Origin of the sequence: Polaromonas aquatica (assembly GCF_042659145.1) — a bacterium.
Lineage (GTDB): Bacteria > Pseudomonadota > Gammaproteobacteria > Burkholderiales > Burkholderiaceae_C > Polaromonas > Polaromonas aquatica.
Map to the genome: position 1 here is coordinate 113352 of NZ_JBHSRS010000084.1, position 55750 is coordinate 169101.

56 protein-coding genes (2 of these 56 only partly in view) are annotated in these 55750 nt (G+C 60.9%); 22 read left to right on the forward strand and 34 right to left on the reverse strand.

What is annotated here, in order from left to right; all coding sequences use genetic code 11:
- Positions 1-134: the 3' portion of a PDR/VanB family oxidoreductase gene (locus tag ACFQND_RS21755; protein WP_371439633.1), read on the forward strand. 823 nt of this gene lie to the left of the window's left edge; only the last 134 of its 957 coding nucleotides appear in the window; its start codon lies off the left edge, out of view; it ends in the stop codon at positions 132-134.
- An 89-nt stretch (positions 135-223) separates the two neighbouring features.
- The gene (locus ACFQND_RS21760; RefSeq protein WP_371439634.1) at positions 224-1336 is read left to right on the forward strand and encodes a 5-methyltetrahydropteroyltriglutamate--homocysteine S-methyltransferase; all 1113 of its coding nucleotides are present in this window, start codon (positions 224-226) and stop codon (positions 1334-1336) included.
- A 59-nt stretch (positions 1337-1395) separates the two neighbouring features.
- On the opposite strand, the gene ACFQND_RS21765 is transcribed toward ACFQND_RS21760, so the two are convergent.
- The 12 genes from ACFQND_RS21765 to ACFQND_RS21820 form a co-directional block, all read right to left on the reverse strand.
- Positions 1396-2535 (reverse strand): aldose epimerase family protein, encoded by a 1140-nt coding sequence (locus tag ACFQND_RS21765; protein WP_371439635.1) that lies wholly within the window; start codon positions 2533-2535, stop codon positions 1396-1398.
- A gap of 21 nt (positions 2536-2556) precedes the next feature.
- Entirely contained in the window at positions 2557-3525 is a 969-nt protein-coding gene (locus ACFQND_RS21770; protein WP_371439636.1) for a TRAP transporter substrate-binding protein, read from the reverse strand.
- Between the two features lie 66 nt (positions 3526-3591).
- Complete coding sequence (locus ACFQND_RS21775; RefSeq protein WP_371439637.1) at positions 3592-4560, reverse strand: Bug family tripartite tricarboxylate transporter substrate binding protein; 969 nt, start codon at positions 4558-4560, stop codon at positions 3592-3594.
- Positions 4561-4612: 52 nt separating this feature from the next.
- Positions 4613-5500: a 2-hydroxy-3-oxopropionate reductase gene (glxR, locus tag ACFQND_RS21780; protein ID WP_371439638.1), complete on the reverse strand. Its 888-nt coding sequence runs from the start codon at positions 5498-5500 to the stop codon at positions 4613-4615.
- A 42-nt stretch (positions 5501-5542) separates the two neighbouring features.
- Positions 5543-6325, reverse strand: coding sequence for a 2-dehydro-3-deoxyglucarate aldolase (gene garL, locus ACFQND_RS21785; RefSeq protein WP_371439639.1), 783 nt, complete (start codon positions 6323-6325; stop codon positions 5543-5545).
- 46 nt (positions 6326-6371) lie between these two features.
- Positions 6372-7958, reverse strand: coding sequence for a galactarate dehydratase (garD, locus tag ACFQND_RS21790; RefSeq protein WP_371439640.1), 1587 nt, complete (start codon positions 7956-7958; stop codon positions 6372-6374).
- Positions 7959-7981: 23 nt separating this feature from the next.
- A complete protein-coding gene (locus ACFQND_RS21795) occupies positions 7982-9022 on the reverse strand; it encodes a lactonase family protein (protein ID WP_371440075.1) in 1041 nt (346 codons plus the stop codon).
- Positions 9023-9100: 78 nt separating this feature from the next.
- Positions 9101-10396 (reverse strand): TRAP transporter large permease, encoded by a 1296-nt coding sequence (locus ACFQND_RS21800; RefSeq protein ID WP_371439641.1) that lies wholly within the window; start codon positions 10394-10396, stop codon positions 9101-9103.
- Positions 10397-10405: 9 nt separating this feature from the next.
- On the reverse strand, positions 10406-10894 hold the full coding sequence (locus ACFQND_RS21805) for a TRAP transporter small permease (protein ID WP_371440076.1): 489 nt from the start codon (positions 10892-10894) through the stop codon (positions 10406-10408).
- Positions 10895-11007: 113 nt separating this feature from the next.
- A complete protein-coding gene (locus ACFQND_RS21810; protein ID WP_371439642.1) occupies positions 11008-11982 on the reverse strand; it encodes a TRAP transporter substrate-binding protein in 975 nt (324 codons plus the stop codon).
- Positions 11983-12023: 41 nt separating this feature from the next.
- On the reverse strand, positions 12024-12917 hold the full coding sequence (locus ACFQND_RS21815; protein WP_371439643.1) for an SMP-30/gluconolactonase/LRE family protein: 894 nt from the start codon (positions 12915-12917) through the stop codon (positions 12024-12026).
- Positions 12918-12931: 14 nt separating this feature from the next.
- The gene (locus tag ACFQND_RS21820; protein ID WP_371439644.1) at positions 12932-13741 is read right to left on the reverse strand and encodes an NAD-dependent epimerase/dehydratase family protein; all 810 of its coding nucleotides are present in this window, start codon (positions 13739-13741) and stop codon (positions 12932-12934) included.
- A 142-nt stretch (positions 13742-13883) separates the two neighbouring features.
- Between ACFQND_RS21820 and ACFQND_RS21825 the strand changes: the two genes are divergently transcribed.
- The 3 genes from ACFQND_RS21825 to ACFQND_RS21835 all read left to right on the forward strand — a co-directional run bounded on the left by ACFQND_RS21825 (position 13884) and on the right by ACFQND_RS21835 (position 16509).
- Positions 13884-14705, forward strand: coding sequence for a FadR/GntR family transcriptional regulator (locus ACFQND_RS21825; protein ID WP_371439645.1), 822 nt, complete (start codon positions 13884-13886; stop codon positions 14703-14705).
- A 295-nt stretch (positions 14706-15000) separates the two neighbouring features.
- Positions 15001-15981 carry a Bug family tripartite tricarboxylate transporter substrate binding protein gene (locus ACFQND_RS21830; RefSeq protein ID WP_371439646.1) on the forward strand — a complete coding sequence of 327 codons (981 nt, stop codon included), beginning with the start codon at positions 15001-15003 and terminating at the stop codon, positions 15979-15981.
- Between the two features lie 219 nt (positions 15982-16200).
- Positions 16201-16509, forward strand: a complete 309-nt coding sequence (locus tag ACFQND_RS21835) for a winged helix-turn-helix transcriptional regulator (protein WP_371439647.1) — start codon at positions 16201-16203, stop codon at positions 16507-16509.
- 60 nt (positions 16510-16569) lie between these two features.
- Here the strand turns inward: ACFQND_RS21835 and ACFQND_RS21840 are convergent, their stop codons facing one another.
- Positions 16570-17721: a hypothetical protein gene (locus ACFQND_RS21840; protein WP_371439648.1), complete on the reverse strand. Its 1152-nt coding sequence runs from the start codon at positions 17719-17721 to the stop codon at positions 16570-16572.
- Between the two features lie 9 nt (positions 17722-17730).
- Positions 17731-18756, reverse strand: coding sequence for a Bug family tripartite tricarboxylate transporter substrate binding protein (locus ACFQND_RS21845; RefSeq protein ID WP_371439649.1), 1026 nt, complete (start codon positions 18754-18756; stop codon positions 17731-17733).
- A 177-nt stretch (positions 18757-18933) separates the two neighbouring features.
- Between ACFQND_RS21845 and ACFQND_RS21850 the strand changes: the two genes are divergently transcribed.
- Entirely contained in the window at positions 18934-19683 is a 750-nt protein-coding gene (locus tag ACFQND_RS21850) for a GntR family transcriptional regulator (RefSeq protein ID WP_371439650.1), read from the forward strand.
- A 79-nt stretch (positions 19684-19762) separates the two neighbouring features.
- On the opposite strand, the gene ACFQND_RS21855 is transcribed toward ACFQND_RS21850, so the two are convergent.
- Positions 19763-21034, reverse strand: coding sequence for an MFS transporter (locus ACFQND_RS21855; protein WP_371439651.1), 1272 nt, complete (start codon positions 21032-21034; stop codon positions 19763-19765).
- Positions 21035-21505: 471 nt separating this feature from the next.
- Here ACFQND_RS21855 and grpE point away from each other — a divergent pair, with 471 nt between their 5' ends.
- The 3 genes from grpE to dnaJ all read left to right on the forward strand — a co-directional run bounded on the left by grpE (position 21506) and on the right by dnaJ (position 25398).
- Positions 21506-22066: a nucleotide exchange factor GrpE gene (gene grpE, locus ACFQND_RS21860; protein ID WP_371439652.1), complete on the forward strand. Its 561-nt coding sequence runs from the start codon at positions 21506-21508 to the stop codon at positions 22064-22066.
- Positions 22067-22201: 135 nt separating this feature from the next.
- The gene (gene dnaK / locus ACFQND_RS21865) at positions 22202-24145 is read left to right on the forward strand and encodes a molecular chaperone DnaK (RefSeq protein ID WP_371439653.1); all 1944 of its coding nucleotides are present in this window, start codon (positions 22202-22204) and stop codon (positions 24143-24145) included.
- Positions 24146-24258: 113 nt separating this feature from the next.
- A complete protein-coding gene (gene dnaJ / locus ACFQND_RS21870; protein WP_371439654.1) occupies positions 24259-25398 on the forward strand; it encodes a molecular chaperone DnaJ in 1140 nt (379 codons plus the stop codon).
- Positions 25399-25599: 201 nt separating this feature from the next.
- Here the strand turns inward: dnaJ and ACFQND_RS21875 are convergent, their stop codons facing one another.
- The 7 genes from ACFQND_RS21875 to ACFQND_RS21905 form a co-directional block, all read right to left on the reverse strand.
- Positions 25600-26385 (reverse strand): GntR family transcriptional regulator, encoded by a 786-nt coding sequence (locus ACFQND_RS21875; protein ID WP_377414578.1) that lies wholly within the window; start codon positions 26383-26385, stop codon positions 25600-25602.
- Between the two features lie 78 nt (positions 26386-26463).
- Positions 26464-27453, reverse strand: a complete 990-nt coding sequence (locus ACFQND_RS21880) for a Bug family tripartite tricarboxylate transporter substrate binding protein (protein WP_371439656.1) — start codon at positions 27451-27453, stop codon at positions 26464-26466.
- 57 nt (positions 27454-27510) lie between these two features.
- Entirely contained in the window at positions 27511-28488 is a 978-nt protein-coding gene (locus ACFQND_RS21885; protein WP_371439657.1) for a Bug family tripartite tricarboxylate transporter substrate binding protein, read from the reverse strand.
- 23 nt (positions 28489-28511) lie between these two features.
- A complete protein-coding gene (locus ACFQND_RS21890) occupies positions 28512-30332 on the reverse strand; it encodes an acyclic terpene utilization AtuA family protein (RefSeq protein ID WP_371439658.1) in 1821 nt (606 codons plus the stop codon).
- Between the two features lie 29 nt (positions 30333-30361).
- Positions 30362-31141, reverse strand: a complete 780-nt coding sequence (locus tag ACFQND_RS21895; RefSeq protein WP_371439659.1) for an enoyl-CoA hydratase/isomerase family protein — start codon at positions 31139-31141, stop codon at positions 30362-30364.
- Positions 31142-31193: 52 nt separating this feature from the next.
- The gene (locus tag ACFQND_RS21900; protein WP_371439660.1) at positions 31194-32042 is read right to left on the reverse strand and encodes an enoyl-CoA hydratase/isomerase family protein; all 849 of its coding nucleotides are present in this window, start codon (positions 32040-32042) and stop codon (positions 31194-31196) included.
- Positions 32043-32064: 22 nt separating this feature from the next.
- Complete coding sequence (locus tag ACFQND_RS21905) at positions 32065-33297, reverse strand: CaiB/BaiF CoA transferase family protein (protein ID WP_371439661.1); 1233 nt, start codon at positions 33295-33297, stop codon at positions 32065-32067.
- A 301-nt stretch (positions 33298-33598) separates the two neighbouring features.
- On the opposite strand from ACFQND_RS21905, the gene ACFQND_RS21910 reads away from it, so the two are divergent.
- The 4 genes from ACFQND_RS21910 to ACFQND_RS21925 all read left to right on the forward strand — a co-directional run bounded on the left by ACFQND_RS21910 (position 33599) and on the right by ACFQND_RS21925 (position 37065).
- Positions 33599-34705 (forward strand): S-(hydroxymethyl)glutathione dehydrogenase/class III alcohol dehydrogenase, encoded by a 1107-nt coding sequence (locus ACFQND_RS21910; RefSeq protein WP_371439662.1) that lies wholly within the window; start codon positions 33599-33601, stop codon positions 34703-34705.
- 85 nt (positions 34706-34790) lie between these two features.
- Positions 34791-35660 carry an S-formylglutathione hydrolase gene (fghA, locus tag ACFQND_RS21915; protein WP_371439663.1) on the forward strand — a complete coding sequence of 290 codons (870 nt, stop codon included), beginning with the start codon at positions 34791-34793 and terminating at the stop codon, positions 35658-35660.
- A 39-nt stretch (positions 35661-35699) separates the two neighbouring features.
- A complete protein-coding gene (locus ACFQND_RS21920; RefSeq protein WP_371439664.1) occupies positions 35700-36452 on the forward strand; it encodes a glutathione S-transferase N-terminal domain-containing protein in 753 nt (250 codons plus the stop codon).
- The gene (locus ACFQND_RS21925; protein WP_371439665.1) at positions 36445-37065 is read left to right on the forward strand and encodes a 2-hydroxychromene-2-carboxylate isomerase; all 621 of its coding nucleotides are present in this window, start codon (positions 36445-36447) and stop codon (positions 37063-37065) included. Before ACFQND_RS21920 ends, ACFQND_RS21925 begins: the two co-directional genes overlap by 8 nt.
- A gap of 16 nt (positions 37066-37081) precedes the next feature.
- Here the strand turns inward: ACFQND_RS21925 and ybaL are convergent, their stop codons facing one another.
- Together ybaL and ACFQND_RS21935 are read right to left on the reverse strand one after the other, a co-directional pair.
- The gene (ybaL, locus tag ACFQND_RS21930; protein ID WP_371439666.1) at positions 37082-38809 is read right to left on the reverse strand and encodes a YbaL family putative K(+) efflux transporter; all 1728 of its coding nucleotides are present in this window, start codon (positions 38807-38809) and stop codon (positions 37082-37084) included.
- 220 nt (positions 38810-39029) lie between these two features.
- Entirely contained in the window at positions 39030-39800 is a 771-nt protein-coding gene (locus ACFQND_RS21935) for a DUF2726 domain-containing protein (protein WP_371439667.1), read from the reverse strand.
- A 286-nt stretch (positions 39801-40086) separates the two neighbouring features.
- On the opposite strand from ACFQND_RS21935, the gene ACFQND_RS21940 reads away from it, so the two are divergent.
- Positions 40087-40977, forward strand: a complete 891-nt coding sequence (locus ACFQND_RS21940) for a dienelactone hydrolase family protein (RefSeq protein ID WP_371439668.1) — start codon at positions 40087-40089, stop codon at positions 40975-40977.
- A gap of 18 nt (positions 40978-40995) precedes the next feature.
- On the opposite strand, the gene ACFQND_RS21945 is transcribed toward ACFQND_RS21940, so the two are convergent.
- The gene (locus ACFQND_RS21945; protein WP_371439669.1) at positions 40996-41562 is read right to left on the reverse strand and encodes a TVP38/TMEM64 family protein; all 567 of its coding nucleotides are present in this window, start codon (positions 41560-41562) and stop codon (positions 40996-40998) included.
- 222 nt (positions 41563-41784) lie between these two features.
- Here ACFQND_RS21945 and ACFQND_RS21950 point away from each other — a divergent pair, with 222 nt between their 5' ends.
- The 3 genes from ACFQND_RS21950 (at position 41785) to ACFQND_RS21960 (ending at position 43604) form a co-directional block, all read left to right on the forward strand.
- Positions 41785-42384 carry a cytochrome b/b6 domain-containing protein gene (locus ACFQND_RS21950; RefSeq protein WP_371439670.1) on the forward strand — a complete coding sequence of 200 codons (600 nt, stop codon included), beginning with the start codon at positions 41785-41787 and terminating at the stop codon, positions 42382-42384.
- A 28-nt stretch (positions 42385-42412) separates the two neighbouring features.
- On the forward strand, positions 42413-43204 hold the full coding sequence (locus tag ACFQND_RS21955; protein WP_371439671.1) for a molybdopterin-binding protein: 792 nt from the start codon (positions 42413-42415) through the stop codon (positions 43202-43204).
- A gap of 88 nt (positions 43205-43292) precedes the next feature.
- Complete coding sequence (locus ACFQND_RS21960; RefSeq protein ID WP_371439672.1) at positions 43293-43604, forward strand: pentapeptide MXKDX repeat protein; 312 nt, start codon at positions 43293-43295, stop codon at positions 43602-43604.
- Positions 43605-43693: 89 nt separating this feature from the next.
- Here ACFQND_RS21960 and ACFQND_RS21965 read toward each other — a convergent pair whose 3' ends face one another.
- The 4 genes from ACFQND_RS21965 to ACFQND_RS21980 all read right to left on the reverse strand — a co-directional run bounded on the left by ACFQND_RS21965 (position 43694) and on the right by ACFQND_RS21980 (position 45347).
- Positions 43694-43906, reverse strand: a complete 213-nt coding sequence (locus ACFQND_RS21965) for a DUF3820 family protein (protein WP_371439673.1) — start codon at positions 43904-43906, stop codon at positions 43694-43696.
- A gap of 1 nt (position 43907) precedes the next feature.
- Positions 43908-44264, reverse strand: coding sequence for a translation initiation factor Sui1 (locus ACFQND_RS21970; RefSeq protein ID WP_371439674.1), 357 nt, complete (start codon positions 44262-44264; stop codon positions 43908-43910).
- Between the two features lie 88 nt (positions 44265-44352).
- Positions 44353-45003, reverse strand: a complete 651-nt coding sequence (locus ACFQND_RS21975) for an FHA domain-containing protein (RefSeq protein WP_371439675.1) — start codon at positions 45001-45003, stop codon at positions 44353-44355.
- Between the two features lie 86 nt (positions 45004-45089).
- Positions 45090-45347 (reverse strand): hypothetical protein, encoded by a 258-nt coding sequence (locus ACFQND_RS21980; RefSeq protein ID WP_371439676.1) that lies wholly within the window; start codon positions 45345-45347, stop codon positions 45090-45092.
- 56 nt (positions 45348-45403) lie between these two features.
- On the opposite strand from ACFQND_RS21980, the gene ACFQND_RS21985 reads away from it, so the two are divergent.
- Both ACFQND_RS21985 and ACFQND_RS21990 read left to right on the forward strand, forming a co-directional pair.
- Positions 45404-45997: a 3'-5' exonuclease gene (locus ACFQND_RS21985; RefSeq protein ID WP_371439677.1), complete on the forward strand. Its 594-nt coding sequence runs from the start codon at positions 45404-45406 to the stop codon at positions 45995-45997.
- A 196-nt stretch (positions 45998-46193) separates the two neighbouring features.
- Positions 46194-46835: a hypothetical protein gene (locus ACFQND_RS21990; RefSeq protein WP_371439678.1), complete on the forward strand. Its 642-nt coding sequence runs from the start codon at positions 46194-46196 to the stop codon at positions 46833-46835.
- A 37-nt stretch (positions 46836-46872) separates the two neighbouring features.
- On the opposite strand, the gene ACFQND_RS21995 is transcribed toward ACFQND_RS21990, so the two are convergent.
- Both ACFQND_RS21995 and ACFQND_RS22000 read right to left on the reverse strand, forming a co-directional pair.
- Complete coding sequence (locus ACFQND_RS21995; RefSeq protein WP_371439679.1) at positions 46873-47355, reverse strand: hypothetical protein; 483 nt, start codon at positions 47353-47355, stop codon at positions 46873-46875.
- A 152-nt stretch (positions 47356-47507) separates the two neighbouring features.
- Positions 47508-49868 carry a penicillin-binding protein 1A gene (locus ACFQND_RS22000; RefSeq protein ID WP_371440077.1) on the reverse strand — a complete coding sequence of 787 codons (2361 nt, stop codon included), beginning with the start codon at positions 49866-49868 and terminating at the stop codon, positions 47508-47510.
- Positions 49869-50123: 255 nt separating this feature from the next.
- Here ACFQND_RS22000 and msrB point away from each other — a divergent pair, with 255 nt between their 5' ends.
- On the forward strand, positions 50124-50615 hold the full coding sequence (gene msrB, locus ACFQND_RS22005) for a peptide-methionine (R)-S-oxide reductase MsrB (protein ID WP_371439680.1): 492 nt from the start codon (positions 50124-50126) through the stop codon (positions 50613-50615).
- 2 nt (positions 50616-50617) lie between these two features.
- A complete protein-coding gene (msrA, locus tag ACFQND_RS22010; protein ID WP_371439681.1) occupies positions 50618-51337 on the forward strand; it encodes a peptide-methionine (S)-S-oxide reductase MsrA in 720 nt (239 codons plus the stop codon).
- Between the two features lie 412 nt (positions 51338-51749).
- Here msrA and ACFQND_RS22015 read toward each other — a convergent pair whose 3' ends face one another.
- Positions 51750-52397, reverse strand: a complete 648-nt coding sequence (locus ACFQND_RS22015) for a glutathione S-transferase family protein (RefSeq protein WP_371439682.1) — start codon at positions 52395-52397, stop codon at positions 51750-51752.
- A gap of 284 nt (positions 52398-52681) precedes the next feature.
- Between ACFQND_RS22015 and ACFQND_RS22020 the strand changes: the two genes are divergently transcribed.
- Positions 52682-53563 carry a hypothetical protein gene (locus tag ACFQND_RS22020; RefSeq protein WP_371439683.1) on the forward strand — a complete coding sequence of 294 codons (882 nt, stop codon included), beginning with the start codon at positions 52682-52684 and terminating at the stop codon, positions 53561-53563.
- Positions 53564-53712: 149 nt separating this feature from the next.
- Here ACFQND_RS22020 and ACFQND_RS22025 read toward each other — a convergent pair whose 3' ends face one another.
- Together ACFQND_RS22025 and ACFQND_RS22030 are read right to left on the reverse strand one after the other, a co-directional pair.
- Entirely contained in the window at positions 53713-54957 is a 1245-nt protein-coding gene (locus ACFQND_RS22025; protein WP_371439684.1) for an MFS transporter, read from the reverse strand.
- Positions 54958-55109: 152 nt separating this feature from the next.
- On the reverse strand, positions 55110-55750 hold the 3' portion of the coding sequence (locus ACFQND_RS22030) for an aminotransferase-like domain-containing protein (protein ID WP_371439685.1). It continues 556 nt past the right edge of the window; only the last 641 of its 1197 coding nucleotides appear in the window; its start codon lies off the right edge, out of view; its stop codon occupies positions 55110-55112.

Below are 55750 nucleotides of genomic sequence, written 5' to 3' on the forward strand. Positions count from 1 at the left end.
GCATCACGCGCGTGCTGGAAGGCGAGCCGGATCACCGGGACATGTACTTCACGGACGACGAGAAGGAAAAGAACGACCAGTTCACGCCATGCTGTTCACGCGCCAAGAGCAAAACCCTGGTGCTTGACCTCTAATCGCGGCACTGCGGTTAATCCCTGCCCCGGCAACTGGAGCAGGTGCCCTAACATACATGCTTCACCCGCTTGATAAAAAGGAAAGAGACATGACCCAGCTTCCCGCACACTACGACCACGTCGGCAGTTTTCTCCGCCCCAAATACCTGCTCGAAGCCCGCGAGCAAAAGGCCAAGGGCGCGATCACGCCGGAGCAACTTCGCAAGGTGGAGGACAAGGCGATCACCGAGATCGTGAAGTTCCAGGAAGATGTCGGTCTCAAGAGCATCACCGACGGGGAGTTCCGCCGCACCTACTTTCACATCGATTTCCTCGACCAGCTCGGCGGCGTGAAGACCGATATCCCGGTCACCTTCATCAAGCCGGACGGCTCGCAGGAACTGGCACCGCCGGTGATGAAAGTGGTCGACAAGGTGCGTCATGCCAAGGACATCCAGCTGGCCGACTTCCAGTACCTCAAGAGCCAGGTCAGCGCAGGCAACACGCCCAAGGTCACCATCCCCTCCCCGACCATGCTGCATTTCCGCGGTGGCCGCGCCGGCATCAGCCGTGAAGCCTATCCCGAACTTGACCCCACGTTCTACGACGACGTGGCCAAGGCCTATGGTGATGAACTGCGCAGCCTTGCCGCGGCAGGCTGTACCTATGTGCAGATGGACGATACCAACCTGGCCTATCTTTGCGACGAGAAAATGCGTGAGGCCGCACGCCAGCGCGGCGACGACCCCAACGAATTGCCGCACCGCTATGCGGCCTTCATCAACAAGGTGGTCGCGCAAAAACCGGCCGGCATGCTGCTGTCCATGCATCTGTGCCGGGGCAACTTCAAAAGCACCCATGCCGCATCCGGCAACTACGAGCCTGTCGCCGAAGCCCTGCTCAAGGAAATGAACCTTGACGCCTATTTCATGGAATACGACGACGACCGCAGTGGCGACTTCAAACCGCTGCGCTACCTGCCCAAGGGCAAAACCGTCGTGCTGGGCCTGGTGACCACCAAGTTCGGCGCCATGGAAAGCAAGGACGACCTGAAACGCCGCATTGAAGAAGCCGCCAAATATGCCCCGCTGGAACAGCTTGCGCTGTCGCCCCAGTGCGGTTTCAGCAGCACGGTGCACGGCAACGACATCGCGGTGGAAGCGCAACGCAGCAAGCTGCGCCTGGTGATTGAGACCGCCCAGGAGGTCTGGGGCACGGCCTGATCAGTGAACACACAGCAGGTGTCCCACGCGGGCTATCCTGCTGGCCGTTCATTGTCTGTTTATCTGTCCGACCCTGAGCGATCCGGTCCACTTACAAAGCGGTAAAGCGTTCTGCCGGTACGGCTCTGCCCGGGCTCATGCACCGATGACGGAAATGCCGGGCAGTTCGGCGCATTGGGGCAGCCCTGGGGTTCAAAACAAAGGCCCTGCTGCTGGAAGTAAGCCAGGCCGCTCTTGCCCGGGCCACCCGGCAAGGGCTGCTGCGGTAACAAGCCGGTGTAAAACTGCATGGCGGGCTCGGTAGACCATACTTCCATCACACGCCCGCTCCCAGGGGCGCTGACACGGGCTGCCAGGGCCAATCCAGTCCCCTCATCAGGTCGATAGACCAGGTAGCAACTGTCGTACCCTTCCACCCATTCGGTTGAGGATGGGGCGACATCGGGCGCTTGGTTTCCACGCACACGCGTGTCCAGCACAGTTGGCTCGCGAAAATCAAGAGCGGTGTGTTCCACCGGCAGGAGCTCCCCCGTTGCCACAAGGTCTTCGCTCATGGCGAAATACCGGTCTGCATAAATCGTAACCTCATGCCCAAGCGCAGAGCCACTGGACTCGCCATTGAGGTTGAAAAATGCGTGCGAGGTAAAGCTGGCCACCGTCGGACTGTCCAGCGCCAGGGCTTCGTAATCGATCACCAGCTCATTGGCCTCCGTAACGCTGTACATGAGGCGCAATGCCAGGGTTCCGGGAAAGCCCTCCTCGCCATCAGAAAAAACATACGTCATCTCCACGCTGGAGTCGTTGTGCTGCACAGCGTCAAACACCTGGAAGCGGGAACCCTTGATGCCGCCGTGCAGGCAATGCGGGCCATTGTTGGCATTCAGCCTGTAAGCCGTGCCGCGCAGGTCAAAAACTGCGTTTTTAATGCGCCCCGCATAACGCCCTATAAATGCCCCCATGGAGGGCGAGCCGCCTGCAGCCGCCTCCAGGCTGTCATAACCCAGCACCACATCTGCGAGCCGGCCATCCCGGTCAGGCACTATCAGTTGCTCAATTTTTGCACCGTAGTTGCTAATGCAGGCCACCATGCCGCGCGAATTGCGCAGCAGGAAAAGCCCAACCGGCTTGCCGTCCATTTCGCCCCGAAACCGCTCCGGCTCCAGTATTTTCAAGACAGCCTGTTTGACGGGAAAGGTCATGATGAGGGAAACACCATAAAACTAGTCGGCGATGATGGTCAGCAACTCTTCACGGGTTTTCGGGTCAGCCATGTACTTTCCGTACAAGGGCCCCATGCGCCTGACCATGGGGGAAGCGTCCTTGACCTTCACGAATTGGGCGCCCTGCCGGGTGGTGGTCTCAAGGGCCAGCGTAATCCGTTTGTTCCACAAGTCACGCATAAGCAGGGCCGATTTGGCGCCTGCCGCAGAGAACGCGGCCCTCTCATCCTTGTCGAGCTTGTCCCACAGCTTTGTGGAGACCACCAGCGCCTCAGGCGAAATCACGTGGCTGGTGACATAAACATTTTTCGCCACCTTGTAATGCCCGGTGGACTCATAAGACGGCAGGTTGTTTTCAGCACAATCGACCTTGTCCTGCTGCAATGCGTCGAGCACATCCTTGAAAGGCAGGGCTACCGGTGTTGCGTTCAGCAGCTTGACCATTTCAATATAAACGTCGGACTGCTGAACGCGAATTTTCTTGCCCGCCAGATCGCTCACGCTGGAGACAGGTTTGACACAATAAAACGAACGCGCGCCGCCGTCATACCAGCCGACCACCACAAAACCAGCGGCCTTCAGGTTGGCCGCGAATCGCTCGCCCAGCTTGCCGTCCAGGTGCCTGAACATGTGTGCAGAATCCTTGAACAGGAATGGCAAATTAAGCACCTTGATGCCGGGCACGGCGTCCGACAACGGGCCTGAACTGAACTCGGCGATATCCACTTCCCCGCTCTTCAGCATCTGCACCGCTTTGGGCTGGTCACCCAGCGTTGCGTTGGAAAAAACCTCAACCTGGTATTTGCCCCTGGTGGCCTTGCCGACATCCTCCGCAAAACTCTTGATGGCCTCCGTCACCGGGTAGCCTTCCGGATGGATATTCCATGCACGCAGCTTGACCTGCGCATGGCTCAGGCCGGCAGCAAGCGCCGCCAACAGGAACAAGAACCCCTTGAAAGATGCACGCATTTTGTCTCCTGATAATCATCACGGCGTTTGCTTGCCCCCGGCATGCTCAAACAGTGAGCGGTGCGGTCAGTCCAGCCTGATGCCGGCCTGCGCTACAACTTTTGCCCAACGGCTTCTCTCGCGATTGAAAAAATCGTCCTGCTGGGCCGGTGTCATGGTCACCACTTCCGCGCCCTGCCCCGCCAGCTTGGCGCGGATCTCCGGGCTGCGGATGATCTTGATGAGCTCGCTATTCAGGCGGCTCACGATATCGGCCGGCGTGCCCCTGGGCACCAGCAGCCCCTGCCAGGTGCCCGACTCAAAGCCGGTCAAACCCTGTTCGGCAAGCGTAGGGACATCGCCGATCAGCGGCATGCGCGTGCTTTTGGAAACACCCAGTATCTTGAGCTTGCCGCCTTGCACATGCGGCAAGGTGGCGAGCATGCCGTTCATCAGTATCTGGGTCTGCCCGGCTATCGTGTCGCTGACCGCCTGCGAGCCGCCCTTGTAGGGGATGTATTGCCATTTGGCGCCGCTGGCACGCTCCACCGCCACACCAGCAAGATGCGGCGCGCTGCCCATGGCAGTCACGGCAAAATTAAGATCCGAGCGTTTGGACAGGGCCACCAGTTCCTTGAGGTTGCTGGCAGGTACCGAAGGGTGCACCACCAGCAAATGCGGTGAATAAGCCAGCATGGTCACGCCACGCAAATCCCTGGAAGGATCAAATCCCAGTTTGGTGTAAACCGATGGGCTGATCGCCAGCGCGCCGGTGTCACACAACAGCAAGGTGTAGCCGTCCGGTGCAGACTTTGCAACAAAGTCCGCGCCAAGGTTGCCGTTGGCCCCCGCCTTGTTGTCGACGATAACGGGCTGCCTGAGTGCATCCGACAAAGGCTGGGCAATGGCGCGCGCAATGATGTCCGAAGAGCCGCCCGGCGGATAAGGCACTACCAGACGGATCGGCCTGGCCGGCCAGCCTTGTGCCTGCGCACTGGCCACACTCCAGCCCACAGCCAGCGAAGCACCCATAAGATCGCGTCGATTGAGGGACATCCTGCCTCCTTATCGTTATTCAAACAACTGCCGGCGACAAGCCTGCAGGCGGCTATGCGACTTCGTGATTGCCCATGAGCTCCAGCGCACGCACCAGCGCGGAATGGTCCAGGTCCTGCATGCCATTGGCGGCGCAGGCCTGCATCAACTGGGCGGCATTTGCCGTTTGTGGCAAGGCCAGGCCCAGGGTTCTGGCGCCAGCAAGCGCCAGGTTCAAATCCTTCTGGTGCAGGCCAATCCTGAACCCAGGCGCAAAAGTGCGTTTGATCATGCGCTCGCCATGCACTTCCAGGATGCGCGAGGAAGCAAAGCCGCCCATCAGCGCCTGCCGGACCTTGGCCGGATCCGCGCCCGCCTTGCTGGCAAACAGCAAGGCTTCACCCACCGCCGCAATATTCAGGGCCACGATGATCTGGTTGGCGACCTTGCAGGTTTGCCCGTCACCGTTGCCACCCACCAGCGTGATGTTTTTACCCATCAGCTCAAACAGTGGCTTGACAAGTTCAAACGCTGCGTCCGGCCCGCCGACCATGATGGTCAGGCTGGCGGCCTTGGCGCCGACTTCGCCACCCGATACGGGCGCATCCAGGTAGTCGCAACCGAGCTCGTTGATCTTTTGCGCAAACGCCTTGGTATCCATCGGGGAGATGGAGCTCATGTCAACAACCGTCTTTCCTTTGGCATTCACCAGGCCGGACGCAACACCATCATCCCCAAACAGGACTTTCGCCACGTCCGGCGTATCCGGCAGCATCATGAAGATGATGTCGGCCTTCTCGGCCACTTCCCTGGCCGACTTGCAGGCCACGGCCTTGCCCGTCAGCAGTTCAGCCGGCACCTTGCTGCGGGTGGCGAGAAACACCTCGTGACCGGCCTTGACCAAATGTGCGGCCATGGGTGCACCCATGATGCCCAAACCAATAAAACCCAGCTTGCTCATTGAATGATTCCTGAAAAAAATAGTTGATTGAATGGACTGGACTCAGGCACGGTAGCGGTCGTGCAGGGCCTGCGTGGCCGACCTGAACACGCCCAGGTCGCTGCCCACCGCAACAAAGGTGGCGCCCATCTCCATGTAGCGCCGCGCGTCGGCCTCCACCGGCGCCAGGATGCCTGTGGGCTTGCCGCAGGCCCTGGCATCCGCAAACACCGCCGCAATGGCCTTCTGCACGTCCGGATGCCCCGCATTGCCAAGGTGTCCGAGGCCGGCAGCCAGATCGGATGGCCCGACAAAAATGCAATCAACGCCCTCGACGGAGGCAATGGCTTTCGCGGCGGCAACGCCGGTACGGCTTTCGATCTGCACCATCACGCAAATATGGTCGTTGATGGACTTGAAGTAGTCCGGTACCGTACCGTAGCGGTTGCTGCGCTGGGACACCGACACACCGCGCACGCCCTGGGGCGGGTAGCGGGTTCCCCTGACGGCGCGCAAGGCCTCGTCAGCGCTTTCCACAAAAGGCACCAGGAAGTTATAGAACCCGGCGTCGAGCAGGCGTTTGAGCTCCACTTCGTTGTTGCTGGTCGGGCGCACCACAGGCGCGCTCGGGCTGTCCTTGAGCGCCATCAGTTGCGGGATAAAGGTACCCACATCATTGGGCGAATGCTCGCCGTCGAGCAGTATCCAGTCAAAGCCGGCAACCCCCAGGACTTCGGTGGTGATGGCATTGGCCAGCGATGACCAGCAGCCGATCAGGCGCTTGCCTGCAAGCAGGTCACGCTTGAAGGTGTTTGGAAAGGATTGGTAAGGAGTAACTTGTGTCATGGGTGTTTGCTTTTAAGTCTTGAAAAATGAAGCCGGGTCAACGGATTCAGGTAATGGGTGCGGGGTTGAAAAGTACCAGCGCGTTGTGCAGCTTCCAGTGTTCTGCCCAGGTTTTCTTCCGGCCGCTGGCGACTTCGAGCATCAGGTGGAAAAGCTCCCAGCCCACATCGGCGATGCTCGCGTCGCCATCCGCAATGCGCCCTGCGTTGATGTCCATCAGGTCGTGCCAGCGCCTGGCAAGGTCGCTGCGCGTCGCCATCTTGATGACCGGCACCTCCGCCAGTCCATACGGCGTTCCGCGGCCCGTGGTGAAAACATGCAGGTTCATGCCGGCCGCAAGCTGCAGCGTGCCGCAGATGAAATCGCTGGCAGGCGTGGCGGCGTAAATCAGGCCCTTTTGCCTGAGCTTTTCGCCGGGAGAAAGCACGCCCGAGATGGGTGCGCTGCCCGACTTGACGATGGAGCCCATGGCCTTTTCCACAATGTTGGAAAGGCCGCCCTTTTTATTGCCCGGCGTGGTGTTGGCACTGCGGTCCACCCGCCCTTTTTGCAGGTAGGCGTCATACCAGGCCATCTCGCGAATCATGGCTTCGGCGACCTCGGGATTGACGGCCCTTGCGGTCAGCTGGTCAATGCCGTCGCGCACTTCCGTGGTTTCGGAGAACATCACCGTGGCGCCCGCGCGAACCAGCAGGTCGGTTGCAAAACCCACTGCGGGGTTGGCGGTAACACCCGAGAAGGCATCACTGCCGCCGCACTGCACACCCACGACCAGTTCGCTTGCGGGTACGGTTTCACGCCGGCGCGCATCCAGCCGCTCCAGGTGCAACAAGGCCGTCTGCATGATCGAACCAATCATGGACATGAAGCCGACATGGTTTTCGGATTGCAGGCACACCACATCCAGCGCGGCATCTGCATTGACGCCCACGTCCGCCACATTGCGTTCGTCGACGATCTGGATGGTGCCCGGCGGCAGCAGGCGTTCGGGCTGGAGTTTTTCGCAGCCCAGGCTCACCACCATCACTTCACCGCCAAAGTTGGGGTTGAGCGTGATGTTACGCAGGGTACGGATCGGGATGATCGCATCGGGCGCATCAATGGCCACCCCGCAGCCGTAGGTGTGCTCCAGGCCCACCACATCGTCCACGTTGGGGAAACGCGGGAGCAACTCCTGCTTGATGCGCTGCACGGCAAAGTCAACAACACCCGCAACGCACTGCACGGTGGTGGTGATGGCCAGGATGTTGCGTGTGCCGACCGAGCCGTCCGCATTGCGAAAGCCCTCGAAGGTATAGCCTTCCAGCGGCGTCTGGGGCGGCGCCTTGACAGTGGCGATGGGCAGCCCTTGCAGCAGGCGCGCTTCTGGCATGTCAAGCAGGCGCTCATGCACCCAGCTGCCTGCCGGGACATCCTTGTTGGTAACCCCTATGGGCACGTTGTAGCGCCGTACGGCCGTGCCCTTGGGCAGGTCCGCCAGGGCAACCTTATGGCCCTGCGGAACCCTCTCTACCAACACCAGGCCGTTGTCAAACATCACGCCCGGCGCCAGGCCGCCGTCATTGGCGACGATGGCAACGTTGTCCGCATCGTGCATGCGGATAAAAAGCGGTTTGGCGGCGGGGGGGGTCATACAGGCAATCGTCGTAAAGGTGTTCAGGGGAAATCAACGATCTCTATCCAGTTCGGGTTCTTGCCCGCAGGCAAGCGCGACGGTGCGCCGGGCACGCCCGTGGCACCATCGATCGGGTGCAGCGACACGCCATGCGAATCCTGGCCTGCGGCGATCAGGAAACGGCCGCTCGAATCGACCGCAAAACCGCGCGGCGTTTTTTCCGTAGCCGTCTGGCCGACCGTTTGCAGCAGGCCGGTCGCAGCATCAACCTTGAAGGTAGTCAGCGTGCTGGACGTACGTTCCGATCCGTACAGGTATTTTCCGTCAGGCGACAAATGCAGGTCGGCAGCCCACGGCTTACCACTAAAGCCGGCAGGCATTACGGTGGTGCGCTGCAGATGGCGCATCGTGCCCCGGCCGGCGTCATAGGCAAAAACATCGAGACCGCCATCCAGCTCATTCACCAGGTACACATGGGTCTGCGACTGGTCCCAGACAAAATGCCGCGGGCCCGTCTTTGCAGGTGCAACGTTGACAAGCGCCGGATCGTTGGCACTGAGTGTGCCGGTGGCGCCATCAAAACGCCAGCTCGACAGGTTATCCCCTCCCAGGCTGGTGGCAAACACGTAGCGGCCGGCCGGATCCGGGTGGATGGCATGCGCATTGGGTGCCGTCGGTATCAATTGCTGTACGGCGCCCACCGTCCCGTCGCTGCCTATGCTGTTGACCGTGATCTTGTTGCCGCCATAAGACGCCGCAAACAGCCAGCGCCCCGAGGCATCCAGATCGATGTTGGCCATGCTGTCGGCCAGCGCTGCCTCGCCGAGCTTTTTCAGCCCACCGGTGGCGCCGTCTATGGCAAAGGTTACAGCGCGAAAAGGCTGCGAGCGCAACGCCACATAGAGGAAACGCTTGTCGCGGCTCACAACCATGGGCATGGCCGTGCCGCCCACCGGCACGGTGGTTACCGGCCTGAGGATGCCGGCAGCGCGGTCCAGCTGGAGCACCGAAATGTCCTGGCTGTCCGCATTGGCCACATAAACCCATGTGGCGGCGCCGGCAGCCGCCGAAACAGCCATCATCCCGGCACCTGCCAGCAGGGTGAAACACTGCCGGATGAAAGTTGCTGTTTGCATGGAAAATCTCCTGGAACAGTCAATTTACTTGGCGGCCATGAACATGCTGGGCAGCCACATGGAGAATGAGGGAATAAACGTCACAAGGGCCAAAGCAAAAATCAGCGCACCGTAAAAAGGCCAGATGGTCCGCATCACGGTGCCCACCGATACACCACCAATCGCGCAACCCACAAACTGTGTCGTACCCACGGGAGGCGTGTTGAGGCCCAGTGCGCAATTGATCAGCAGCACGATGCCGAACTGCACCGAACTCATGCCGTAGTGCTGGGCAATCGGCAGGAAGATCGGCGTGCACAGCAGGATGGTCGCGGCCATGTCCAGGAATGTGCCCAGCACAAACAGGATGATGTTGATCAGCAGGAAAATAACCCAGGGCGTGCTGGTCACCTGGGACAGCATCTGCCCCGTCAGTTCAGCCACACCGTAGAGGCTGATCAGGTAACCAAAGGTGCTGGATATGCCGATCAGCAGCAGGATGACACCGGTCGTCTTGACGGCCTTGCTGGCAGCCTTGATGAAATGCTCCCACTTGAGCGTGCGGTACACAAAAATAGTCAAGGCAAGCGCATAAAGCACTGCCACGGCAGCAGACTCCGTCGCCGTGAAGACACCCGAGAGAATGCCGCCCAGGATCAGGATCACGACAAACAGGCCCGGCAAGGCCGCCGCAAACGAGCGCCCCACAATGGCCCAGCCCGGAAAACTCCCTGCCGGATAACCGCGCTTGACGGCCACCAGGTAAGCCGCAGCCAGGTTGCAGATCGTCAGGATGGCCGCGGGCACCAGGGCCGCCAGTATCAATGCCGCGATGGACACCTTGCCACCCGCTGCCAGCGAATAAATGATCAGGTTGTGGCTGGTCGGCATCAGGGCGCCCACAAGCGCCGCGTGGGTCGTCACGTTGACCGCATAGTCGGCGTGGTAGCCCTCTTTTTTCATCATGGGGATCATCACGGCGCCCATGGCGGACACATCGGCCACCGGTGAACCCGAAACACCGCCAAACAGCGTGCAGGCCACCACGTTGGACATGCCAAGGCCACCGCGCACATGGCCCACCAGGTTGCGCGCCAGGTTGACAATGCGGTCGGCGATGCCGCCGTACAGCATCAGCTCACCGGCGAAGATAAAAAACGGAATGGCCAGGAACGAAAAGATCCCCATGCCCGAGGTCATCTGCTGGAAACCGACGGCCAGCGGCAGTCCTTCGTATGCCAGCGTCGCCAGGGCGGACAGGCCGATTGAAAACGCCACGGGCACGCCCAGCAACAGGAACAGCGTGAAGGAAATGCAAAGAATAAGTAATGGAATGGTCATGATGGATGCTTAGCCCCAGGCAGGTTCGACTTCGCGGCCTTGGGCAAGCGCGATGATGTGTTCAATGCAGAACATCACAATAAGGACGCCGGCCACCGTGGCGGGCACATAACGCCACCCTTCTGAAATCCAGAGGGTAGGCAGGCGGTAGCTCCAGACCGACTCGGCCAGCAGGGCGCAATTCCAGGCCATGGCCATGCCGAACAGCATGACCAGCACGTGGATCAGGTACTCCATCTTGAGCCGCAACCAGTCGGGTGCGAGCACCAGCAGGGACTCGAGCCCGATATGGCCCGCATCACGAACACCAACGGCAACGCCAAACATGGTCACGTAGATCACCAGCAGCAATGCAAGGCTTTCAGCCCAGGTTGGCGTGTTGTTCAGCACATAGCGGCCAAACACCTGCCAGCTCACGGCGCAGATCACGGCGACGAGCCCGGCAATGCCCAGCCACATGCAAGTCCTGGCGAGCTTGCGGCAAATTCTTGTGTATATAGACATGGATGGTCCGGGCGCAGACGGCACCGGCCTTGAAAACTTGTGGGCGGCAGCAGTTGCCGCGAAACGCGCCAGCCAGCCCCAGGGCCGGCCGGCGCAGGGCTCTCAAATTACTTCGTGTCCTGAACGCGCTTGACAAGGCTCTTCAGGGTGGCGTCGGTGATGAACTTGTCATACACGGGCTTCATCGCGGCCTGGAACGGCACCTTGTCGACCTCAATGATTTCAGTTCCACCTGCCTTGACGGTCGCCAGCGACTTGACTTCACGCTCGGCCCACTGCTTGCGCATGTAAGGCACCGACTCCTTTGCCGCCTGGCGAATCCAGCCCTGTTCGTTGGCCGGCAGGGTGTCCCAGACCTTTTTGGAGAACAGCAGCATTTCAGGCGCCATCGAGTGCTCCGTCTTTGTGTAGAACTTGGCGACTTCAAACAGGCGTGCGCTTTCGTACGTAGGGTAGTTGTTTTCAGCAGCGTCGATCACGCCGGTTTTCAGGCCTGTGTAAACCTCGCCCATGGCCATGGGGGTGGCATTTGCGCCCATGGCTTCAAGCATGGAAACCCAGAGGTCGGATTGCTGGACGCGTACTTTCACGCCTTTCATGTCGGCAAAACTGCGGATGGCTTTTTTTCCGGTGAACATGGAGCGTGCGCCGCTGTCGTAATAAGCCAGGCCCACAAAGCCCTGCTTCTCGCAGGATTTGAGGATTTCCTCGCCGATGGGGCCGTCCAGCACCTTGTGCAGGTGATCGACCGAGCGGAACAGGAAAGGCATGGTCGGCACTTGCGTTTCAGCGCAAATGTTGTTCATGGGCGCGATGTTGACGCGCACCATGGAGAGCGCACCGATTTTGGTCTGCTCGATCGTGTCTTTTTCCTGGCCCAGCGAACTGTTGTTGAACACCTTGATGGAGTGCTTGCCGCCGGATAGCGCTTTCAGGCGCTCGCTCATGAACTTGACCGCCGTCACGGTCGGATAGTCATCCGGGTGAATGTCGGCAGAACGGAACTCGGTGGCAAAGCTTGCCAGCGGCGTGAACGCCAGGGCTACGGTCACGGCAAACAGTGTTTTTTTAATCTTCTTCATGTCATCCTCTAGGGTTGGTGGTTGGAAACTTCTGGATTTTTTTAATACAGGCACGCGGCCTCGGCCAGTCCGCACACGCCGGGGCGCAATGCGAACAGGCCGCCGGCCAGCGGCTGGTCAGATAAATCGATGCCCCCCGGGCGAATCGATGTCACGAACAGGGTGTCAAGCCCGGCACCGCCAAAGACGCACATGGCTGGTTTTTTGACCGGCACGGCCAATGACCGGTCCAGCTTGCCTTGCGGCGTAAAACGGTGGACCAGGCCGGCATCGTTGCCACAAATCCAGTAGCAGCCGTCTGCGTCCACGGCCGCACCGTCGGGCCTGCCGGGCAACAGGTTCATGTCAACAAACACCCGGCGCCTGGAGGGCGTGCCGGTTTGCGTGTCGTAGTCATAGGCCCAGACCATCTGCACCGAAGGATGCGAGTCCGAGAGGTACATGGTCCGGCCGTCCGGGCTGAAGGCCATGCCGTTGGGCGTAATGAAGCCATCCAGCAGCCGCGTCAACCCGCTATTTTTTTGATAGCTGTACACGCAACCGGTACGTGCACCTGCGGCCATATTCATCAACATGGTTCCGGCCAGGAAGCGCCCCTGCCGGTCACACCGGCCATCGTTAAAGCGCATGCCATCCTGCGCATGGCTCACGGCAGCGAGCAACTGGCAGTCCAGCGTTCCATCGGCCTGGGGTTTCAGGGAGAAGACGCCTGTTTCCATGCCCGCAATCCAGTTGCCGGGCTGGGCAGCGGGTGCCATGCAGGCCAGCATCTCCGGCGCCTCCCAGCTGCGCGTCTGCGCAGTAGCAGCGTCCCAGCGCCACAACTTTCGAGCAGGAATGTCCGTCCAGTACAACGCCTGCTCAGGCCCGCTCCATACGGGACTCTCCCCCGTCGCATTGCGTGCATCCAGGATCAGCTCGGCTTGGACAGACATCGCCGGTTTCGCCATCAGTTGCCGAAGGGTCCGGCTTTGACAAAACCGCCGCCCTGGTAAATCGCCGCCGGGTCGGTCAAATCGGGCTGGCCCGTTCTTGCATAGACAGCATCGCGAAACACATCGGAGCTGTCTTGCGGCACATAGCCGATATGGCGGGCCCGGCTGTTGTCCCACCAGGTCACGGCGTTGTCGGACATGCCGAAAATAATGCTGTGGCCCAGCGCCGGCGTTGTCAGGCATGCCGTGATCAGCCGGTGCAGGTCGTCAAAGCTCAACCAGGTGGCGAGCATGCGGCGGTCTTTCGGCTCAGCGAAAGAAGAGCCTATGCGTACGCATGCAGTCTCTATGCCATAACGATCAAAGTAAAAACGCGACAGGTCTTCACCGAAGGCCTTGGAGATGCCGTACAGGCCGTCCGGTCGGGCGGGATGGTCCGCCGTGATGGTTTCATCCTGCCGGTAAAAACCCGTCACATGGTTGGAGCTCGCAAATACGACACGCTTGACGCCGTTTTTCCGGGCGGCCTCGTAGAGGTTGTAAACACCCACAATATTTGCCTGCAGGATGGGCGTGAACGGCCCCTCCACCGAAATGCCGCCCAGGTGAACGATGGCATCGACGCCCTTGACCATGGCATCGACGGCCTCGGCATCCGCCAGGTCGGCCAACACCACCTCCTCTCCAGCGGCTGCGGCACCGAAGTCCTGGCGGTCCGACAGGCGCAACACCGCACAATTGGCTTTCAGGCGTTCCCGCAAAGCCTTGCCCAAGCCCCCGGCAGCACCGGTCAGCAACAGTTTTTCGTGAACCTTGATCGTCATTTTGAATTTGACCCCACAGCGTTTTGCAAACGCTGGACTTTTTTATGAAGTTTGCTAAAGTCAACCCATCGCACTTAAGTCATAGGTTGTCTGATGACTTGGGATTCTCAGATTCTGAAATTAGCTTGTCAACGATTTTTTAATGGAATCAAGGAAAACCCCTAGCCCGTTCGAGACCGGCCCAAGCCCGACCCCGCCGGACAAATTGCCACGCACCCGCCGGCCGCGTGGCCTGGTCAGCGAAATCGTGGAAAGCCTGGCCGCCAGCATCCGCGAGGGGCGGCTGCACCCCGGTGAAAAGCTGCCCACCGAAGCGGAAATCATGGCCAGGTTCGACGTCAGCCGTACCGTGGTGCGGGAGGCCCTGTCCAAACTGCAGGCCTCCAGCCTGGTTGAAACCCGGCACGGCATCGGCACCTTTGTGCTGGCCCCGCAGGATTCGGGAAACTTCAAAATCACCGCCGAAGACTTCGCGACGGTAGCGGACGTTATCTCGGTGCTCGAGCTGCGCATCAGCCTCGAAACCGAAGCTGCAGGGCTGGCGGCCGCAAGGCGAACGCCGGAAAACCTGCTGGCCATGGAAACGGCCCTGCAGGCCTTCCAGGACTCCATAGACATTGATTCCGATGCGGTTCCACCGGACTTCCAGTTCCACATGGAAGTCGCCCGCTCTACGGGCAACCGGCACTTCGCGGACCTGATGACCTACCTGGGCACCATGATCATCCCGCGCACGCGGGTCAACACCACGCAGAACGCGCCGGAGGGCCGCCTGAACTACCTGCAGCGTGTCAACGGCGAGCACGAAAGCATCTACAACGCGATCCGCAACCAGGACGCCGAGGCTGCGCGCGCCGCCATGCGGACCCACCTGTCCAACAGCCGGGAACGTTTGCGCAAAGGCAAAAACGCACACACCATGCAGCCCGAGGCAAACCAGAATGGCGGCCTGCCCGAGGCCTGAGCGGGAACACAAATAGTTGCACAACGCATGGCCAAGTTGTACGATGACCGATGAATAATTTATCGAATCCCACATCTACCGGCCATGACAACAGCTCCCGCCAGGGTCACCCCAAGTGCCTCGCCAGGCCTTTCGCCTGTGCCACAAACGCCCCGCCCCGTACCCCGCATGCTTCGCTGAAAAACCGGCGATAGCCATTCGCGGGCTGTCTGCGCGCGCATGGAACATGCATGGCCTTAGATAAAAAAAGACCCGGGTAACCGCAAGACACGACAAAACCACAACAGGAGACCACATGAAACGACGTTCACTGATCCACTCAGCACTCGCCTCGGCCATGACTGGCGCCATTGCACTACCCGCCTGGGCGCAGGACAAATGGCCCTCCAAACCCATTACCTACATCGTGCCCTTCCCGGCCGGCGGCACCACGGACATCCTGGGGCGGCTCATAGGACAAAAGCTGGGGACCGCGCTGGGCACCACCATCGTGGTCGACAACAAGGGCGGCGCAGGCGGCAGTGTCGGCTCCGAAGTCGCATCGCGCGCGCCTGCCGATGGCTATACCCTGCTGGGCGGCACCATCAGCTCGCACGCCATCAACGTCAGCCTGTACCCCAAGCTGGGCTACGACCCGGTCAAGTCATTTGCGCCAGTGGCACTGATCGGCTCCAACCCGGTGGTACTGGTCGTCGGGCAAAACAGCCCCTACAAAACCCTGCAGGACGTGCTGGCTGCGGCGAGGGCAAAACCCAAAACCATTTCATCAGCCTCGGCCGGCAGCGGTACCTCCCAGCACCTGGCACTGGAACTGCTGGGCTTCAAGTCCGGCACCCAGTTCATCCACGTCCCCTACAAAGGCAGCGGTCCGGCCATCCAGGACGTGATTGGCGGCCAGGTAGACATGATGTTTGACACCACCGTGGTGGCCGGCCCCCACATCCAGAGCGGCAAGGTGCGCGCCCTCGCCGTGACTTCGGCCAAGCGCCTGGAGTCGCTGCCCAACGTACCGACCGTGGCCGAATCCGGCGTGCCGGGTTTTGAGGTGGTGTCCTGGCAGGCCATTTTTGTACCCGCAGGCACACCCAAACCCGTCATCGACCGGCTGCACACCGAAGTCACCAAAATCCTGCAACTGCCCGAGATGCAGGATCGCCTCAAGGTTCTGGGCATGCAGCCCTCGGGCATGACGACGGACCAGGTGTCCGCCTTCCAGAAGGCCGAGGTCGAGAAATGGGCCCAGGTCATCAAGGCCGCCAACGTCAAGCTGGAATAGGCCCGCCCGGCGCCGTCACCCCCTTGAAGCAGGGGGGTGGGGCATGCCCCATCAGGGTTTTCCAACATGTTTCAGGCTGCCGGTGCACACGCAGCGGGCGTGGGCAGCTATAAAACTCGTAGCAGCCTGAATTTTGCGTTATATTTGGTGCCAAGCTTTGCGCTTACCGGCGAACCGTGACTAAACTGTGACCAAAATCTGACCTGAGGAGATCCCCTGATGAGTGCCAAAGAAAATGCAGCTGTAGGCCAGTTGCTTGAACTGCTGGAATCACGCTACGCACTGCGTGTGATGTGGGCCCTGAAAGACGGTCACCCGCAAACCTTCCGCCTGTTGCAGGACAGCATTGGCAGCATCACTCCGAACACACTCAACACCCGTATCAAGGAATTGCGCGCCTCAGGCCTGCTCACCCATGGCACCGACGGCTACACCGTCACCAGCCTGGGCGGCGACCTGCTCAAGCGCCTGAATGACCTGCAGGCCTTTGCCGGCAAATGGGCAGCCAGCCAGATCAAGAAAAAGTAATCCCGGCTGCCTAAAAAAAAAGCGACCCTGATGGTCGCTTTTTTTATGCGCTATCAGCTGTCAGACCGCCGTCTCCAGCAACTCCACCGGGTTGCCGAATTTTTCAGCTGCAGCCCGCACCGCAGGATCACGCAAGGCCGTCAGGAAGCCGCCTTCAATCAGCGATTTGCCTTCAACCGTCACGCTGCTGTCCAGCGTGACCAGGTCCATGTGCACGGGCGGCTCTTCCCATTGCGGCATGGTGCGCAGGATATAGTCGCTCGGTTTTGCCAGGTCTATGCCAAAGTGCAGCGCACCCGGAGCGTTGGAGCCGGCCGGGTAAATCGTGTGGCGCGGCGCCTTGGGGTTAAAGCCACAGCCCAGCTCGATCAGACGTCCGCCGACCAGCATCTCACGCAGGATGACGGCATCAGGGGACTCGCCCGTCACCTCCACAATCGTGTCGCTTTCAAAGCGGCAGCCAATCTTTTCGGCAAACGGCGCCGCGAAACCGACCGCCCACTGCGGGTACAGGGTGCCCGACATCGTAACCGGCGCATTCGCATCGTTGCGGTGTGCGGTGCGGTCCCACAGGTTGGGGCCGTGCGTGGGCAGGTAATGCACATAACAACCCGGCTCGTCGGCAAACATCTTGCCGCGCCAGCGGTTGTGCGCCAGCAGCAACTCGCGCATTTCGGCGGTGTATTCAATTGAATAGTCACTGCCGCGCACGTCCGAGAACTTCACCGTGAAGTCCTGGCCCGCCGGGTAACGCAAGGCCGTGGCGCGGATGATCTCGCCCACCAGTTCGGCAGGAAAACGCGCCTGCGGCGTGTGCAGCAAATCCAGGTCTCGGAAATAGGTGATCTTGACCCAGCGCTGGCCGGCCGCGCGCCGTGCAATAAAAAACGGGTCAAAAATCGAGCAGAACCAGGTCGACACCACAAAGTCGGCCTCGGCAACCAGTGCCTTGGCGGCTTGCGGCACCTCGGTCATCTGGCTGGTGGTTTCCATGTACTGGCGCACCGTCGCGCCGCGCGCGCGCGCCAGGCCCATGACGGCATCGGCCACGCGGGTGTCCAGCAGGGGGTCGGTCAGAAGCAGCACCTTGTCGCCCTGCCTGAAGGCAAAGGTGCGCTGGAAGTTTTCCAGTGCGGCAAAGTAGTTTTTGGTCTGCGTGACGGCCGGGTTCAGGGCCTGGGGCAGGCCGACCAATGTATCCATGTTGTTCATGCCTGGTCCTCAGTCAACAGCCGCGCCGGAGCGCTTGACGGCATCACCCCAGAGCGGGATGTTGCTGGTGATGTATTTTGAAAGTTCTTCGGGCGTGCTGGGCGCAGCCTCGGCGCCGCGCTGCTGCAGCTGGCTGCGCAGCTCTGGATCAGCAAGCGCCTTGTGGATCGCCGCATTGAGTTTGTCGACGATGGGGCGCGGCGTGCCGACCGGCACCATGATCGCATCCCAGGCGCTGACGTCAAAACCCTGCAGGCCGGACTCGGCAATCGTCGGCACGTCCGGCCAGCTGGCCACACGTTTTGCAGTCGTCACCGCCAGCGGTTTGATGCGTCCGCTTTTGGCCTGCGGCGCCGCGTTGGGCATGACTTCAATCATCATGTCCACCTGCCCGCCTATCAGGTCCGTGATGGCCTGCGCGCCGCCGCGGTAAGGAATATGGACGATGGAAACACCGGCCCGCGATTTATAAATCTCCCCGGCCAGGTGCGAGGTCGTGCCATTGCCAGCCGAGCCGAAGGTGTACTTGCCCGGATTCGCCCGGAGCAATTTGGTGAGCTCCGCCATCGAATTGACCTGCAGCGTGGGGCGAACCACCACCATGGCCGCAATCTGCGTCAGTTGGGACACCGGCTCGAAATCCTTCAGCGGGTTAAAGCCCGGCGACTTGTAGATGGAGTGGTTGATAGCCAGCGTGCCGTTGGTGCCGTACAGCAGCGTGTAGCCGTCCGCAGGCGCCTTGGCCGCCGTGGCGCTGCCGACGTTGCCGCCGGCGCCAGCCAGGTTTTCAATCACGATGGGCTGGCCAAGCTCCCGGGCTGCACGCTGCATGACCAGTCGTGCCATGGTGTCGCCGCCACCGCCCGCCGTGAAGGGAACAATCAGCTTGACGGGTTTGTTGGGATAGGCGGCTGCGCCCTGGCCGTATGCGGCCGGCACGGCCAGGCAAAGGGCGGCACCACAGGCCAGCGCAAGGCGGCCCAGCAGCGGAAAACGCCCGCGTTGTGGCAAGGGTCGGGAAAGGGTCGGGTTCATCGTATCTCCTGTTTCATCGTGGCAAACCGGCTTTTTTAGCCGCCAAAAATACTTAGTCACCTTATATTATTGAGCGCAAAACATCCATTAACAACCGTTCAAACCCTAATAAACCTCAAAAATTGCATGCAATAATAAAATCCCGGCTGCCCAGCCGCTTCCTGCCCCATCATTTTCATGTCCTCACAGATTGACTACACCACCGACGAACTGAGGCGAAAAATCCTCACTGGCGAAGTCGCCCCCGGTGAGCGCATGGTGGAGCTGGAGTTGTCCGCGCAACTGTCCGTCTCACGCACGCCCATCCGCATTGCGCTCGGTGAGCTGGAAAAGGAAGGCCTGCTGGAACGGCTGCCGACACGCGGCTTCCGGGTTCGCCGCTTCACGGTTGACGAGGTGGCCAATGCGGTCGACGTGCGGGGCGTGCTGGAAGGCATGGCTGCGCGCCAGGCGGCCGAGCGCGGCATCGGGCCGGACACCCTTGCCGAATTGCAGGCCTGCGTGGATGAAGGCCGGCTGCTGCTGCAAAAGGCGCAAGCCGCGGGCCATGTGATCGACGCAGCCCGCTGGGTGCCCATGAATGCGCGCTTTCACGGCGCGCTGGTGCAGGCCGCCGGCAACAGCACCCTGGGCTCTGCGCTGGCACATGTCAGCAAAACCCCCATGGCTGGCGCCGGTGCGCTCAGCCTTAACGGTGTGCTGCCACTGCTGGAGTACCAGTTCATACAGCGCGCCCAGAGCGACCATGAAGACGTGCTGGCCGCCCTGCTGGCCGGCGAAGGCGCACGTGCCGAATCTCTGATGCGTGAGCACGCGCACCGCAGCCGCAACAACAAACGCGAACTGATGCTGCGGATGCAGCAACCGGTTGCAAGCAAAAAAGCGCTTAAGACAGCTTCAGAACGGCAAAAATCCGCCGGAATTTAAACATTTCAGGCCGCTAGCCAAGGAGCAGCGAGCGCAGCCAGCTATTCATTTGATAGCGAAGAAACGCTCCCGGCTTGCCTCAAACCCTGGCTGGACGCACACGAAAACGCATCAGCAAGCCGCCTATCACCGTCATCAGCACCAGCGCCGAAAGCGCAAGCGACCAGTGCACGCCAATCATCGCGCCCATCAGCCCGACGGTGATGCCGCTGAACGCGCGCATGCCCAGTGCGGCCATGTTGAAGAGGCCGATGACGCGCCCACGAATCTCGCCCGGCGCATTCAGTTGCACCAGCGCCTGTGTCATCGAGCTGAATGAAAGCTCCAGGAAGCCGGCAACAAACAGCAGCGCCAGTGCCAGCGGGTAGCTGGCCGAAGCCGCGAAACCCACCAGCGCGGTACACCACAAAACGGCCAGCACCAGCGCCGTGCGCGGACTGGACTTGAGCAGACCGCTGCCTTCGAGCAGGACCCCTGCAAGCAATGCGCCCGCCGCATCCGCCGCCAACAGCATGCTGTACGCGACGCCGGGATCACCATGGCCCAGATCATGTGCAAAACCCGGCATCTGTGCCTGGTAGGCGCCGCCAATAAAAAAGGACGTGCAGCCCGCCAGCAGCGTCATCGAAACGATCAGCCGGTTGCCGGCGATGTCGCGTATGGTCTGTGCAATGTCCGCAAAACCGCGCACTGCCCGCTTGATGGCGGCCGGGCCCTTGCGAAAGCGCGGGCCGTAAGGCGCTTTCCATAACCAGAGCACCAGCGGCAGGTAAAACAGCACGTTGAGCAGGATGCCGTGCGAAGGCCCGAGCGTCAGCATGATCAGGCCGCCCACCGCAGGCCCGACCAGCACGCCAAGGTAACGCGCCGAAGCATTCAGCCGCACCGCGCTGGGCAGGTCACGCGGCTCGACGATGTCATGCAGCAGCAACTGGCTGGCCGTCTGCCACAACACGCCCGCCACGCCGTGTATGGTCAGCAGCACCATGGCATGCCACATCTGCAGGGTGTCGGTGATAAAGAAATAACCCCAGCCCAAGGAGGCCGTCATGAACAGCAGCATGCCAACCTGGATGATGCGGCGCGGGTCAAAACGGTCGGCCAGCGCACCGGCCGCCACCGAAAACAGCAGGAAAGGCAGCCAGTGCGACACCACGGCAAAACCGCCAAGCGCCGGTGACTGGAATTTCTGGAAAACCATCCAGTAGCTGATGACGTGCTCGATGTTGTCGGCCATCATCGCCAGTGTGTAGGTCATGAAGTGGGCGCGGTAGCCCGGGACGCGCATGGCGGCAAAGGAAGGCCGCGCGGCTGGCGCAGTCGCTGCGCTGCCTGATGGGTTGTCGTTCAAGGGAAAACTTTCGAAAAAGCCGTGGCTGTTGGAGTGTTTGTGGGGCCTGAGAGCCTGTTTACGATCTACACAGGCCCGAAAGCATTCTGGCTAAAAACCGGATAACGCGCTTGCGGGCGCAAGGCTGCGGCTCGTTCCAGGGCTTCCGTGATGCGTTTTATCCGCGCCAGCCCCAAAAAATTGCTGCAAATCGAAGATTTATGAGCCATTTAGCCCTCCAGCCCATGAAACAAGAGCGCAACACGCTATTGATTCAATAGCACCGAGCCACGACACAATTCCCCCGCGGCGGATGCCTTGGGAGCACGGACACGCACGATTTACAATCCCGCATCCCACGGGTCGCAATGCGTTCCATTCGCCGCACGCATGTTTTGCCGATTTACGGCACAAACCGAATCCCCCTGCCCTTGAAAAGGCTTTTATGGTCCCCAAGTGGTTCGCTTGGAAGTTTTAACTCTCTGGTCAAGCATGTCTGAAAACCAACAACCTGAACAAAATCAACCCCTTACCGGCGCCCCCAGCCCGGAAGAGCTGGAAGCGGCGCAAGCCGCCAACGAATTTGACGCTCTGACCGTGGCACAAGCCGAAGTGGCAACACTGCAGGCCAAAAATGCCGAACTGGCTGACAGCTACCTGCGCGCCAAGGCCGAGGCCGAAAACGCCCGCCGCCGCGCCGAAGACGAAATCAGCAAGGCACGCAAGTTCGCCCTTGAAAGCTTTGCGGAAAGCCTGCTGCCCGTGGCCGACAGCCTGGAAGCAGGCCTGGCCATCAAGGAAGCCACGTCCGAACAGCTCCGGGAAGGCTCGGAAGCCACGCTCAAGCAGCTCAAGAGCGCGCTGGAGCGCAACAAGGTGGTTGAAATCAACCCCGCCAGTGGCGACAAGTTTGACCCGCACCAGCACCAGGCCATCAGCATGGTTCCGGCCGAGCAGGAAGCCAACACCGTGGTCAGCGTGCTGCAAAAGGGCTACCTGATCGCCGAGCGCGTGCTTCGTCCCGCGCTGGTCACGGTTGCCGCCCCGAAATAAGTACAAAAACCATGTTGGGGCACTTGAAGTCGCATAACTTATCCACAAGTCATCAACATGGTCATTCACAGAATGGCTGGGCATTCAGCCATCCCACTTTTAATCATTAACACATCAAAATAGCAGGAGTTCATCATGGGAAGAATCATCGGTATCGACTTGGGCACCACCAACAGCTGCGTGTCCGTCATGGAAGGCAACACGCCCCGCGTCATTGAAAACTCGGAAGGCGCGCGCACCACGCCGTCCATCGTCGCGTACCAGGAAGACGGCGAAGTACTGGTCGGCGCCTCCGCCAAACGCCAGGCCGTCACCAACCCCAAGAACACCCTCTACGCCGTCAAGCGCCTGATCGGCCGCAAGTTCAGCGAGAAAGAAGTCCAGAAGGACATCGACCTGATGCCTTATTCGATCGTGGCGGCCGACAACGGCGACGCCTGGGTCGAAGTGCGCGGCAAGAAACTCTCCGCCCAGCAGGTCAGCGCCGACATTCTGCGCAAGATGAAAAAGACCGCCGAAGACTACCTCGGCGAGCCTGTCACGGAAGCCGTGATCACGGTGCCTGCGTACTTCAACGACGCACAGCGCCAGGCCACCAAGGACGCCGGCCGCATTGCCGGCCTGGACGTCAAGCGCATCATCAACGAGCCCACCGCTGCAGCCCTGGCTTTCGGCCTGGACAAGCAGGAAAAGGGCGACCGCAAGATCGCCGTGTATGACCTGGGCGGCGGCACGTTCGACGTGTCCATCATCGAGATCGCCGACGTCGATGGCGAAAAACAGTTTGAAGTGCTGTCCACCAACGGCGACACCTTCCTGGGCGGCGAAGACTTCGACCAGCGCGTCATCGACTTCATCATCGGCGAGTTCAAGAAAGAGCAAGGCGTGGACCTGTCGAAAGACGTGCTCGCCCTGCAACGCCTGAAGGAAGCCGCTGAAAAGGCCAAGATCGAACTGTCCAACAGCGCACAGACCGACATCAACCTGCCCTACATCACGGCAGACGCTTCGGGCCCGAAACACCTGAACATCAAGATGACCCGCGCCAAGCTGGAAAGCCTGGTCGAAGAACTCATAGAGCGCACGATCGCGCCTTGCCGCGTGGCCATCAAGGACGCCGGCGTCAGCGTTGGCGACATCCACGACGTGATCCTGGTCGGCGGCATGACCCGCATGCCCAAGGTGCAGGAAAAGGTCAAGGAATTCTTCGGCAAGGACCCGCGCAAGGACGTGAACCCCGATGAAGCCGTGGCTGTTGGTGCTGCGATCCAGGGCCAGGTGCTGTCCGGCGACCGTACCGACGTACTGCTGCTTGACGTGACGCCACTGTCGCTTGGTATTGAAACCATGGGCGGTGTGATGACCAAGATGATCAAGAAGAACACGACCATCCCGACCAAGTTTGCACAGACCTTCTCGACCGCTGAAGACAACCAGCCGGCCGTGACGATCAAGGTGTTCCAGGGTGAGCGTGAAATCGCCTCCGGCAACAAGGCGCTGGGCGAGTTCAACCTTGAGGGCATCCCGCCAGCCGCACGCGGCACGCCGCAGATTGAAGTGTCGTTCGACATCGACGCCAACGGCATTTTGCATGTGGGCGCCAAGGACAAGGGCACCGGCAAGGAAAACAAGATCACCATCAAGGCCAACTCGGGCTTGAGCGAAGCCGAAATCCAGCAAATGGTGAAAGACGCCGAGCTGAATGCCGAAGACGACAAGAAAAAAGTCGAATTTGTGCAGGCCAAGAACAATGCCGAGGCCCTGGTGCACAGCGTGAAAAAATCGCTGACCGAATACGGCGACAAGCTCGATGCCGGCGAGAAGGAAAAAATCGAGACCGCCATCAAGGACATGGAAGAGGCCCTCAAGAGCGAAGACAAAGCCGCCATTGATGCCAAGAACACGGCCCTGATGGAAGCCAGCCAGAAGCTGGGCGAAAAAATGTACGCCGACATGCAGGCTTCGCAAGCGGCCGCCGGCGGTGACGCTGCCGGCAATGCAGGCGCGGCTCAGGCCGAAGCCAAGCCAGCGGACGACAACGTGGTGGACGCCGAAGTCAAGGAAGTGAAAAAAGGCTAAACCCCGCGCGGGGCTCTGCTCCAGTGCGGACAAGCGGAATCCAGGCTTAAACCCCGGGTTCCGCTTTCCCGTTTACGGACCGCGGCTTTTTTATTTACTGAACACGCACTTTCATGGCCAAAAAAGACTACTACGACACGCTCGGTGTTCCCAAGAACGCCAGCGATGAAGACATCAAGAAAGCCTATCGCAAGCTTGCGATGAAGCATCACCCCGACCGCAACCAGGGCGATGCAGGCAAGGCTGCCGAGGAAAAGTTCAAGGAGGCCAAGGAGGCCTACGAGATGCTTTCCGACGAGAACAAACGCGCAGCCTACGACCAGTACGGCCATGCGGGTGTGGACCCGAACATGCGCGGCGGCCCGGGCGCGGAAGGTTTTGGCGGCTTTGCCGAAGCCTTCGGCGACATCTTTGGCGACGTGTTCGGTGGGCAGCAGCGTGGCCAGCAACGCGGCGGACGCCAGGTTTTCCGCGGCGGCGACCTCAGCTACGCCATGGAGATCACGCTGGAAGAAGCAGCTGAAGGCAAGGAAGCGCAGATCCGCATCCCCAGCTGGGACGACTGCAGCACCTGCCACGGCAGCGGCGCCAAACCCGGCACCAAGGTGGTCACCTGCACCACCTGCCACGGCCACGGCGTGGTGCAGATGCGCCAGGGCTTTTTCAGCGTGCAGCAGAACTGCCCGCAGTGCAAGGGCACGGGCAAACTGATTCCCGAACCCTGCGTGGCCTGCCACGGCGTGGGCAAGACCAAAAACAACAAGACGCTGGAAGTCAAGATCCCTGCCGGCATCGACGACGGCATGCGCATACGCTCCACCGGCAACGGCGAACCGGGCACCAACGGCGGCCCGCCGGGCGACCTGTACATAGAGATCCGGGTCAAGAAGCACGAGATTTTTGAGCGCGACGGCGACGACCTGCATTGCGCCGTGCCCATCAGCTTCACAACGGCAGCCCTGGGCGGCGAGATCGACGTCCCGACGCTGGCCGGCAAGGCAGCCATCGACATTCCCGAAGGCACCCAGGCCAGCAAGCAGTTCCGCCTGCGCGGCAAGGGCATCAAGGGCGTGCGCTCTAGCTACCCCGGCGACCTGTACTGCCACATCACGGTGGAAACACCCGTCAAGCTCACGGAGCATCAGCGCAAGCTGCTCAAGGAACTGGACGAGTCCCTGAAAAAAGGCGGCGCAAAACACTCGCCAAGCGAAGAGGGCTGGACCGACAAGCTGAAGAGTTTTTTCAGCGCCTGAACGACCAGCACCTGGGTGCTGATCGACGGAAAAATAAAAAAGCGGATGGTTTTTGCCATCCGCTTTTTTTGCTTTATCTGCTATCTAATTCATAGCTGGCTGCGAAGGCAGTTCAAGGGCCAACGGCATTTTTATATCTGAAACCGGCTTTTTCGGCCCTGTCCGGCCGTTCTGGCGTCCCGGGAACGCTGGAAGCGGCGCTCAGCCCAGCGTCTGCGGCACTGCCACGCCCGGGTAGCTGAGCCAGAGCTCGAAAGGGTATTCGCTCTCCAGCACAAAACGGTCACCGCGGTACCAGAACAGGCCGGCATAGGCGATGTGGCCGGAGGCGTCGGAAATGCGCCTGACCATGTGCGCCATGGGCGTGGCGAACGAGCAGCCCAGCGCCTGCGCCAGCACCATGTCTGCCGGGGCGACGGTCAGCGTCTGCTGCATCTTCAGCATCCTGCTTTTGGAATATTCATTGAGCAGATAGGCAATCTTGTGCTGCTGCTCCGACCCCTCCGGAAAGCGCTGGTAAATCTCGCTGGCCACATAGATCTCGGCCAGACAAAAAGGCTCGCCGTCCTGCACGTGGATCTTGCGTATGAAGGTGTAGCTCTTGTAGCTGGAGTCGGCGGCCGCCCCGCGCGACAGGGGTTCGGGCAGGTTCACGCCGTAACGCTGCTCCAGCACCTCAAAACGCACATCGCTTGCGCGCGGGTCGTTGATGGCCGCATGCATGTTCGCGGTCATGGACGCCGCAGGCGCCGAGACATAAGTGCCGCGACCGCGGTCACTGGTGATCAGGCCCTCGGTCTTCAGCAGCCCGTAGGCCTGGCGGACAGTGATGCCGGCAACCTTGTACTGCCCGGCCAGTTGCAGCACCGTCGGCAGGCGTTGCCCGCTGACCAGCTCGCCATGGGCGATCTGGTGCCGCAGGATGCTCGCCAGCTGCAGGTACTGCGTGACACCAGCACCAGAGTGCGGTACAGGGCGTGCTGTCATGGGCGGTGGCTTGACTGATAAAACCATGGTCGCAATGATCCTGACTGAAAATGCCTGCGTCCGCGCCTGCTTGCCTGCCTAGTTGGTGTCAATCCGCAGGGCACGGATGAAAGGCACCCATTTTGCCCGTTCGGCCTGGCCATAGGCATCGGCCTGCGCCGGCGTGGTGGGACCCAGACTTTCAGATGCGCCCTGTGCAAGGTGCTTCTTCATTTCAGGCATTGCCAAAGCCTGGTTCAGTGCGGCATTCAGCTTGTCGATGATGGCCTGCGGTGTTTTGGCCGGTGCCATCAGGTTGTTCCAGGTGTAGGCCTCATACGTCGGCAGGCCCTGTTCGGCAAAGGTCGGTACGTTGGGCGCGACAGCGCTGCGTTTTTTGCCGGACACCGCCAGCAGCTGGCCCCGGCCCTGCTGTGCAATCGGTGAAGCAGAAATCAGGCCGTCGAACAACAGGTTGACATGCCCGCCGGACAGGTCGATCAATGCAGCGCCATTGCCTTTGTAAGGTACATGCAGCAGGGAAATATCGGCGGCCTTGGCAAAGTTTTCCCCTACCACGTGGCTGATGGAGCCAGGCCCGCCTGAACCATAGGTGATCTTTCCGGGATTGCTTTTGGCATAGGCGATGAGTTCCTTCAACGTCTTGGGTGTGGAGGTGCTGGCGACCAGTACCAGCGGCGTGCGCGAGACCAGCCCGATGGATCGCAAATCCTTTTCAACATCAAACGGCAGCCTGGGATAAAGCCCGACGTTCATCACCAGTTGCGAACTGGTCCCCAGGCCAATGACGTAGCCGTCCGGTGCCGCCTTGGCGACCACGTCCGTGCCGATGGAGCCGCCGCCGCCGCCGCGGTTTTCCACCACGACAGGCTGGCCAAGGATATCGCCCATATAGCGCGCCAGCTCACGGCCGGTGATGTCGTTACCGCTGCCGGTGCTGAAAGCCACCACCAGCCGTATCGGTTTGGTCGGGTAGGCCTGCGCCTGCGCCTGCGTGGAAAAACCACCTGCGGCAGCCAGGCCTGCGAGAACGGCGGCCGTGGCGATGTGTCTGCGATTGAGTTTCATGTTTATCTCCTTGCGTTGTCTATACAGCTTGTTTCGTGACCCGGACTCTGCCCGGGATCAATTCACGTCGATTTTCAGGGCGCGGATAAACGGCACCCACTTGGCCCGCTCTGCCTGACCAAAAGCGTCGGCCTGGGCTGGCGTGCTGGGGGCGAGGTTTTCCGAGGCGCCCTGTGCAAGGCGGTCTTTCACGACCTGCTCGGTCAGCGCCCTGTTCAAAGCGGCGTTGAGTTTGGCGATGATGTCATCCGGTGTTTTGGCGGGCGCGAACAGGTTGTTCCAGGTAACGGCTTCCACCGCCGGCAAACCGAGCTCGGAGAATGTCGGCACATCCGGCACCACCTTGCTGCGTTTCGCACTGGATATGGCCAGGAAATGCGCCCGGCCCTGCTGGACAACCGGGGCTGTCGATATCAGGCTGTCCAGCAAAAGATTGACATGGCCGCCCGACAGGTCGATCAATGCAGCGCCGCTGCCCTTGTAGGGAACGTGCAGCAACGAAATGTCGGCGGCCCTGGCAAACCCTGCTCCGAAGATGTGGTTGACCGAACCCGTGCCGGCGGAGCCATAAGTCACCTTGCCGGGATTGGCCCTGGCATAGGCGACCACTTCCTTGAGCGTTTTTGGCATGGCCGTACTTGCCACCAGCACCGCAGGCGTGCGTGCGATCAGGCCTATGGAGCGCAGGTCGCGGTCCACGTCAAACGGCAGGGTCTTGAAGAGCCCCACGTTCATGACCAGTTGCGAGCTGGTGCCCATGCCAATGGTATAGCCGTCAGGCGCGGCCTTGGCAACCACATCCGTGCCGACGGAGCCGCCGCCACCGGCGCGGTTTTCAACCACCACGCTCTGGCCCAGGTACTCGCTCATGTAGCGCGCCAAGTCCCGCGCGGTCAGATCATTGACGCTTCCCGTACCGAAAGCCACCACCAGGCGGATCGGCTTGTGCGGATAGGCCTGCGCCACCGCCTGCCCTGCGGCCATCAGGCCGAGCAGAACGCCTGTGGTGACCAGACGCCCAAGGTTTAATTTCATTTTTGTCTCCTCCAGTCCGTTGCTCAGCCTGCCAAAAGTGCGACCGGCACCCGCACCGGCATGGACAACAGGATTTGCGCCATGCCCTTGCCCAGCGGATCGTTGCGCAGCGAAGCCATGCCGCCACCGCCAAGCGCCTGCTCACACACAAGGTTGAAGGCGTTGATGCCCGGCAGGTCGTAACGTGTGACCTTGCCCTTGACCAGGTGTGCAAGGTAGGCAGCCACAGCGGCTTCCGTGACCTGCGCACGCAACACCGGCAAAAGGTCCGGCCGGCGCGCGATGATCCCGATGTTGGAGATATCGCCCTTGTCGCCGCTGCGTGCATAGGCCAGGCGGATCAGGGGCACTTCGACCATGCTGCTGGGCGAGCCTGCCTCCATGCCGGCGCCCGTTGCAGTGCTGTCGGCCACCCTGGCCGCGGCGGCAGGACTGGCCTGACCCGCTGGCTGGGTAATTGCCGTGCTTTCGCCATTGACCAGGACGGTCGGGCTCAAGCGCGCCTTGTCGAGCAGAAAGGAGTATTGGCGGATAGACGGTGAGGCCGAAGCACGGCCACCACCCGAACCCGTGGTGCCGGGCGCCCAGGATGTACCGGCCGGTGCCACCTCACGGGCAAACAGGTCCAGCGCCTCCTTGCGCGCGTGGGTGACGGTCAGGCGCAAGACAACCTCGCGCGCTGCCGTGGCCCTGGCGTGCGGGCCGTAGCAGGACTCCGCGCCCACCACTTCAAGGTTGCTGGCTGAATAAGGGCCAAGCCCGGCTTTCTCAAGCATCGCCGAGGTGCGGTCCAGAATGGCCTCGCCGGTGCGGCGTGCCTTGGCGACGGCGTCGAAGCCGACGATGGTGAGCTGGGCGGAGGTCTTGAAACCTTCCACATGCGTTGCACAAACCTTGTAGCTTGTGGTCGGCGCCCGTCCGCGTGCACCGCGCACGTCCACGCGCTGGCTGCCGGCCTGCTGCAGGGTCACCTGGGTGAAATCGCAGATCACGTCGGGAAGGATGTAGGTGGTCGGGTCGGCGATCTCGTAAAGCATCTGCTCGCCGATGACCGCCGGCGTGATCTTGCCACCTGTGCCCTCGGGCTTGGCCAGCACAAAACTCCCGTCCGCGCTGCACTCGGCAATCGGGTAGCCCATGATGTCCCAGCCCGGCACCGTGTCCCAGTCGGTGTGCAGGCCGCCGGTGGCCTGGCAGCCGCACTCGAGGATGTGGCCGGCCAGGCTGCCGCCGGCGAGCAGGTCGTAGTCAGTGCTGGTCCAGCCGAACTCGTGCATCAACACACCCAGCGTGACGGCGGAGTCCACGCAGCGGCCGGTGATGACCACCTGGGCACCGGCGTCGAGTGCCGCCTTGACGGGCAAGGCCCCCAGGTAGGCATTGGCGGTCAGCACTTTTTCAGGCAGCCCGGAACCGTTTTGCATCTCTTTCACATTGCCTGATTCACGCAACCCGGGCAGCAACGGCATCACGTCATCGCCCGTTACCACGGCGATCTTCAGCTCAACGCCCTGCTCCTTTGCCAGCGCAGCCAGTGCGGCAGCGCAACCCTCGGGATTCACGCCGCCGGCGTTGCTGACCACGCGTATGCCCTTGGCCACCACATCGCGCAGCACGGCCTTCATGGCCACACTGACGAAGTCGGTGGCATAGCCGAGTTCGGGCTTTTTCAGGCGCGCGCCGGCAAGAATCGACATGGTCAACTCCGCCAGGTAATCAAACACCAGGTAGTCGATCTGTCCGCTGTTCACCAGCTGCGGCGCACCGACGCTGCTGTCGCCCCAGAAGCCGGAGGCGCCACCTATGCGCACCACTTTGCCGTTTGCCTTGTTTTTTGCACTCATGAGTATTCCTGTCATTCAAGTTGATTTTTTCAGCTGCCAGTCCACACCGGCTTGCGCTTTTCACGAAAGGCAAGCTGCCCTTCGGCGGCGTCTTCGGTCAGGGCAAACAGGCCGATCTGGCTTTCGGTGAAGGCGATGCACTCCTCGAAGGACATGGCTTCGATCTTCTTCATGGTGTACAGGCCGCGGCGGATCGCTGCAGGCGACTTGTCCAGCATGCGGTCCAGCAGCCATTGCAGCTTGCCGTCGAGGTCATCGCTGACGTAGTTGACCAGCGAGTACTCGAGTGCCTGGGCGGCGCTCAGGGGTTCGCCCGTCAGGCACATCTCGGCCAGCACGCGGCGGGGAATCAGGTTACCCAACACGCTCAGCACCTGCGCCGGGAACACACCGACCTTGACTTCCGGCAAGCCGAAGATGGCCTTGTCGCTGGACACCACCATGTCGCACATGCCCATGATGCCCATACCGCCCGCCATGCAGGCACCGTTGACACGCGCAATCAGCGGCACGGTGGACTGCTTTGCCTGCCTGAACAGGTTGGCAAATCCGACATAGGGCTCGGAGTAATCGAACTTGAAGGACTTGCCGCTCTGCAGGTCCGCACCGGCACAGAAAGCGCGCGTGCCCGCGCCGGTGATCACGATGGCGCGAACATCGCGGCTTTTATTGGCGCGAGCCAGCGCGTCGCTCAATCCGGCCAGCACGGCCGCACTGATGGAGTTGCGTTTTTCTTCCCGGTTGATGGTCAGCCACATGACGGGGCCGCGCATTTCCTCAAGCAGTTCGTTCTGGATGTCTGTCGTCATGGTTTCTCCTGGTACTTTGGATGGGGTTAAAAAAATCCGGCGGCTGGCGCCGTCATGAAGAGGAAACACTTGCGGCCTGCGGCACGCCTGGCCACACAAACCGGCTGGGACGCCTGGCCACAAAATCGCCTATGGCCTCACGATGGAAATCACTTGAAAAGGCAATGCCCTGGGCGCTGGCCTCTATCTCAAGCATGGCCGCAAATCCGGTCACCTGGGACTGGTTCAGCGCCTGTTTGGTCAGGGCAATGGCCGCAGCGGAACCGCCGGCCAGCGCCTCGGCCATGGCCTGGGCATAAGGCAGCAGATCGGCTGAAGACACCAGTTCGTGCACAAAGCCCCAGTCCATGCCCGTCTGCGCATCCAGTTCGCGCGCCGACAACATGGCCGCCTTGGCCCGGTGCAGGCCGACACTGCGCGCCAGCGTATACAGCGCGCCGCAATCGGGCACCAGCCCGACCTTCATGAACGACATGCAAAATCGCGCCGCTGGCGTGGCCAGCACAATGTCCGCGATCAGGGCCAGACCAAAGCCCCCGCCATAGGCGTAGCCGTCCACCGCGGCAATCACGGGCTTGTCTGTTTCGAAAAAAGCCTGGATACCGGTATGCGCCCCCTTCATGCGCAGGCGTCCGGCTGCTGCATCCAGCCGCTCGCCCGCCTGCATGTCCTTGATATCTCCGCCTGCACAAAAGTGGCCGCCGCTGCCGGTCAGGACAATCGCCCTGACCCCGGGATCTGCAACGGCGTCCTGCGCCGCCTCGCCCAGCTCCCGGCGCATTTCAATGTCCATTGCGTTGCGCCGTTCCGGGCGGTTCAGGCAAATAGTGGCCACATGCGCGGTCACCGAATAATCCACCAGACGGAAACGGCTTGTACCTTGCAGAACACCTGGGTTCATGGCAATTCCTTCGCGGGCCCGCTTACTCGAACACCGCGCCGGATGCAACCAGCGTATCGATACGTGCCTCGTCGTAACCGGCCTCGCGCAAGACCTCCCGGCTGTGCTGGCCGACGCGGGGCGCCGGCGTGGCTTCGCCCGGCGGCGTGCCCGACCATTCGCTGGGAACCGCCATTTGCCGGATGGTTCCGACATGCGGATGCTCCATCTCGCTAAAGAAGCCAATGTCGTCGAGATGCGGGTCTTTCAGCAAGGAGTCAAAGGTGTGCATGGGGAACACCGGGATGTCCGTGCCGTCCAGCAGGGCCTGCATCTGCGCCGTGCTGCGCGAAGCGATTTCGTCGGACACCATGCCGTAAAGCGCATCAATGTGTTTGGTACGCGCAGAAATATTCGTGAAACGCGGGTCCGCATCAAACAGTTCCGGCTGGCCAATGGCCTTGAGGAAAGCCCGCCACTGCACATCGGTGTAAATCAGGCAGCACACATGGCCGTCAAGTGTTTTGTAAGGCCGGCGCTCGGGCGACAGCAGGCGCGGGTAACCAAAGTCGCCCTGCGCAGGAATAAATGTCTGGCCGTACAGGTGATCGCCCAGCACATAGGGCACCATGGTTTCAAACATGGGCACGTCAATGCGCTGGCCCTTGCCGGTACGCTCACGGCCGTACAAGGCCGCGCTGATAACACCAAAGGCATACAGCCCCACCGACCGGTCGGCGATGGTGATGGGCATGTAACGCGGAATGTCCCCGCTGCCCATGGCCACGGCTTGCGGCAGCGCGCAGGCCGCCTGGATCAGGTCGTCAAAAGCCGCGCTGGCGGCATAACGCCCGCGCTGCGAAAAGCCAAACATGCCCACATACAGAAGCCTGGGGTTGATCTCGGCCAGGGCTTCGTAGCCCAACCCCAGCCGTGCCATGGCCTGGGGCCGCACGTTGTAGGTCAGCACATCCGCGTCCTTGACGAGTTCCAGCAATACCTCCCTGCCTTCTGCGGTCTTGAGGTCCAGCGCAATGCTGCGCTTGTTGCGGTTCATGCCCAGAAAAAGCGGGCCCATGCGCTCATGGCCCTGAGGGCCTATGCCGCGCACCACGTCACCGCCGGGTGCTTCAATCTTGACCACATCGGCGCCAAGATCCCCCAACATCTGGGTGGCAGAAGGCCCCATAAAAACGGTGGTGATGTCCACCACCCTCACCCCCGTCAAGGGGCCCCGCTCACCGGGCTTGTTTGTCTTGCTGTCAGCTTTGGTCATGGTCATTGTGTCTATAAGTAGCTTTATAGACTATAAAATGATTCATACCCTTAATCAACGCCTTTCGAGAACTTCGACCTAGGGATTTCCCTAGGCGACAAGGCGCCTGGTCAAGCGGCCCCGCCAGGGCCTGTCCGGTCCGATAAAAACCGCTCAGGTTTTCTCAAAATTGAACATTTGCAACAGCATTCCGGGTCTGGCCGTTACACCCACCGTCTGCCACTGACTTATAGTGCGACGTCGCCGCTTTTCATGCGGCAGCATCAGACCTGTCGACTTCAACCTCATTTAGAACAACACCATGAAAACCAAAGCCGCCGTAGCCTGGAAATCGGGCGCTCCCCTCACCATCGAAACCGTGGACCTCGACGGCCCGCGTTTCGGCGAAGTACTGGTCGAGATCAAGGCCACCGGCATCTGCCACACCGACTACTACACGCTCTCGGGTGCCGACCCGGAAGGCATATTCCCGGCCATCCTGGGCCATGAAGGCGCAGGCATCGTGGTCGACGTCGGCCCCGGCGTCACCACGCTCAAGAAAGGCGACCACGTGATCCCGCTGTACACGCCGGAATGCCGCCAGTGCAAGTTCTGCCTGTCACGCAAGACCAACCTGTGCCAGCTGATTCGCGGCACGCAGGGCAAGGGCCTGATGCCGGACGCCACCAGCCGCTTCAGCCTGGACGGCAAGCCGATCTTCCATTACATGGGCACCAGCACCTTCAGCAACTACACCGTGGCCCCTGAGATTTCGCTGGCCAAGATCCGCGAGGACGCACCCTTCGACAAGGTCTGCTACATCGGCTGCGGCGTGACCACCGGCATTGGCGCGGTGCTGTTCACCGCCAAGGTGGAAGCCGGCGCGAACGTCGTGGTCTTCGGCCTGGGCGGCATCGGCCTGAACGTGATCCAGGGCGCAAAAATGGTTGGCGCCGACAAGATCATTGGTGTGGACATCAACCCGGCGCGCCAGGAAATGGCCCGCAAGTTCGGCATGACACACTTCATCAACCCCAGGGAAGTCGACAACGTTGTCGATGCCATCGTGCAACTGACCGACGGTGGCGCCGACTACAGCTTCGAGTGCATAGGCAACACCCAGGTGATGCGCCAGGCGCTGGAATGCACGCACAAGGGCTGGGGCCGCAGCATCATCATCGGCGTGGCCGAAGCCGGCGCCGAGATCAGCACCCGCCCCTTCCAGCTGGTCACCGGCCGCAAGTGGGAAGGCTCGGCCTTCGGCGGCGCCCGCGGCCGCACCGATGTGCCCAGGATCGTGGACTGGTACATGGAAGGCAAGATCAACATCGACGATTTGATCACCCATACCATGCCGCTGGAAGACATCAACAAAGGCTTTGACCTGATGAAAAGCGGCGAATCGATTCGCGGTGTGGTCTTGTACTGATATTTAAAGCCGGTCAGGCTGAGCCTGTCGAAGCCTCTCACGGGGACCCTTCGACAAGCTCAGGGCGAACGGAAAAAAGTAAGCAATGAGCACATCACCCGAATTGATAAGTGAGCATGGCTGCTTCGGCGGCCTGCAGCGTTTCTACAAACATGACTCGCAGGCGATCGGCCTGCCGATGAAGTTCTCCATCTTCCTGCCGCCGCAGGCAGCCATTGAAAAGGCAGGCGGCAAGGTGCCGGCGCTGGTCTATCTTGCCGGCCTGACCTGCAATGAAGAAACCTTCATGACCAAGGGTGGCGCGCAGGGGCTAGCGGCAGAACTGGGCATCGCACTGATTGCACCCGATACCAGCCCGCGCGGCGCCGGCGTGCCGGGCGAAAGCGAAAGCTGGGATTTCGGCGTTGGTGCAGGCTTTTACCTGGATGCAAGCGAAGCGCCCTGGTCAAAAAGCTACCGCATGGAAAGCTATATCACCACGGAGCTGCTGCCTTTGATTGGCAAAACATTGCCCATTGATTCGGCGCGCATCGGCATCTCTGGCCACTCCATGGGCGGCCACGGTGCCCTGACGCTGGCACTTCGCCATCCTGCGCTGTTCAAGTCAGTCTCGGCCTTTGCGCCCATCTGCGCGCCCAGCCAGTGTCCGTGGGGGCACAAGGCGTTCACCGGCTACCTGGGCGCTGACAAGGCGGCATGGGCAGCGCACGATGCAAGCGCACTGATGGGCGGCATGGCAACAGCGCCCTTCCCCGGCGGCATCCTGATCGACCAGGGCCTGGCCGATAAATTCCTGGCAGAACAGCTGCACCCTCACCTGTTTGAAGCGGCCTGCGCAGGCAGCGGCCAGCCCCTCACGCTTCGCAGGCATGCAGGCTACGATCACGGTTACTACTTCATCAGCAGCTTCATGGCCGACCACCTGCAACATCACGCGCGCCAGTTGCAGGCCTGACCTTTTCAACGAACGGCAACAACCGAAAGCGACGCATCCATGATTGACCTGCACTACTGGCCCACACCCAACGGCTGGAAAATTTCCATCATGCTTGAAGAGTGCGGCCTGCCCTACAAGCTTGTGCCGGTAAACATCGGCAAGGGCGAGCAGTTCGCGCCGGACTTTCTGGCCATCAGCCCGAACAACCGCATGCCGGCCATCGTGGACCATGCCCCTGCGGGCGGCGGTGATCCGGTAGCGGTGTTTGAAAGCGGCGCCATCCTGCAGTACCTGGCTGAAAAGACCGGCCGTTTTCTGCCCTTGCCCACGGCCTTGCGCGAGCGTTACCAGGTGCTGCAATGGCTGAACTGGCAGATGGGCGGCCTTGGCCCCATGGCCGGGCAAAACGGGCACTTCCTGCTCTACGCACCCGAAAAAATCCCCTACGCCATCGAGCGCTACGGCAAGGAGGTAGACCGCCTCTACGGCGTGCTGGATGCACAGCTCGCGCGCACAGGCGCCTTTGTGGCCGGTGCTGATTACTCAATTGCCGACATGGCAATCTTCCCGTGGACACGCACGCACAAGGCGCAGAATGTCCAGCTTGAGAGATTCCCGCATGTGCAGCGCTGGTACAACGCATTGTTTGAGCGGCCCGCCGTCAAGCGCGGGCTGGACCTGGGCAAGGAATTGCGTGCGCCAGCACTGACCGAGGAAGCACGCAAGGCGCTGTTTGGCCAGACGGCCGACAGCGTGCGGGCAGGCGAACACAAGAAACCGGATTTTAAAAAGCGGGACACCAATGATTGAATTTTTCTTCGACTGCTCCAGCCCCTGGACCTACCTCGCCTTTCGCAACATCCAGCCGCTGGCTGCGGAACTGCAGGTGCCCATCGCCTGGCGGCCGGTGCTGGTGGGCGGCATCTTCAACAGCGTCAACAAAGGCATTTATGCGGCGCGCGAGGACATGAACTCGCCCAAGAACCGTTACATGCTCAAGGACGTCAAAGACAGTGCCCGTGAAGCCGGCCTGCAGATTGCCTTTCCGCCAAAGGTGTTCCCCGTCAACAGCGTCAAGGCCATGCGCGGCTGCATCTGGATTGCACAGGACGCGCAGGCGCAAAGCCGCTACCTCGCATTTGTCGAGGCGACATTTGCCGCCTATTTCACACGCGAGGAAGACATCTCGCAGGACGATGTTCTCGCAGCCATCTGCCAACAGGCAGGCATCGACGTGGCGGCCTTCCAGGCCGGCATCAGCCAGCCGGCCATCAAGGACCAGCTCAAGGCCAACACGGACGAAGCCATCCGGCGCGGCGCCTTTGGCTCACCGACCTTCTTTGTAGGCGATGACATGTACTTCGGCAATGACCGGCTGCCACTGGTGCGCTCGGCCGTGCTCAGGGCAATAGCAAAGCCCTGAGTTTCAGTATCGCCGGTCAGTGCGCGTGCGCAGCGGCGGGCGCCGGCCTGGCCGCAGCCCCGGTACCTGAGTATGCGAGCACGTGGCGTGTCATGGACTGCGCCAGTTCATGCTCGCCCAGAAAGACCGTGCCGGCATTTTCCTTTTCAAGCAGCCTGGCTTCGGCCTCATTGTGGGAGCGCATCACGGCTTCTATGCCGGGGTTGAGCGTGCGGGCCGTGGCAATCATTTGCCGCACGTTCAGGGTATCAGGCGTGGCGATCACCAGCATGCGGGCGGTCGCAATGTGCGCCTGCACCAGCACCACCGGCTCCGAGGCATCGCCTGAGACCGCCATCAGGCCTTCCGCGCGCAGTTTCTCGACCAGCTCGCGGTTTTGCTCGACAACGACAAACGGAATCCGGTGGGCGGTCAAGCCGGCGGCGATGAGGCGGCCTACCCGCCCGTAGCCGACCAGTACCACCTGACGCGACAGGTATTTTTCCTCGGTACTGGCGGGCAGTTCGGCCAGCGGGTCATCCCGCGCCTCGAGTCTGCGGGCCAGCGCCGAGCGCGCCAGTATCCATTTCTGCAGCGGCTCGACCGCCCGGAAGACCAGCTGGTTCAGCGCCATGGAAATCAGTGCACCGGCCAGCACCAGGCTTTGCCCTTCGGCCGGCAGCAGGCCCAGCGCAGCACCCATGGCGACAAGGATAAAAGAGAACTCCCCGATTTGCGCCAGGCTGGCTGACACTGTCAGCGCCGTGTTCAGCGGGTAACGAAAAGCCAGCACCAGCGCCGCTGCCGCCACCGACTTGCCGACCACAATGATGACAACCACGGCCAGCACCTGCAGCGGCCGCTCCACCAGCACCCATGGGTCAAACAGCATGCCCACGGAAACAAAAAACAGCACTGCGAATGCGTCGCGCAGGGGCAGCGACTCTTCGGCGGCGCGGTGGCTGAACTCCGACTCGCGCATCACCATACCGGCGAAAAAAGCCCCCAGCGCAAACGACACGCCGAACAAGGCAGTCGCCCCAAACGCAATGCCGACCGCCGCAGCCACGACACACAAGGTGAACAACTCGCGCGAACCGGTGCGCTGCACCTGCCAGAGCACCCACGGGAAAAACCGCCGCCCAAACACCAGCATCAGGGCCACAAAACCACCGACCTGCAGCAAGGTGATGCCCAGCGTTTTCCACAAGGAGTCCACGTTTGCCCCGCCCTTGCCGGACAGCCAGCCGCCCAGTGGCGGCAGCAACACCAACACCAGCACCATGGCGAGGTCTTCCACCACCAGCCAGCCAACGGCGATGCGCCCGTTCGCCGAATCCAGCACGCCCCGGCTTTCCAGAGCACGCAACAGCACCACCGTGCTGGCCACCGACAGCGACAGGCCGAACACCAGCGCACCGCCCAGGTTCCAGCCCCACCAGTGGGCCAGGCCCATGCCCAGCGCCGTCGCGACCGTCATTTGCACAACGGCCCCCGGCACCGCGATCTTTCGCACGGCCAGCAGGTCGGCCAGTGAGAAATGCAGGCCCACGCCAAACATCAGCAACATCACGCCTATCTCCGCCAGCTGGCTGGCAATCCCTGCGTCCGCCACAAAGCCGGGCGTGAACGGCCCGATGACCACACCCGCCAACAGGTAGCCAACCAGCGAAGGCAGGCGCAGCCGTGCGGCCACGAAGCCAAGGATCAAAGCCAGGCCCAGGCCTGCGGCAATGGTGCTGATCAGCGAAACGCTGTGGGGCATGCGCAAAAGTCCTTCACAAGAAACGATATTGGAAATGAGACAGGCAGCACCGCAAGAAAACCGGCCCAGCCAGAAAACAGAGAGTGCAAAACGCGTGCCCGAAATATCCCGGACACAGCAATAAATTTACTACATGCGCGCGTCACGTCCGGCGCAGGCACACAAAGCCCCGCGCAAGGTGAGCCCGACGAGTACGTAACTGGTTTGCGCGGCGGCGCGGCTAGCCCAGTTTTGCCGGCTGGCTTTCGTCAATGAAGGAGTCTTCCCATTGCGGGAAGCGGTTGGGCTTCTGGGCAGCAATGGCGCCCGTGCCGTCAGGGTTGAAACCCACCGGCTGGCCTTTGGACCGGTGTTTTGCCTCGTCTTCCTTGTTAAGTTCCTTGAGCGCAGCTTCCTTGGCCGCCAGCCGCCTCTGGCGGGTGAAGCTGTCAAGATCCGCATGAAAGCTGCTGTCGCCACCGCGCGTGGGCTGGTGTTCAAGCTGGTCCTCAACTTCAATCTCTCCCAAAAACGCCGCGCGCATCGCGCTGCCTTTGGGCAAACCGGCGCTGCGCACCACCGTGTAGGCGATGCGGCAGTCCGACAGCAGGGATTCCTTGAGGGCCCGGTTGGCCTTGCCCAAGCCGCGTTTTCCCGGCACATCGACACAGCCGACCACATTGCCATTGGCCGTGCAAACCGTGAAGGTGCAATACACGCCGCCCAGCAGTTCCTGCCAGCGTTTTCCGGCACCGTTCTTCTCCCTGTCGATGGGAATCGTGAAACGCAGGACCGGCAGCTTGACCATGACGAGATGGTCGTGGAACGTGGCGCGCAGCCACATCAGCACGTCGTACTCCTCGTTGGTCACCAGAACCCGCGCGGCCAAAGGCCACCTGTCAGGCAGGCGCAGCGAGGCCTCGGCTTTTTGACGCAGGCGCCATGCATACAGCCCTGCGCCCAGCAGCGCGCCCAGCACCAGCCCCAGAACCGTCATGAGGAATGTTGTCATGTTCAGATAGCTCCATTTTTATAGTTCCTGACCGGCGCGCTCGCCGGCAACCGGGCGGACCCGACATGGTACTTTCCATAGTAATCGCCGGCACTCAAACTTCCACATTTGTTACCCGTCCGTGATTCACTGTTACCAGCCGTTTCAATCTTCCAGACCTGCCGGCGCAGGCATCGCCAACTGCATTTCGGCAAAGGCCATGCCCATGTCCTCCCGACGCGCCCTATAGGCAAACCCCGGCTTCTGGCGTTATGCTGCGTTTTTTCAGGACTAAAGGGAACCGGCCATGCAACTCAAGACTGCCCAGGACTTTGACCAGGAACTGCTCATCCTGTTTGACGCTTATGTACATGGCACGATTGACCGCCGCGGCTTTCTGGAGCGCGCGCAAAAGTTTGCAGTGGGCGGCGTGACGGCTGCCGGCTTGCTCGCTGCACTCAGCCCCGATTTCGCGCGCGCGCAGGTTGTACCCAAGGACGACAAGCGCATCCAGACCGAGGTGCTTGAATACCCGTCGACGGCAGGCAGCGGCACCGTCAAGGGCTACCTGGCAAAACCCGCCAACATGAACGGCAAGCTGCCCGTGGTGCTGGTCATCCATGAGAACCGCGGCCTGAACCCGCATATTGAAGACATCGCCCGCCGCCTGGCGCTGGACAACTTCGTGGCCTTTGCGCCCGACGCGCTGACGCCGCTGGGCGGCTACCCCGGGGACGAAGACAAGGCGCGGGAGCTGTTTGCCAGGCTCGACCAGAAAAAAGCCGCCGAAGACTTTATCGCTGCGGCCAATTTCCTGAAGAACCGGCCCGAGTCCAACGGCAAGATAGGAGCGGTGGGTTTTTGTTATGGCGGCGGCATCGTGCATATGCTGGCCGTGCGCATGCCCGAGCTCAATGCCGCCGTGCCGTTTTACGGCAACCAGCCGCCCGTCGCCGATGCTTCCAAAGTCAGGGCGCCCATGCTCCTGCACTTTGCAGCAGTCGACGAGCGCATCAACGCATCATGGCCCGCCTACGAAGCCGCCCTCAAGGCCGCCAACGTGCCGCACACGGCCTACCAGTACCCGGGCACGCAACACGGCTTCAACAACGACACCACGCCCCGCTTCGACGCCGCAGCCGCCAGGCTCGCCTGGAGCCGCACCATAGAGTTTTTCAACAAGAACCTGCGGACCTGAATCCCGGCCTGGAAAAGCCTAGTAACCCGGCACGTGAAGTGCCCGGGCCAGGTAATCAAAAAACGCGCAGTACAACGCAATCGGCAGCGGCAGGCCCAGCAGCGTCCCGACCAGGTAGCTGCGAAAGCGCACGCCCGACAGGGCCAGCGCATAGTTGAGTGCCGGCACGGTCTGCAGCAACAATCTCAACAGCACAATGCTTTTGACCGGGTGCGCATCCAGGCGCGCCAGCAGCCGGGCCGCCCACCGTCCCCTGATCTGCCGCAAGACATCACCGCCAACAAGGCGAATCACCCAGAACGTGAACACGCATGAGATAACGGCTGCAATATAGGTTGCGACGCCGCCCCAAACCTCGCCAAGCGCCAGCACCGCAGCTGCAAGAAAAATCCAGCCCGGTATCTGGATCAGGTTGCCCAGCGCAAACAGCACAATAAAAATCAGCAGGCCGCTGGCTTCGTTGTCCAGGAACTTCTGGTGCAGAAAAGCCAGGTTGAAGTTGCTGCGCAGGCCGGAAAACTGAAAGACGGCCAGCAGCAGGCCCAGAAATACGATGACAGCAAGCAGTCTTCGGTATCGGTACATGTTTATGTGCGGCCCGGTTTGTTAATGGCGGAAAAGGACAAGCGGCAGCCCTGGGGGCCCCCTGGAGTCAGGGCCCCGATGGCGGTTCATGGCCACTTTAACGCCAAACAAACCAGAAAACAGTTGTAAGACTTGCCGCCCCGGCACGACGAACCCACAAGAGCAAAAAACGGGCGGCATCGGCCATTCGTGCAAACCGGCGTATCTACAGGTTCGAGGAACATGATGGACAACAGCAAAAAACCCATTCACTCCGCATGGCTGCGCACCATGCACTGGCTCAACGCCCTGGCCGTTGTCGTCCTCATGATGAGCGGCTGGCGCATTTACAACGCCACTGCCTTTCTCGGTTTTTCAATTCCAAAAAGCATCACGCTGGGCGGCTGGCTGGGCGGCGCCTTGCAGTGGCACTTTGCGGCCATGTGGCTGCTGTTTTTCAACGGCCTGCTGTACCTGGGTTTCAACCTGTTCAGCGGCAGGCTTAAAAACAAATTCTTTCCACTTTCACCAAAGGTTTTGCTTGCCGACTTTTTGTCCGCGCTCAAGGGCAAGCTGGCCCATGCCGACCCGCGCCACTACAACATGGTGCAGCGCCTGGCCTACCTGTTTGTGATGCTGGACAGCATCGTCATCGTCCTGTCCGGGCTGGTGCTCTGGAAATCGGTGCAGTTCCCCATCCTGCGGGAACTGATGTTCGGGTATGAGGGTGCACGGCGTGTCCATTTTTTTGCGATGGCCGCACTTGCAGCTTTTCTGGTCGTGCACCTGGTGATGGTGGCGCTGGTGCCGCGCACGCTGGTTTACATGGTTCGCGGCCGCTAGGCCGCCAGGGCATACAGGAGTTACCCAAATGATCATCAAAGTACCCAAACGCCTGGACATCGACGGCGACGCCGCGCTCAGGGAAGCCGTTGACCGCATCGCGATCGCCAACAAACTCACAAGGACCCGCCGCAACTTCCTGCGCGGCTCGCTGACACTGGGCGGCCTGTCCATGCTGACCGGCTGCATGCTCGACGACAACGCCAGCGTGGAGGCCGCACTCACCAGCATCTCTCGCGTCAATGACAAGGTGCAGGGTTTCCTGTTCGACCCCAACCGACTGGCACCGACCTACCCCGAGTCCATGATCACGCGGCCTTTTCCCTTCAATGCCTACTACGGCGAGGACGAGGTGCGCGTGGTTGCCGAAGACGGGTATCGGCTCGAAGTCGCTGGCATGGTGGCCGACAAACGTAAATGGTCCCTGTCCGAGTTGCGCGCCATGCCTCAGGCCGACCAGGTTACCCGCCACATCTGCGTCGAAGGCTGGAGCGCCATCGGCAAATGGGGCGGCGTGCCCTTTGCGAGCTTTCTGAAACGGGTGGGGGCCGACACCAGCGCCAAATACGTTGGTTTCAAGTGTGCCGACGACTATTTCACCAGCATAGACATGCCGACCGCCCTGCACCCGCAAACCCTGCTGGCGCTGACATACGACGGCCAGGTGCTGCCACCCAAATACGGCTTCCCGATGAAGCTGCGCATGCCCACCAAGCTGGGCTACAAAAACCCGAAACACATACAGGCGATTTTCGTCACCAACACCTACCCTGGCGGCTACTGGGAAGACCAGGGCTACAACTGGTTCGGAGGCAGCTGAATATTCAGCTCCCCTGCAACAGCGGCGCCGGCCCGGCTGACGCCACTTTATTCAACGTTTGATCGATCAACCCATTCAAGGAACCAACATGAAAAAACTGACTACAACCATCCTATCCGCCTGCATGCTTTTTGCCGGCGCCAGCGTCATGGCACAGGACGCCATGAAAAAAGATGCCATGGGCCAGGACTCCATGGCGAAAGACTCCATGGCCAAGGATTCGATGGCTAAAGACACCATGGGCAAGGACAGCATGAAAAAAGACAGCATGGCCAAAAAGAAAATGTCAAAGGACCACATGGCCAAAGGCGGCATGGCCAATGACAGCATGAAAAAAGATGCGATGGCAAAAGACCCGATGGCTAAAGATGCCATGGGCAAGGACGAAATGAAGAAGTGATGCTGTAAAAAAACCCGGTGCCCCAGGCACCTCAAAAAAGCACCTCAGGCTCGCCCCCAGGTGCTTTTTTTGCATGCGCCTTGCGCAGATTATTTTTTGCGCAACGGGTCCAGCAGCGAGGACAAACCGTTGTGGTCTATCTCCCGCATCAGTGCCAGCAGCCTGCCGATTTCGCCTTTGGGAAAACCCTCGCGCGCAAACCAGTTCAGGTAGTTGCCGGGCAGGTCGGCGATCTTGTGGCCCTTGTATTTTCCGTAGGGCATTTCACGCTCCAGCAGCAGGGGCAGGTCTTCGGGCTGCACCTCAGCCTCCGGCGCGTTTGACGTTGTGGCCCTGCTTTTTCAGGGCCTCCATCACCAGTTCGCAATGGTCGCCCTGCACTTCAATCACACCGTCCTTGACGGTGCCGCCCGAGCCGCACGCCGCCCTGAGCTGCTTGCCCAGTTGCGCCAGTGCCAGCGCATCCAGCGCGACGCCCTTCACCAGCGTCACGCTTTTGCCGCCGCGCCCCTTGGTCTCACGCGACACGCGGACCACGCCATCGGTTTTGGGCATGGCTTTCTGGCCACAGATGCAGCTGGCGACGGGTTTGCGGCATTCGGGGCACATGCGCCCCGCGTCGGTGGAATAGACAAGACCACCAGTTGAATTACTTTTCATGATCGGGCGATTGGTTGGGCGAGGCTGAATTTTGCCACGCGGGTGATGGCAGATCGCAGTGCGCAGTGCGCAGGCCGTACCAACCCTTTCATTTCGGCTTGAGCCAAAACTCCAGTGCCATATCCGCCAGCTCCAGCACATCATGATCGGCCAGCAAAACCGCGCCGGCGCCAACCGTTTTACCGTTGAGTGTGGACGCCTGGCTGCCGCCCATATGGGCCACGTAATAACCGTCACGCCTGTGCGAGATCGACACCACCGCCACGCCAGGCTGGCCAAACGTTGTCACGGCCTTGACCAGCGGCACCTCCAGCCCTTCCGATGCGCCTGACAGTATCTTCAGGCTGGCCCGCAACTGCCCACTGGTGCCCGGCAGGCCGAGCGCATCCAGGGAGCTCAGCGACATGGCCGAGGTTTCTTCATGCGCAGCGGGCTTCTCATGCACGGAGGCCGTCAGGAACTCGATCCTGAAATTGCCGATGGCGATGATGTCGCGGTCCTTTAGCTTTTGCCGGGACTTGATCATCTGGCCATTGATGTAAGTGCCATTGGTACTGGCCAGGTCCTCGATGTAAACGTCGGCAATGCCCTTGAGCTCGAACGCACAATGCTCGCCGCTGACGACCATGTTGTTGAACACAATGTCATTGTGCGGCTTGCGGCCCAGCGTGGTCCGGTCTTTCTCAAGGTACACGTGTTTGACTTCGACACCTTCAACCGAGGCAATGAGTTGCGGCATGGGAACTCCTTGGGCAAGCGGATGCCAGTCATGGTAGCCCCGCTACCGCGATGGCACAAGACGGGCGCTGCCCGTGTCGGCAAGTGTCAGTCCGGCACAAACTTCGCCCTGAATGTCGCCTCGTCGGCAGGCGTTTCAAGCGTGACCAGTTGCCCCATCTTGTTGTCCGACAGGCGGCATGCCGCAAACAGGCTGAACCTGCCCTTGAGGTTGTAGCCTTCCAGGTCGATCAGCATGTAGGGGTAAGGCACAAACACCTGGTGCAGGAAAATCGTCCTGTGCCGGTTGCGCGGCGACGGGAAAAGCTTGTAGTCGTCTGTCGTGATGCCTTGTGCGGATGCCATGAAGTGGTTGCCTGTAGGGTGCGGGTGTGCAGTGATGTATTCTGCACGCATCAAACATGACCCATCTTCCAACACCCGACAAAGAGCAGATCGCGCTGCTCGACACCTTCGACCGGCTGGGCCTTCACCAGATCCAGGTCGTTTCCACCCCCGAACAGGCCGCTGCGGCGCTCAAGGCGCTGGCGGCTGCCACCGCACTGGGCTTTGACACCGAGTCAAAACCCACCTTCGCCAAAAACGAGGCCAGCGACGGCCCGCACATCGTGCAGCTCTCCACCCTGGACAAAGCCTGGATATTCCAGCTCACCGACGCCGAATGCCGCCGCGCGGTGGGCAAGCTGCTGGAGTCCCCGGCCATCATCAAGGCGGGTTTTGGCCTGGGTGACGACCGCAAGCGCATCATCCACAAACTCGGCGTTGACCTGCAGGGCGTGCTGGACCTGAACGCCGTCTTCAGGGAAAAAGGCTACCGCAAGGACATGGGCGTGCGCGGCGCCGTGGCGGTGGTGTTCAACAAACGGTTTATCAAGTCCAAAAAGGCAGCAACGTCCAACTGGGCCAACCCAAAGCTGACAGAGGCGCAGATTGTCTACGCCGCCAACGATGCCTATGCAGCCATGCGCGTGTATGCGGCGCTGGGGCTGGGTTGAGTGCTTTTGGGCTGATTTCCGGCCATTTTTTATCGAAATCGTGCCGCAGCCGGCTGTTCATGCGCGCAGACAGCTATCTTTTTGATAGTAAAAAAAGGGCCGCATGGCCAGGACTGAACTTCAGCGCCGCCGCCGCATCTGACATCCCTGGTGCAAGCCCTTGTACCTGCGCTTTTCCAACCCCATGGAGCACCTCATGACGCCAGCCAATACCCTCACCCGCCGCACAGCCACCCTTGTGCTGTCCTTGTGCATGGCCGCAGCTTTCGCCGGCGAGGCGCTGGCCCAGACACCGCCAGCCCCTGTGCGCATGCGCGGCACCATCCTCAGCGTCACGCCGGCCACCCTGACCGTCAAGGACCGCAGCGGTGAAGTGGTGGAACTGGCGATTTCAGACAAGCTGGTGGTGTCCGAGGTCTACCCCATCAAGCTGGACGACATCAAGCCCGGCAGCTACATAGGCACGGCCGCCATGCCGCAGCCGGACGGCACCCAGCGCGCGATTGCGGTCAGCGTGTTTCCTGAATCGGCCCGGGGCACCGGTGACGGCCACCGCCCGTTTGACCTGCTGCCGCAAAGCACCATGACCAACGCCACCGTGGCCGACGTCAGCGCCATCGCCAACACGCCCGCAGGCCGCAAGCTCCAGCTCAAGTACAAGGGCGGCGAACAAACCGTCATCGTGCCGGCAGACGCCCCTGTGGTGACCTCACGGCCCGGCGACCGCAGCCTGCTGGTGCCCGGCGCCAGCGTCTCGCTGTTTGCGCAGGCCATTGACGGCAAACCCACGGTGCTGCGCATCAATGCCGGCAGGAACGGGTTTGCGCTGCCTTATTGATTGATTTATGGATGCCGCCGCGCGCAAGCGTCGGCAGCTATAACGCCGCGCCCTCTTCCACCCGCTGGTAACGCACCTCGCGCCGGCGCACGTTGTCCGTGCCGACAAACTCGTAGTTGGACTCAAACCTGAGCTGGAAGGTCGCGTAAGGCAAGGTGGGCGCGCTCGGCTGCCTGCCGTCAAAGCTGGTGTAGTGGCGCTTGAGGTTGGTGCCGTCATAAGTCCATGTGCCTGCGTGGACATGCTCCGTCACCGCGCCGCGGGCATCCACAACCCGCGCCGTCTCGTTGAAATGGCCGTCCGGCTCCAGCACCAGCAGGCGCCGCACATGCACGCCCTCCTGATCGTATTCGCGCAGCCAGTTGCCCACCAGCAGTTGCTGCACCTCTGCCACCGGCGAGTCATCGGGCGGGCCACCACACGCCGCCAGCAGCAAACCGGCCAGCGCAATGGCAGCGCCAAGGTGGCGGCGCGATCTGGGAATGCCTTCGTTCAGGAATGAAGTATTGCGATACGGCATGGCGTTTGCCAGCTTACGCTTTTGTTGCGGCAGACGCCATGCCCCGATGGTTTATTCAAAATTGATAGCAAGCCATCAAGGTAAAACGGCGGCCAGGGGCCTGTTTCATTAAAAAATAGCGCCCAACACCCCTCAAAAAGCCTTGCGCGCCCCTAGGGACGTCTTGGCTCCAGCGGCAGCAGGTCGCGCGGCACCACGATGTTTGGCTGCACGGGCGCCGGCCTGGTGGCGTCGTTCGTGTTCATGTCTGCCGCCGGCCCCGGCACGGTGATGTAGCGAATGCCGGGCGCAGGTTGCCAGCTGCCTTCGACGGGCGCGGTGCCCGCACCGTACAGGCTCACGCTCCGGTCGGTAACGGGTTCTTCTGCCGGGGGCGGGACGGGCTCGAGCTGCGCCGGGTCCACCGTACCCGGATCATGCGGCGCAACAAAACGCACGCTCTGGTCCACCACCTTGGCCCGGATGGCCTGGCGGAAAAACTCACCGACTATGGGCAAGGCGCTCTGCGAACCCTGGCCCCAGCGCGAGCCCATGGTCACGCGGTTGTCGTTAAAACCCACCCATGCACCCGCCACAAGTTGCGAATGCATCAGGATGAACCAGCCGTCGGTGTTGTCCTGCGTGGTGCCGGTCTTGCCGGCCACATCGGCCTGGATGCCAAAGCGGCTGCGGATGCCGGCGCCCGTGCCCTGGTCAACCACACCGCGCATCACATCCAGCAGCGTTTGCGCCACAGGGGTGGCCACCACGCTCTCCGCCACATTGTCCGCAAACGACTCCAGCACCTTGCCATTGCGGTCCTCAACATCGGTAACCGTTATCGGCTCTATGTAGCGGCCGTCATTCGCGATGGTGCTGTAGCTGCTGACCATTTCCTTCAGCGTCACCGGGCTGGTGCCCAGCGCGAGTGAAAGCACTTCATCCAGCTTGCTTTGCCGCACGCCCATGGCCTTGGCCAGCTTGGCGACATGCGCCGGGCCGACCATCTGCATGACCTGTGCGGTGATGGAGTTTTTGGAATACATCAGGCCTTCACGCAGGGTCATGGTCGCCCCGCTCGGACCACCCGCATCACCGGGCCGCCAGAACGCACCGTTGCCCAGCGGAATCTCCAGCGCCTGGTCCACAAAGGTATCGGAAGGCTTGCTGCCGTTTTCAAACGCAGCGCCATACACAAAAGGCTTGAAGGTCGAGCCGGGCTGCCTGCGTGCCTGCTGCACATGGTCAAACTGGTCGTCGGCAAAATCGCGGCTGCCGACCCAGGCCCGCACGTGGCCGTTGCTCGGGTCCAGCGCCAGGAAGCCGGCCTGCAAACGCGTCTTGTCGTCGCGCAGTTTTTGCATGAAGTCCGCATCGGCCTGCAGCACCTTCAGCGCCTGTTCGTCTGTCTGGCCCGCGGCAATCGCCGCCTTGTATTCCTTGGTGTCGCGCACAAAAGCCAGCACCAGGTTTTTGCGCGGGCCGCCGCCCCTGGCCTTCATCACCCAGCTTGAGGCCCACTCGGCATTGCTGATTTTCTGCAGCCTGTCGGCGTGCTGCATCAAGGCATGGTTGGCCATGTTCTGCAGGCGCGAGTCAATCGTGGTGCGCACCACCAGGCCATCCGCATAGATGTTGTAGTCGTTGCGGTCGGCCCATTCGATCAGCCAGCGCTTGAGCTGCTGCGTAAAGTGCGGCGCCGGGCCCAGGTCGTCATCCTGCCGTTCAAAGTTGATCTTGAGCGGCGTCTTTTGCAGCGCTGCCAGTTTGGCTTCCGGCAGCTTCTGGTGCTTGACCATCTGGGCCAGCACCGTGTTGCGGCGCTGCACCGAGCGCTCGGGGTTGAGCACCGGGTTGTAATAACTCGTGCCCTTGAGCATGCCGACCAGCGTGGCGCTTTCAAGCACGTTCAGCTCGTCGGCGGATTTGTCAAAGTAGGTGCGTGCCGCCATTTCAATGCCATAGGCGTTGTAGAGAAAAGGCACCGTGTTCAGGTAGGTCTCAAGGATCTCGTCCTTGGTATAGACCGATTCAATCTTGAAAGAGGTGATGGCCTCCTTGAGCTTGCGCGTCAGCGTGGGCGCGCGGCCAATGTCTTCCGGGTACAGGTTGCGCGCCAGTTGCTGCGTGATCGTCGAGCCGCCCTGGCGGTCGCCCGTGAAGGTGTGCGCCACGGCAGACACCGTGCGTTTCACGTCCAGGCCGTGGTGTTCATAAAAGCGGTGGTCTTCGGTGGCGATCAGCGCGGCCACGACGTTCGGCGAAATGTCCGCCAGCTTGACCCAGTCTCGGTTGGCGCGCTTGAAAACCGCAAGCTCCTTGCCGTCGGACGACATCACAACCGAAGGCTTGGCGGTTTTGGCTTTACGCAGGTCTGAAATACTGGGCGTGAACGGGATCAGCACCAGCACATACAGCAGCAACAAAACGGGAATGGCCGCAATCCCCAAGGCTACGCCGCGCCGGGTGGGATGGCGCAAGCGGTCGGGGATGGAAGCGGTGAATTTTTTGAGGCGGTCTGGGAGCGTTTTCATCATCAGGGGCAAGTCTAGGACCCGGCCCGCTATCGGGCTGTAGGACTGCGGCGCAATGCCCCGGCGAAGAGCAGGGTTTTTGCGGGCTTTAAACCAGTTGGCTCCTTTGATGCGTATTTCAACAACAGGGGGCGCCAAAGTCGCATCTTGTTTCAATTAAGCCCTGTTAACCCTGCCGGCGTGAATGCTGTAAGAAAAGCAGCGCCACGCCGACCAAAGCCCATAGACACTATGACTTCAGCCCAAGGAGACACCATGATGACCCGCAGAAACACCCTCTTCAGCCTGGCGGCCCTGCCGGCCGCCCTGGTGGGCCTGCGCGACCTGCTGGCTGGTTCACAGGCACATGCGGCCCGGGCCTATGAAGTCACGCACACCGACGCCGAATGGAAAAAACTGCTCACGCCCGACCAGTACAGCGTGCTGCGCAAGGCCGGCACGGAAACGCCCTACACCAGCCCGCTGAACAAGGAGAAACGCGCCGGCATTTTCAGCTGCGCGGGCTGCGCTCTGCCACTTTTTTCTTCTGCCACCAAGTTTGAAAGCGGCACAGGCTGGCCCAGCTTCTGGCAACCGCTGGACAAGGCCGTGGTGGAAGAAAGTGATACAACCCTCTTCATGAAACGAACCGAAGTGCTCTGCCGCCGCTGCGGCGGGCACCTCGGCCATGTGTTTGACGACGGCCCCAAACCCACCGGACTGCGCTACTGCATGAACGGCGTGGCCATGAACTTCAAGGCAGCATGATCATGAACAAACTTCTTTTCACCACAGGCGCCATCGCATTGGCGGCCCTGGCTTACCTGGGCAGTGGCCTGAGCGTCAGCGCAGCGGAAGAAAAAGCCGTCAAACTGCCCCCGCCCGCCATAGACACACCGGCAACGGCCAACACCGCAACAGCCGTGTTTGCAGGCGGCTGCTTCTGGGGCGTGCAAGGTGTCTTTCAGCACACAAAGGGCGTGCTCAACGCCGTGTCCGGCTATGCAGGCGGCGACAAGGCCACGGCCAGCTACGACATCATCGGCTCGGGCCGCACCGGGCATGCCGAATCCGTGCAGATCACCTATGACCCCAAGCAGGTGTCATACGGCAAGCTGCTGCAGATTTATTTCTCGGTAGCGCATGACCCGACAACCCTGAACCGCCAGGGCCCGGACCACGGCACGCAATACCGCTCCGCCATTTTTTACCTGGATGCCAACCAGAAGCAGGTCGCAGAAAAGTACATCGCGCAGCTTGATGCGGCCAAGGTCTTCCCCGGCAAGATCGTGACGCAACTCACCCCGCTGGCAGCCCCGCTAGCCTTCTACCCCGCCGAGGCTTACCACCAGGACTACGCCACGCTGCACCCCAGCGAGCCCTACATTGCGACTTTTGATTTGCCGAAAATTGCAAACCTCAAAACCATGATGCCGGAGCTTTACAGGGACAAGCCTGTGCTGGTGTCGCAGGCCGGCAAGGCGGGTTAAGCGGTGCGCCGTCGCTTCTTGAACAAAGCGGCCTGCCTGGCGCAGCCCCAAATCGCTATTAAATTCATAGCTGGCTGCGCGCATGCACGGGTGGCCACAGGCCATTTTGATGCGTAAAAAAGCCCCAAAAACCGACTTTCAGGCTGAAATCTGGCTGTGACAGGCCTTGTTTCGGCTCAAAAACCTGTTTTCATGAATGAAATAGGCCTCTGGCCCTTGAGGAACAAGCGCAGCCAGCTATTAAAACAATAGCGCCCCAAGAGGGCAAACGGCATCAGCATGAGCAGCACCATTCTTTTGGCGGCAGCCGCTTTCGTCGAGGGTTGCAGCAGGAAGGTGAGCTAGACCGCGCAGGTCAAGGCGAGGAAGCGCCGGATCAGGACTCACCCAGCGCATCGCCTGGCGGCAGCTATCAGGCCGCTGCGGCGGCGAAATCCGCTTCAACCTTCTTCTCATAGGCAATCAGCTTTTGCACGCTGGCGCGTTGCTCCATGCGCTGCCGGTGCGCCATGCAGTTTTTGAAAACCGACACATCAGGCGCAAACATGGCGCCCCGGCGGAAGCACCAGTAGAAGTAGGCATCGGCACAGGTGAAGTGGTCAAAAAACCATTCACGCCCGGCCAGCATGTTGTCGGCAATCGCAAACTGCTCGAACAGCGTATGCGAACCCAGGGCGCGCACATTGTCAGCCGTACCCGGCAAGTCGCAATAACGCTCAGGCCTGCCCTGCTGGGTCAGCTTGGGATGAATGCCGGAAGCACACCACGCCATGACAGAGACAGCCCGCGCGTATGCCAGTTCGTCCACAGGCATCAGTTTGGCTTGCGGAAACTGGCGCGCAATCCATAGCTGGATCGCAACGTTTTCAGTCAGCGGCGCACCATCAATCACCAGCGCCGGCACCTTGCCTTTTGGATTCAGCCGCAGAAAGTCGGGGCCCATGTGTTCACCCTTGCCCATATTGACCGGCAGCGTGTCGAACGTAGCGCCAGCTTCGGTTAGCAGGATGTAAGGCACCAGTGAACAGGCGACTGGTGAATAGGCAAGGGTCAGTTTCATGCGGGTCCTGTTGAAGTGGTTAGGTGTTGATTCGTAATTTTAAGGTGAGGGGACAGGCGAAAGGTCTTCACGCTACCCGATTTGAATCGGCTCGGCGACGACAAATGCTAGGGTTAGCTCCATACTTAGAAAAGAAGCTTTTAGTTACAACGATTGGAGGCAAATAAAAGAGGAGAAGAAGCATGGGATGGAGAGGGACAGTCAGAACGCTCAGTGCAATGTCACGGCAGGCAGAGCGTGACGCTATGAGGCGTTCCAGAGACAACGCAAAACATCTCGCGGCCATGGAAAAGCTGGACGCTAAAGCTCAGGCTGCTGCAGCGGTACGTGAGCACGAAGAATATCTTCAGCGTCTTATATCCATACATAGCACTTGCTCAGTATCCACAGACTGGCACTCCCGAGCGAACGAACCGGCACCCCGGGAACCATGCTACAGCGCGAAGAATGAAAGCCATGCAAGGCTTGCTATGGAACTTTACAAACCATCATTTCTATCCCGCCTTTTTGGTCAAGTTGAAAAACAAAAGCGAAAGCTATCGGATGCAATGGACGCGGGGAAGCGACAAGACGAACAGCTCTTTTCGCAGGAATCTGCCAAATATCCACAAGAGCTTGCTGACCATCAAGAGCAAGTGGCGTTCTCCCGGCGAGTTCTGAAGGCTGATCCCGAAGCACTGCTTGAAGCAGTGAAGCTTTTCGAACCTCTGTCATCCATCGGCTTGCTCGGTGAACATATGCAATTGACAGTTCCCAAACCCAACGTCCTTGCAATTGAGCTCACAGTTCACAGCGAAGATGTCGTTCCCAAAGAGCGAGCCAAGCTTCTGGCGTCGGGCCGTGCCAGCGTCAAGCCTATGCCAAAGGGAGAGTACTACCGCCTGTATCAAGATCACGTATGCAGCGCAGGGCTTCGGGTCGCACGCGAACTGATGGCATTGCTTCCCATCGAAGAAGTTATCGTTACCGCAGTTGATGACTTGCTTGATCCCTCGACAGGACATCTAAAAAGAAGCGCTATTCTTTCTTTTCGAGCACCGAGGCAAACAATCTCTCAATTGAACTTCCACGCGATTGATCCGTCCGATGCAATGCGCAATTTCGTCCACAACATGAGCTTTACCCCAACCAATGGATTCAAAACAGTGGAACGGCTAGTGATCTGAAATGAGTCAACTCGACTCCTCATCAGACGTATGTCTGCGACATATTATTTTCAGCATCTTCCTTTTTTGATGATTTCGAGAGACTCTGCTGTGATTTAACTCAAAAGAGCTTGGCTTTCGATTTGATTCATTTAAGACGGGCTAAGTCTCTATTGCATTGTTACAGGTGAAGTCCTTCGCCCCAACGCCCAAGCAAAAAACACACCCTCCAACGCCATCACCACCCCAGCCCCGGCAATCACCACACTGCTGCCAATCCGGTCCATCAGGCTCGCGGCCAGCACCACGCCAATGGACTGGCCTAAAAACAGGAACGATGAAAACAGCGACACCGCTGTGCCGCGTGCCTCTGGCGCCATGCCTGTGGCGGTGGCCTGCATGGTGTTGTGGAACATGAAAAATCCGAAGCCCGCAAACAGGCTGGCCGGTATGGCGGGCAGCCAGTGCGGCGTGAAGGCCAGCACGCAGGCGCATACGCCAACAATGGCACCGCCCCAAATGACAAGGCCCTGCTGGCCGAAACGCGCAATCAGATTGCGGCCCATGAACATGTAGAGCATGCCGCCCAGACCGTAGAGCGCCACCACCGCACCGGCCATGGAAAGTGACAGACCCAGCCTCTGGTGCAGGTGCGTTGCCCATATCGCCAGCACACCAAAACCAACGGCGCCCTCCACCACCGCCATCAGCAGCACGGTGCGCGACCAGGAGCCGGTGACGATGATCATGGCCTGTTTGACAAAGCCGGGGAGCACCACCGGCTGGACCGCATCTGCGGCCTGGGGCACAACAACTGCGCGCTGGGGCAACAGCGTGACGCCCTGGCGGCGCAGGTCTGTGTAGAGCAAGGTGCCGACCACGGTGAACAGCACCGTCATGAAAACAAAACACCAGCGCCAGCCCAGGGCGTCGGTCAGCAGGCCGCCCAACAACTGGCCTATGACCAGGCCCAAGGTGCTGCCCAGGCCGGTGCGTGTGAGCATTTCCTGCAGGCGGTCGGTCGGCACCGAGTCGCCCACCCAGGCCATGGCCAGTGGAATCAGGCCGGCAGCGCCCACCGCCATCAGCAGGCGGGCAAACAAAAGCACGTCAAGGCTGCCGGCCAGCACGGCCACAAGGCTGCCCACGCTGCAGAAAAATGCGGACAGGGTAACGATGCGGTACTTGCCCATCCGGTCACCCAGCGGGCCGAAGAAAAGTTGCGCTATGCCATAGGTGATGGCAAAGACCGACACAACCTGCGCGGCCTGCGCCAGGCCTACAGAAAACACGCGCGACAACTCGGGCAGCATGGCGTCGCAAATGCGCTGCCCCACCATGCTGGAGAAGGTGGCCGTTGAAAGAAGAAAAATGGAGCGCCGGGTGGCGGCTGAGACGGAGTCGGGAGAGGTCACTGTGTGGCGTGCGTTGTGTTCATCAGGATGTGAATCCGTTCGGGCGAGCCTGCCAAAGCCCTGCGGCAGGGCCAGCCCTGAATCTTGCCGTGCCGAAGGGCTTAGGGTGTACGGTCATGACAGCCCCTTCGGCACGGGTTTGCAAGGCAGAGTCAGATCGCCTTGCCCAAACGTGCAACACCCTCTTTAATCTTCTCGACATCCGCCGTGGCAAAACTCAAGCGGAAAGTCGCCACATCCGGATTGGCCGCAAAGAACGGCGCACCAGGCACAAAGGCCACGCCCTGCTCAATCGCGCGTTTGGCGAATTCGCCGGCGTCACTGACCTTGCCGCCCTTGCCTGTCAGCCGCGCCCAGAAGAACAGGCCGCCCGCTGGCTGCGTGAACTCGACCGCATCACCCAGCTCGCGCGTGAGTGCATCGCCCATGGCCCTGGCGCGTTCGGCGTAGACCTTGCGTACGTTGGCCAGTGTGGCGGGCATGCGGCCGGCCTTGAGGTACTGGGCTGCGGTGGCCTGGGCAAAGGTGCTGGTGTGTGCGTCGCTGAACTGCTTGCACATGACGGCGTTGGCCAGCAGCGCAGGCTGGGCAATCATCCAGCCCACACGCAGGCCTGGTGACAGCACTTTTGACAATGAGCCGCAATGCACCAGCAGGTCTCTAGAGCCGGGCACGCTGCCGCTCAGGGCCAGCAACGACGGCGGCGGCGCCTCGCCAAAGTAGAGGTCGCCGTACGGGTCGTCTTCAACCATCAGGGTGTTGTATTTGACGGCCATCTCCAGCACCTTTTTGC

Coding starts and splice junctions, on each gene's coding strand:
- ACFQND_RS21760 (WP_371439634.1), top strand. CDS start 224: ATGACCCAGCTTCCCGCACACTACGACCACGTCGGCAGTTTTCTCCGC.
- ACFQND_RS21765 (WP_371439635.1), bottom strand. CDS start 2,535: ATGACCTTTCCCGTCAAACAGGCTGTCTTGAAAATACTGGAGCCGGAG.
- ACFQND_RS21770 (WP_371439636.1), bottom strand. CDS start 3,525: ATGCGTGCATCTTTCAAGGGGTTCTTGTTCCTGTTGGCGGCGCTTGCT.
- ACFQND_RS21775 (WP_371439637.1), bottom strand. CDS start 4,560: ATGTCCCTCAATCGACGCGATCTTATGGGTGCTTCGCTGGCTGTGGGC.
- glxR (WP_371439638.1), bottom strand. CDS start 5,500: ATGAGCAAGCTGGGTTTTATTGGTTTGGGCATCATGGGTGCACCCATG.
- garL (WP_371439639.1), bottom strand. CDS start 6,325: ATGACACAAGTTACTCCTTACCAATCCTTTCCAAACACCTTCAAGCGT.
- garD (WP_371439640.1), bottom strand. CDS start 7,958: ATGACCCCCCCCGCCGCCAAACCGCTTTTTATCCGCATGCACGATGCG.
- ACFQND_RS21795 (WP_371440075.1), bottom strand. CDS start 9,022: ATGATGGCTGTTTCGGCGGCTGCCGGCGCCGCCACATGGGTTTATGTG.
- ACFQND_RS21800 (WP_371439641.1), bottom strand. CDS start 10,396: ATGACCATTCCATTACTTATTCTTTGCATTTCCTTCACGCTGTTCCTG.
- ACFQND_RS21810 (WP_371439642.1), bottom strand. CDS start 11,982: ATGAAGAAGATTAAAAAAACACTGTTTGCCGTGACCGTAGCCCTGGCG.
- ACFQND_RS21815 (WP_371439643.1), bottom strand. CDS start 12,917: ATGTCTGTCCAAGCCGAGCTGATCCTGGATGCACGCAATGCGACGGGG.
- ACFQND_RS21820 (WP_371439644.1), bottom strand. CDS start 13,741: ATGACGATCAAGGTTCACGAAAAACTGTTGCTGACCGGTGCTGCCGGG.
- ACFQND_RS21825 (WP_371439645.1), top strand. CDS start 13,884: ATGGAATCAAGGAAAACCCCTAGCCCGTTCGAGACCGGCCCAAGCCCG.
- ACFQND_RS21830 (WP_371439646.1), top strand. CDS start 15,001: ATGAAACGACGTTCACTGATCCACTCAGCACTCGCCTCGGCCATGACT.
- ACFQND_RS21835 (WP_371439647.1), top strand. CDS start 16,201: ATGAGTGCCAAAGAAAATGCAGCTGTAGGCCAGTTGCTTGAACTGCTG.
- ACFQND_RS21840 (WP_371439648.1), bottom strand. CDS start 17,721: ATGAACAACATGGATACATTGGTCGGCCTGCCCCAGGCCCTGAACCCG.
- ACFQND_RS21845 (WP_371439649.1), bottom strand. CDS start 18,756: ATGAACCCGACCCTTTCCCGACCCTTGCCACAACGCGGGCGTTTTCCG.
- ACFQND_RS21850 (WP_371439650.1), top strand. CDS start 18,934: ATGTCCTCACAGATTGACTACACCACCGACGAACTGAGGCGAAAAATC.
- grpE (WP_371439652.1), top strand. CDS start 21,506: ATGTCTGAAAACCAACAACCTGAACAAAATCAACCCCTTACCGGCGCC.
- dnaK (WP_371439653.1), top strand. CDS start 22,202: ATGGGAAGAATCATCGGTATCGACTTGGGCACCACCAACAGCTGCGTG.
- dnaJ (WP_371439654.1), top strand. CDS start 24,259: ATGGCCAAAAAAGACTACTACGACACGCTCGGTGTTCCCAAGAACGCC.
- ACFQND_RS21875 (WP_377414578.1), bottom strand. CDS start 26,385: ATGACAGCACGCCCTGTACCGCACTCTGGTGCTGGTGTCACGCAGTAC.
- ACFQND_RS21880 (WP_371439656.1), bottom strand. CDS start 27,453: ATGAAACTCAATCGCAGACACATCGCCACGGCCGCCGTTCTCGCAGGC.
- ACFQND_RS21885 (WP_371439657.1), bottom strand. CDS start 28,488: ATGAAATTAAACCTTGGGCGTCTGGTCACCACAGGCGTTCTGCTCGGC.
- ACFQND_RS21890 (WP_371439658.1), bottom strand. CDS start 30,332: ATGAGTGCAAAAAACAAGGCAAACGGCAAAGTGGTGCGCATAGGTGGC.
- ACFQND_RS21895 (WP_371439659.1), bottom strand. CDS start 31,141: ATGACGACAGACATCCAGAACGAACTGCTTGAGGAAATGCGCGGCCCC.
- ACFQND_RS21900 (WP_371439660.1), bottom strand. CDS start 32,042: ATGAACCCAGGTGTTCTGCAAGGTACAAGCCGTTTCCGTCTGGTGGAT.
- ACFQND_RS21905 (WP_371439661.1), bottom strand. CDS start 33,297: ATGACCAAAGCTGACAGCAAGACAAACAAGCCCGGTGAGCGGGGCCCC.
- ACFQND_RS21910 (WP_371439662.1), top strand. CDS start 33,599: ATGAAAACCAAAGCCGCCGTAGCCTGGAAATCGGGCGCTCCCCTCACC.
- fghA (WP_371439663.1), top strand. CDS start 34,791: ATGAGCACATCACCCGAATTGATAAGTGAGCATGGCTGCTTCGGCGGC.
- ACFQND_RS21920 (WP_371439664.1), top strand. CDS start 35,700: ATGATTGACCTGCACTACTGGCCCACACCCAACGGCTGGAAAATTTCC.
- ACFQND_RS21925 (WP_371439665.1), top strand. CDS start 36,445: ATGATTGAATTTTTCTTCGACTGCTCCAGCCCCTGGACCTACCTCGCC.
- ybaL (WP_371439666.1), bottom strand. CDS start 38,809: ATGCCCCACAGCGTTTCGCTGATCAGCACCATTGCCGCAGGCCTGGGC.
- ACFQND_RS21935 (WP_371439667.1), bottom strand. CDS start 39,800: ATGACAACATTCCTCATGACGGTTCTGGGGCTGGTGCTGGGCGCGCTG.
- ACFQND_RS21940 (WP_371439668.1), top strand. CDS start 40,087: ATGCAACTCAAGACTGCCCAGGACTTTGACCAGGAACTGCTCATCCTG.
- ACFQND_RS21945 (WP_371439669.1), bottom strand. CDS start 41,562: ATGTACCGATACCGAAGACTGCTTGCTGTCATCGTATTTCTGGGCCTG.
- ACFQND_RS21950 (WP_371439670.1), top strand. CDS start 41,785: ATGATGGACAACAGCAAAAAACCCATTCACTCCGCATGGCTGCGCACC.
- ACFQND_RS21955 (WP_371439671.1), top strand. CDS start 42,413: ATGATCATCAAAGTACCCAAACGCCTGGACATCGACGGCGACGCCGCG.
- ACFQND_RS21960 (WP_371439672.1), top strand. CDS start 43,293: ATGAAAAAACTGACTACAACCATCCTATCCGCCTGCATGCTTTTTGCC.
- ACFQND_RS21970 (WP_371439674.1), bottom strand. CDS start 44,264: ATGAAAAGTAATTCAACTGGTGGTCTTGTCTATTCCACCGACGCGGGG.
- ACFQND_RS21975 (WP_371439675.1), bottom strand. CDS start 45,003: ATGCCGCAACTCATTGCCTCGGTTGAAGGTGTCGAAGTCAAACACGTG.
- ACFQND_RS21980 (WP_371439676.1), bottom strand. CDS start 45,347: ATGGCATCCGCACAAGGCATCACGACAGACGACTACAAGCTTTTCCCG.
- ACFQND_RS21985 (WP_371439677.1), top strand. CDS start 45,404: ATGACCCATCTTCCAACACCCGACAAAGAGCAGATCGCGCTGCTCGAC.
- ACFQND_RS21990 (WP_371439678.1), top strand. CDS start 46,194: ATGACGCCAGCCAATACCCTCACCCGCCGCACAGCCACCCTTGTGCTG.
- ACFQND_RS21995 (WP_371439679.1), bottom strand. CDS start 47,355: ATGCCGTATCGCAATACTTCATTCCTGAACGAAGGCATTCCCAGATCG.
- ACFQND_RS22000 (WP_371440077.1), bottom strand. CDS start 49,868: ATGAAAACGCTCCCAGACCGCCTCAAAAAATTCACCGCTTCCATCCCC.
- msrB (WP_371439680.1), top strand. CDS start 50,124: ATGATGACCCGCAGAAACACCCTCTTCAGCCTGGCGGCCCTGCCGGCC.
- msrA (WP_371439681.1), top strand. CDS start 50,618: ATGAACAAACTTCTTTTCACCACAGGCGCCATCGCATTGGCGGCCCTG.
- ACFQND_RS22015 (WP_371439682.1), bottom strand. CDS start 52,397: ATGAAACTGACCCTTGCCTATTCACCAGTCGCCTGTTCACTGGTGCCT.
- ACFQND_RS22020 (WP_371439683.1), top strand. CDS start 52,682: ATGGAAAAGCTGGACGCTAAAGCTCAGGCTGCTGCAGCGGTACGTGAG.